This is a genomic window from Chitinophaga niabensis (genome assembly GCF_900129465.1).
In the GTDB taxonomy this organism is placed as follows: domain Bacteria; phylum Bacteroidota; class Bacteroidia; order Chitinophagales; family Chitinophagaceae; genus Chitinophaga; species Chitinophaga niabensis.
Window position 1 is genome coordinate 749,728 of sequence record NZ_FSRA01000002.1, and the last position, 57,671, is coordinate 807,398.

45 protein-coding genes (2 of these 45 only partly in view) are annotated in these 57,671 nt (G+C 46.3%); 14 read left to right on the forward strand and 31 right to left on the reverse strand.

What is annotated here, in order from left to right:
• From BUR42_RS19985 to BUR42_RS19995, 3 genes are all read right to left on the reverse strand, one after another.
• Nucleotides 1-1,737, reverse strand: partial view of a thioredoxin domain-containing protein gene (locus BUR42_RS19985; RefSeq protein ID WP_074241343.1) — the 5' portion only. 282 nt of this gene lie to the left of the window's left edge; 1,737 of the gene's 2,019 nt are visible here — the first part of the coding sequence; the start codon lies at nucleotides 1,735-1,737; the stop codon falls past the left edge of the window.
• Between the two features lie 90 nt (nucleotides 1,738-1,827).
• A complete protein-coding gene (locus BUR42_RS19990) occupies nucleotides 1,828-2,460 on the reverse strand; it encodes a uroporphyrinogen-III synthase (protein ID WP_234979766.1) in 633 nt (210 codons plus the stop codon).
• A 192-nt stretch (nucleotides 2,461-2,652) separates the two neighbouring features.
• A complete protein-coding gene (locus tag BUR42_RS19995; protein WP_084185722.1) occupies nucleotides 2,653-3,576 on the reverse strand; it encodes a DUF4271 domain-containing protein in 924 nt (307 codons plus the stop codon).
• A gap of 153 nt (nucleotides 3,577-3,729) precedes the next feature.
• On the opposite strand from BUR42_RS19995, the gene hemW reads away from it, so the two are divergent.
• Nucleotides 3,730-4,854, forward strand: a complete 1,125-nt coding sequence (hemW, locus tag BUR42_RS20000) for a radical SAM family heme chaperone HemW (RefSeq protein WP_074241349.1) — start codon at nucleotides 3,730-3,732, stop codon at nucleotides 4,852-4,854.
• On the opposite strand, the gene BUR42_RS20005 is transcribed toward hemW, so the two are convergent.
• From BUR42_RS20005 to BUR42_RS20060, 12 genes are all read right to left on the reverse strand, one after another.
• On the reverse strand, nucleotides 4,851-5,870 hold the full coding sequence (locus BUR42_RS20005) for an NAD(P)H-dependent glycerol-3-phosphate dehydrogenase (protein ID WP_074241351.1): 1,020 nt from the start codon (nucleotides 5,868-5,870) through the stop codon (nucleotides 4,851-4,853). The two genes, hemW and BUR42_RS20005, sit on opposite strands and share 4 nt — an antisense overlap.
• A gap of 116 nt (nucleotides 5,871-5,986) precedes the next feature.
• Nucleotides 5,987-7,354 carry an efflux RND transporter periplasmic adaptor subunit gene (locus BUR42_RS20010; protein WP_074241353.1) on the reverse strand — a complete coding sequence of 456 codons (1,368 nt, stop codon included), beginning with the start codon at nucleotides 7,352-7,354 and terminating at the stop codon, nucleotides 5,987-5,989.
• A gap of 31 nt (nucleotides 7,355-7,385) precedes the next feature.
• Nucleotides 7,386-8,828 (reverse strand): TolC family protein, encoded by a 1,443-nt coding sequence (locus BUR42_RS20015; RefSeq protein WP_159442312.1) that lies wholly within the window; start codon nucleotides 8,826-8,828, stop codon nucleotides 7,386-7,388.
• A 150-nt stretch (nucleotides 8,829-8,978) separates the two neighbouring features.
• The gene (locus BUR42_RS20020) at nucleotides 8,979-9,641 is read right to left on the reverse strand and encodes an ABC transporter ATP-binding protein (RefSeq protein ID WP_074241355.1); all 663 of its coding nucleotides are present in this window, start codon (nucleotides 9,639-9,641) and stop codon (nucleotides 8,979-8,981) included.
• A gap of 16 nt (nucleotides 9,642-9,657) precedes the next feature.
• The gene (locus tag BUR42_RS20025; protein ID WP_074241357.1) at nucleotides 9,658-12,063 is read right to left on the reverse strand and encodes an ABC transporter permease; all 2,406 of its coding nucleotides are present in this window, start codon (nucleotides 12,061-12,063) and stop codon (nucleotides 9,658-9,660) included.
• Nucleotide 12,064: 1 nt separating this feature from the next.
• Nucleotides 12,065-14,425, reverse strand: a complete 2,361-nt coding sequence (locus tag BUR42_RS20030; RefSeq protein WP_074241359.1) for an ABC transporter permease — start codon at nucleotides 14,423-14,425, stop codon at nucleotides 12,065-12,067.
• Between the two features lie 9 nt (nucleotides 14,426-14,434).
• The gene (locus BUR42_RS20035; protein ID WP_074241361.1) at nucleotides 14,435-16,837 is read right to left on the reverse strand and encodes an ABC transporter permease; all 2,403 of its coding nucleotides are present in this window, start codon (nucleotides 16,835-16,837) and stop codon (nucleotides 14,435-14,437) included.
• The gene (locus BUR42_RS20040) at nucleotides 16,834-19,254 is read right to left on the reverse strand and encodes an ABC transporter permease (RefSeq protein WP_074243109.1); all 2,421 of its coding nucleotides are present in this window, start codon (nucleotides 19,252-19,254) and stop codon (nucleotides 16,834-16,836) included. The genes BUR42_RS20035 and BUR42_RS20040 overlap by 4 nt, the downstream gene beginning before the upstream one ends.
• Complete coding sequence (locus BUR42_RS20045) at nucleotides 19,254-21,662, reverse strand: ABC transporter permease (protein ID WP_074241363.1); 2,409 nt, start codon at nucleotides 21,660-21,662, stop codon at nucleotides 19,254-19,256. The genes BUR42_RS20040 and BUR42_RS20045 overlap by 1 nt, the downstream gene beginning before the upstream one ends.
• Before the next feature lie 99 nt (nucleotides 21,663-21,761).
• Nucleotides 21,762-21,986: a hypothetical protein gene (locus tag BUR42_RS20050; protein WP_074241365.1), complete on the reverse strand. Its 225-nt coding sequence runs from the start codon at nucleotides 21,984-21,986 to the stop codon at nucleotides 21,762-21,764.
• Nucleotides 21,987-21,991: 5 nt separating this feature from the next.
• Complete coding sequence (locus BUR42_RS20055; protein ID WP_074241368.1) at nucleotides 21,992-22,681, reverse strand: ABC transporter ATP-binding protein; 690 nt, start codon at nucleotides 22,679-22,681, stop codon at nucleotides 21,992-21,994.
• 43 nt (nucleotides 22,682-22,724) lie between these two features.
• Nucleotides 22,725-23,972, reverse strand: coding sequence for an efflux RND transporter periplasmic adaptor subunit (locus BUR42_RS20060; RefSeq protein WP_074243110.1), 1,248 nt, complete (start codon nucleotides 23,970-23,972; stop codon nucleotides 22,725-22,727).
• 316 nt (nucleotides 23,973-24,288) lie between these two features.
• Between BUR42_RS20060 and BUR42_RS20070 the strand changes: the two genes are divergently transcribed.
• Genes BUR42_RS20070 through BUR42_RS20095 form a run of 6 tightly spaced genes read left to right on the forward strand, consistent with a single transcriptional unit; the run spans nucleotide 24,289 to nucleotide 31,809 of the window.
• Nucleotides 24,289-25,635, forward strand: a complete 1,347-nt coding sequence (locus BUR42_RS20070) for a sigma-54-dependent transcriptional regulator (RefSeq protein WP_200798342.1) — start codon at nucleotides 24,289-24,291, stop codon at nucleotides 25,633-25,635.
• Between the two features lies 1 nt (nucleotide 25,636).
• Entirely contained in the window at nucleotides 25,637-26,965 is a 1,329-nt protein-coding gene (locus BUR42_RS20075; protein ID WP_074241371.1) for a sensor histidine kinase, read from the forward strand.
• Nucleotides 26,966-26,999: 34 nt separating this feature from the next.
• Nucleotides 27,000-27,665, forward strand: a complete 666-nt coding sequence (locus BUR42_RS20080; protein WP_084185725.1) for a lysoplasmalogenase — start codon at nucleotides 27,000-27,002, stop codon at nucleotides 27,663-27,665.
• Between the two features lie 6 nt (nucleotides 27,666-27,671).
• The gene (locus BUR42_RS20085; protein WP_074241375.1) at nucleotides 27,672-29,294 is read left to right on the forward strand and encodes a serine hydrolase domain-containing protein; all 1,623 of its coding nucleotides are present in this window, start codon (nucleotides 27,672-27,674) and stop codon (nucleotides 29,292-29,294) included.
• 27 nt (nucleotides 29,295-29,321) lie between these two features.
• The gene (nadB, locus tag BUR42_RS20090) at nucleotides 29,322-30,920 is read left to right on the forward strand and encodes an L-aspartate oxidase (RefSeq protein ID WP_074243112.1); all 1,599 of its coding nucleotides are present in this window, start codon (nucleotides 29,322-29,324) and stop codon (nucleotides 30,918-30,920) included.
• 4 nt (nucleotides 30,921-30,924) lie between these two features.
• Nucleotides 30,925-31,809, forward strand: a complete 885-nt coding sequence (locus tag BUR42_RS20095) for a lysophospholipid acyltransferase family protein (RefSeq protein ID WP_074241377.1) — start codon at nucleotides 30,925-30,927, stop codon at nucleotides 31,807-31,809.
• A 233-nt stretch (nucleotides 31,810-32,042) separates the two neighbouring features.
• On the opposite strand, the gene BUR42_RS20100 is transcribed toward BUR42_RS20095, so the two are convergent.
• From BUR42_RS20100 to BUR42_RS20130, 7 genes are all read right to left on the reverse strand, one after another.
• The gene (locus BUR42_RS20100) at nucleotides 32,043-32,417 is read right to left on the reverse strand and encodes a LysM peptidoglycan-binding domain-containing protein (RefSeq protein ID WP_074241379.1); all 375 of its coding nucleotides are present in this window, start codon (nucleotides 32,415-32,417) and stop codon (nucleotides 32,043-32,045) included.
• 42 nt (nucleotides 32,418-32,459) lie between these two features.
• Complete coding sequence (locus BUR42_RS20105; protein WP_074241380.1) at nucleotides 32,460-32,951, reverse strand: BON domain-containing protein; 492 nt, start codon at nucleotides 32,949-32,951, stop codon at nucleotides 32,460-32,462.
• A 244-nt stretch (nucleotides 32,952-33,195) separates the two neighbouring features.
• The gene (locus BUR42_RS20110; RefSeq protein ID WP_074241382.1) at nucleotides 33,196-34,599 is read right to left on the reverse strand and encodes an MBL fold metallo-hydrolase; all 1,404 of its coding nucleotides are present in this window, start codon (nucleotides 34,597-34,599) and stop codon (nucleotides 33,196-33,198) included.
• A gap of 190 nt (nucleotides 34,600-34,789) precedes the next feature.
• Complete coding sequence (locus tag BUR42_RS20115; RefSeq protein WP_074241384.1) at nucleotides 34,790-35,149, reverse strand: ArsR/SmtB family transcription factor; 360 nt, start codon at nucleotides 35,147-35,149, stop codon at nucleotides 34,790-34,792.
• A gap of 304 nt (nucleotides 35,150-35,453) precedes the next feature.
• Nucleotides 35,454-36,131: a tRNA (adenosine(37)-N6)-threonylcarbamoyltransferase complex dimerization subunit type 1 TsaB gene (gene tsaB, locus BUR42_RS20120; RefSeq protein ID WP_074243113.1), complete on the reverse strand. Its 678-nt coding sequence runs from the start codon at nucleotides 36,129-36,131 to the stop codon at nucleotides 35,454-35,456.
• 10 nt (nucleotides 36,132-36,141) lie between these two features.
• Nucleotides 36,142-36,777: a 3-hydroxyacyl-CoA dehydrogenase family protein gene (locus tag BUR42_RS20125; protein ID WP_074241386.1), complete on the reverse strand. Its 636-nt coding sequence runs from the start codon at nucleotides 36,775-36,777 to the stop codon at nucleotides 36,142-36,144.
• Between the two features lie 5 nt (nucleotides 36,778-36,782).
• Nucleotides 36,783-37,163: a RidA family protein gene (locus tag BUR42_RS20130; protein WP_074241388.1), complete on the reverse strand. Its 381-nt coding sequence runs from the start codon at nucleotides 37,161-37,163 to the stop codon at nucleotides 36,783-36,785.
• Between the two features lie 130 nt (nucleotides 37,164-37,293).
• Between BUR42_RS20130 and BUR42_RS20135 the strand changes: the two genes are divergently transcribed.
• Entirely contained in the window at nucleotides 37,294-38,118 is an 825-nt protein-coding gene (locus BUR42_RS20135; RefSeq protein ID WP_074241390.1) for a CPBP family intramembrane glutamic endopeptidase, read from the forward strand.
• Here BUR42_RS20135 and BUR42_RS20140 read toward each other — a convergent pair.
• The 4 genes from BUR42_RS20140 to BUR42_RS20155 all read right to left on the reverse strand — a co-directional run bounded on the left by BUR42_RS20140 (nucleotide 38,101) and on the right by BUR42_RS20155 (nucleotide 43,063).
• Nucleotides 38,101-39,777 carry a L,D-transpeptidase family protein gene (locus BUR42_RS20140; protein WP_074241392.1) on the reverse strand — a complete coding sequence of 559 codons (1,677 nt, stop codon included), beginning with the start codon at nucleotides 39,775-39,777 and terminating at the stop codon, nucleotides 38,101-38,103. The genes BUR42_RS20135 and BUR42_RS20140 overlap by 18 nt on opposite strands.
• 134 nt (nucleotides 39,778-39,911) lie before the next feature.
• Nucleotides 39,912-41,459, reverse strand: coding sequence for an Rne/Rng family ribonuclease (locus BUR42_RS20145; RefSeq protein WP_074241394.1), 1,548 nt, complete (start codon nucleotides 41,457-41,459; stop codon nucleotides 39,912-39,914).
• Nucleotides 41,460-41,899: 440 nt separating this feature from the next.
• Nucleotides 41,900-42,751 (reverse strand): tetratricopeptide repeat protein, encoded by an 852-nt coding sequence (locus tag BUR42_RS20150; protein ID WP_074241396.1) that lies wholly within the window; start codon nucleotides 42,749-42,751, stop codon nucleotides 41,900-41,902.
• 24 nt (nucleotides 42,752-42,775) lie between these two features.
• On the reverse strand, nucleotides 42,776-43,063 hold the full coding sequence (locus BUR42_RS20155) for an HU family DNA-binding protein (RefSeq protein WP_029464490.1): 288 nt from the start codon (nucleotides 43,061-43,063) through the stop codon (nucleotides 42,776-42,778).
• Nucleotides 43,064-43,287: 224 nt separating this feature from the next.
• Here BUR42_RS20155 and mutY point away from each other — a divergent pair, with 224 nt between their 5' ends.
• The 6 genes from mutY to BUR42_RS20185 all read left to right on the forward strand — a co-directional run bounded on the left by mutY (nucleotide 43,288) and on the right by BUR42_RS20185 (nucleotide 49,097).
• The gene (gene mutY / locus BUR42_RS20160; protein ID WP_074241399.1) at nucleotides 43,288-44,346 is read left to right on the forward strand and encodes an A/G-specific adenine glycosylase; all 1,059 of its coding nucleotides are present in this window, start codon (nucleotides 43,288-43,290) and stop codon (nucleotides 44,344-44,346) included.
• Between the two features lie 177 nt (nucleotides 44,347-44,523).
• The gene (locus BUR42_RS20165; RefSeq protein ID WP_074241400.1) at nucleotides 44,524-44,997 is read left to right on the forward strand and encodes a single-stranded DNA-binding protein; all 474 of its coding nucleotides are present in this window, start codon (nucleotides 44,524-44,526) and stop codon (nucleotides 44,995-44,997) included.
• Nucleotides 44,998-45,225: 228 nt separating this feature from the next.
• Complete coding sequence (gldE, locus tag BUR42_RS20170) at nucleotides 45,226-46,491, forward strand: gliding motility-associated protein GldE (protein ID WP_234979825.1); 1,266 nt, start codon at nucleotides 45,226-45,228, stop codon at nucleotides 46,489-46,491.
• On the forward strand, nucleotides 46,488-47,090 hold the full coding sequence (gldD, locus tag BUR42_RS20175; RefSeq protein ID WP_074241405.1) for a gliding motility lipoprotein GldD: 603 nt from the start codon (nucleotides 46,488-46,490) through the stop codon (nucleotides 47,088-47,090). The genes gldE and gldD overlap by 4 nt, the downstream gene beginning before the upstream one ends.
• Nucleotides 47,091-47,097: 7 nt before the next feature.
• On the forward strand, nucleotides 47,098-47,670 hold the full coding sequence (locus BUR42_RS20180) for a DUF3109 family protein (RefSeq protein ID WP_074241407.1): 573 nt from the start codon (nucleotides 47,098-47,100) through the stop codon (nucleotides 47,668-47,670).
• A 47-nt stretch (nucleotides 47,671-47,717) separates the two neighbouring features.
• Nucleotides 47,718-49,097: a LutB/LldF family L-lactate oxidation iron-sulfur protein gene (locus BUR42_RS20185; protein WP_074241409.1), complete on the forward strand. Its 1,380-nt coding sequence runs from the start codon at nucleotides 47,718-47,720 to the stop codon at nucleotides 49,095-49,097.
• A gap of 78 nt (nucleotides 49,098-49,175) precedes the next feature.
• Here BUR42_RS20185 and BUR42_RS20190 read toward each other — a convergent pair whose 3' ends face one another.
• From BUR42_RS20190 to carB, 5 genes are all read right to left on the reverse strand, one after another.
• The gene (locus tag BUR42_RS20190; protein WP_074241411.1) at nucleotides 49,176-50,756 is read right to left on the reverse strand and encodes a carboxypeptidase-like regulatory domain-containing protein; all 1,581 of its coding nucleotides are present in this window, start codon (nucleotides 50,754-50,756) and stop codon (nucleotides 49,176-49,178) included.
• Nucleotides 50,756-51,295, reverse strand: coding sequence for an RNA polymerase sigma factor (locus BUR42_RS20195; protein WP_234979767.1), 540 nt, complete (start codon nucleotides 51,293-51,295; stop codon nucleotides 50,756-50,758). Before BUR42_RS20195 ends, BUR42_RS20190 begins: the two co-directional genes overlap by 1 nt.
• 114 nt (nucleotides 51,296-51,409) lie before the next feature.
• Nucleotides 51,410-52,924, reverse strand: coding sequence for a bifunctional phosphoribosylaminoimidazolecarboxamide formyltransferase/IMP cyclohydrolase (purH, locus tag BUR42_RS20200; RefSeq protein WP_074241414.1), 1,515 nt, complete (start codon nucleotides 52,922-52,924; stop codon nucleotides 51,410-51,412).
• A 12-nt stretch (nucleotides 52,925-52,936) separates the two neighbouring features.
• A complete protein-coding gene (locus tag BUR42_RS20205) occupies nucleotides 52,937-54,817 on the reverse strand; it encodes a ComEC/Rec2 family competence protein (protein ID WP_074241416.1) in 1,881 nt (626 codons plus the stop codon).
• A gap of 288 nt (nucleotides 54,818-55,105) precedes the next feature.
• Nucleotides 55,106-57,671, reverse strand: the 3' portion of a protein-coding gene (gene carB, locus BUR42_RS20210) for a carbamoyl-phosphate synthase large subunit (protein ID WP_074241418.1). Its footprint extends 251 nt past the window's final position; 2,566 of the gene's 2,817 nt are visible here — the last part of the coding sequence; the start codon falls outside the window, past its right edge — the gene reads right to left on this strand; the stop codon is at nucleotides 55,106-55,108.

Below are 57,671 nucleotides of genomic sequence, written 5' to 3' on the forward strand. Positions count from 1 at the left end.
GGTAACAGATTGGGCCAGGCTTGCCGTCATGTCCAATGCTCTGTCTGCCCATTCCTTATTATCAAAAACGATAGAAAGGTGCCAGAGATTATGCGCCATGATTGCATTTCCGCTGGGTACTGCACCGTCATATACTTCTTTCTTACGTACGATAATATCTTGCTGACCGGATGCAGTGTAATAGAAATAACGCGAAGTTTCGTCTCCAAATTGTTCAACCACAAAATGTCCCAGGTCTTTTGCTTTCCGGAGCCAGTCCAATTCTCCGGTAACTTCCTGTAAAGCAATGAGTGCGCGTATCAGGTAGGCATAATCATCTAAAAAAGCGGGGTAACGCGCATCCCCCTGTTTATACGTATGCCAGAATGCAAGGGATGCCCCGGGCTTCTTCATTTTTTTCCAGATACATGCCATGGCGTTTTCCGCCATCTCCAGGTATTCCTTATTTCCCAATGCAGCATAGGCTTTACAGCAGGCATGGATCATCAGTGCATTCCAGCCCAGCAGGATCTTATCATCCAAACCAGGGCGGACCCGCTGGTTCCTGACGGCCATCAGTTTAGCCCTGCACTTTGCCATCAATGCTTCCAGGCTATCTGACTTTTCCGGAGGAACAGGGATCCATAAAATGTTATGATCTTCCCAGTTACCGGCACGTTTTACATCGTAGTAAGCGCAGAATGCGGGTGCGTCTTCTCCCAGCACTGCTTCTATTTCTTCCAGGTCCCATACATAGAACTTTCCTTCCACTCCTTCAGAATCTGCATCCAGCGCAGCATAGAACCCTCCTTCCGGGGAAGTCATTTCCCGCTGGATAAACGCTAAGGTATGTGCTATGGTTTCTGCATAAGTTCTGTTACCGGTTAGCTGATAAGCTTCGCAGAGGGTATCGGTGAGCAGGGCATTATCATACAGCATCTTTTCAAAGTGCGGAGCCAGCCATTGCTCATCTGTGGAATACCTTGAAAACCCGCCACCCAGCTGATCATAGATGCCTCCGGCTATCATTTTATCCAGGGACAATAATGCCTGTTGCAAAGCGGCATCATCTTTCTTCCTGCGGTTATAGCGCAGGAGGTATTGGATGGTAAAAGAACCCGGAAACTTAGGCGCACGGCCGAATCCACCCCATTCTTTATCTGCCTGGCCCATAATGGCCAGTACCATGGCATCACATTGGGCCTGGGTGAACATCTCTTCTTTAGGCAACAGTTTATTCACTGTTTCCATGCCAAACTGGTTGCTTTGATGAAGGTGTTCTGTGAGGTTGGAAGCCTGGTCCTCCAGGTCTTTCCGTTTGGTTTTGAAAGCGTCTGAAACGGCCAGCAGCACTTCTTTCCAGGAAGGCCGGTTATAAGCTTTCTGCGGAGGGAAATAAGTTCCGCCATAAAAAGGCTGGCGGTTGGGCAGGAGGAACATGTTCAGGGGCCATCCGCCGGAACTGCTCATGGCCTGCAGGGCATCCATATAAATATGATCAATGTCCGGGCGTTCCTCCCGGTCTATTTTTATATTGATGAAGTGTTCATTCATGATGCTGGCGGTAGCTTCATCTTCGAAGCTTTCCCTTTCCATCACATGGCACCAGTGGCAGGCTGCATAACCAATGCTTACAAGGATCGGCTTATCCTGCTGCTCTGCAAGCTGCAAAGCCTCTTCGCCCCACGGATACCAGTTTACGGGGTTGTGTGCGTGTTGGAGCAGGTAAGGGCTGGTTTCCTTGCCTAAGCGGTTCATAGTCATGATTAAATTCAGGTCCGGAGCGAAAATAAATGAAAAAGGGAGCATTCCTGCGAATGCTCCCCAATTTTTTTATACTGTTGTTCCTTATTTCTTGTTCAATTCTGTGAGGAACTGTTCCAGCGCAGCTACCATTGATGGTGCCTGTGGTGCCGGAGCTCTCACATCCAGCCTGAGACCTGCTTCTTCCACCGCAGCGGAAGTAGAAGGACCAAATGCCCCGATGTGTGTGCCGTTCTGTTTGAATTTCGGCATGTTCTCGAAGAGTGATTTTACGCCGGAAGGGCTAAAGAACACGATCAGATCGTATTCCGTTTGCGCCAGCACTTCTTTGACATCGTTGGAAACGGTCTTGTACAAAGAGGCAGTGGCATACTCGCACTTGCTGGCTTTCAGCCATTCTTCAATGTCTTTCTTCTGACTGTCTGAGCTTGGGAAAAGGAACTTTTCGTTCTCCCTGTGCTTGTTCATCACTTCCAACAGGCTCTTTGTAGAGCCGTCTGCACCATAAAACACTTTGCGTTTGCGGTAGAGGATGAATTTTTGCAGATACAACGCAACTGCTTCTGTAATACAGAAGTACTTGCAATCCTGGGACACCTTCACTTTCAATTCTTCGCATACGCGGAAGAAGTGATCAACAGAGTTTCGGCTCGTGAATATCACCGCCGTATAGGTGATAATATCCACTTTTTGCTTCCGGAAGTCCTTACCTGGCACGCCTTCTACCCGAATAAAAGGATGAAAATCCAACCGAACATTGAATTTCTTAGCTAAGTCGAAATAAGGTGATTTCTCTGTCTCTGGCTTAGGTTGGGAAATTAGGATCGTTAGTTGTTTTACCTGCGAATCTTTTTTTGGCCCGCCTTTTATCATACGTAATTTGCTCTTGTGTTAACAATAGCAGTAATCTTACGGATTACCAGTTAACCAAATCAATAGTACCTTTGTAATTATTAAAACCGGCACTACTTCGAATGCGCAAAGGTAAAGAAAAAAATGCAATTTGCTAAAAGACAGATACTGTCTTACCAGGGAATAAGACCTTACGTACCTGTAAACCACCAGTAATACTATAAAGAATATTGATATATACAGGCTGGCAGTGGCGATGCCGGGATCACAAAAGGCCAGGATCACTAAAAATGGCGCCAACATTATTCCTAATACTTTATTGATCAGGTATAAAATAAACACATAAGCGTCTATTAATTCCTCATTTCCGAAGAGCCAGCCACAAAAACGCAGTACAATATATTTCACTACATAGATGGCGCCTACCAATATTACGAGGCCAGGAATCAACATCCAAGCAATGGCAGCCGTGGTATAATTCAGCCGGTACATCAGCAGGTAGAGGTATACTCCCAGGCTAACCACAAAAAAGGCATTCAGCAAAAAGTTGGGGAAAGGAGACTGTGACAGCTGGTCTTTCAACTGCCGCTGGCTCAGGGTTGGATTCAGGAAAGCCCTGAAGAGGTCTGTAAAATATTTTAGATATGAGGTGCGGATGATCCCTAAAAGCAATAATACACCGCCAACCAGGTAGATCAGCCAATCCTGCTGTTTATTGGCACGAAGCGGGTTAATGTCGTACTGCACGGGCTTTCCCTCTGTATTAAGATAAGGGATCCTTTTTGCAAGACCCTGCATAACGGTATCATAAGCATGTATCTTTGGCGCCGGCACTGCGGGAATGGAGTCTGCCGGAATTACCGCAGCCTTCAACAAAGAATCTGCTTTAACTTTGTTAACGCTGGTTTTGACGGGCTTTTTAGGCGCAACAACGGGAACGGTAGTATCAGCCTGTGCTAACACAAGCAATGAACAATGCATGATCAGGAAAAACAACAACCAGGTTCGCAACGATTTGTTTTTGTTTAGTAAACGCTATGCAATTAACTATTCTTGTTCCAAAAATATCAACAAAACTCACATGTATTTTCGAGGTTTGCAAATAATCTCAGCAATTCTTTCTTAAAACGACTCATGGCTGGTATCTATCTTCATATTCCTTTTTGTAAAAAAGCATGCCACTATTGCAATTTTCATTTTTCCACTTCCCTGCAACACCGCGAAGAGATGGTCCAATGCCTGATCCTGGAAGCCGGCATGCAGAAAGAATACCTGATCGGCCAGACGGTACAGACAATATATTTTGGCGGCGGCACTCCCAGCCTGCTGTCTCCCGGAGATATTTCCGCTTTGCTGGAATCCCTCCGTTCTCATTATTCTATCAGTGAGGATGCTGAAATAACGCTGGAAGCCAATCCGGACGATCTGAGCGCCAGGGCGCTGGAGGGCCTTTATGATGCCGGCATTAACCGTCTCAGTATTGGCATTCAATCTTTTTTTGAGGAAGACCTCCGCTGGATGAACCGTGCCCACAATGCAGAACAGGCTATCAGCTGCCTGGAGCTTGCCAGGGAAACAGGCTTTGACAATATCAGCATCGACCTCATCTATGGCGGCCCTACTTTAACCAATGAGCGCTGGGCAAAAAATGTTTCCAAAGCTGTATCTCTGGGCATTCCCCATTTATCCTGTTATGCCCTTACCGTAGAGCCCGGTACTGCGCTGGACCATTTTATACAGCGGAAAAAGATCCCTGCCATTGATCCGGATAAGGCCGCACAACATTTTGAAATGCTCATGGAATGGCTGGAAGCTGCCGGTTATGAGCATTACGAGATCTCAAACTTTGCCTTACCGGGTAAACGTTCCAAACATAACAGCAGTTACTGGCAGGGTAAACCTTATTTAGGCCTTGGCCCTTCCGCACACTCTTTCAACGGTTATTCCCGCCAGTGGAATGTGGCCAATAATTCATTATACATACAAGGGGTCCGTAAAGATGCCCTGCCATTTGAAAAAGAAATGCTCAGCCCCAAGATGGCGCTGAATGAATACATTATGATCTCCCTCAGAACAGAAGCCGGTTGTAACCTTGATAAGGTAGCCGATCAATATGGGCAGGACAAACAGCGGCAGTTGCTGATTGCCGGGAAAGAATTCATCGATAAAGGATGGATGAAACAGGAAGGCCCGATGTTAAAACTTACCCGGGAAGGGAAGTTTTTTGCCGATGGCATTGCCGCGGCCATGTTCTTTTAGATCAATCCCTTTTCCAGTTCCAGGAAAGCTTCTTCCGTACGCATCTGCTCCCAGAGGATAGCATATACTTTCTGCGCAATGGGCATATAGGCCCCGATCTCTTCATTGATCTCAAAGATGCAACGGCTGGCATAGTATCCTTCGGCAATCATATTGAGTTCCAGCTGTGCTGCCTTTACCGTATAACCTTTGCCGATCATATTGCCGAATGTGCGGTTACGGCTGTGTAAGGAATAACAGGTCACCAGCAGATCTCCCAGGTATGCGCTGGCGTTATAGTTATGTACGGTCACTTCTTTTCCTGCACCGGCCTGGTATTGTTCATATTTCTCCAGGAATTCCTGCATTTCGCGGAAACAGTTGGTGATGAATACGCTCAGGAAATTGTCCCCATATTCCAGCCCATGCGCAATCCCCGCTCCCATCGCATAAATGTTCTTGAGCACGGATGCAAACTGTACGCCCATCACATCTTTATTGACGATGGTTTGCAGGTATTCTGTATTGAACCTGGCAGCCATGGCTTCTGTTTCTGCGGTATTGATGCCGGAGAAGGTAAGATAGGAAAGCTTTTCGCTGGCTACTTCTTCCGCATGGCAGGGACCGGTGATGGTAAAATATTGTTCCAGCGGGAGTTTAAATACATCTGCCAGGTAATCATTGATCAGTTGATTGGTGCCTGGTACCAGTCCTTTAATGGCACAAACTACCGTTTTACCTGTAAATGCGTCAGGGGCTAAGGTTTCCAATACGGTACGAAGGAAGGCAGACGGAACGGCCAGGATGATGATATCGCTGGCTTTCACCACTTCTGCCAGATCGCTGTTCAATTGCAGCAGGCTGGTATCGAAGTATACGGATGTGAGATAGTGTTTGTTATGGTGCCGTAATTGCATGTGGCGGATGGTTTCCTCGTTACGGATCCACCAATGAATGTGCTGGTTGTTGTCTGTCAGTATCTTAGCCAACGCGGTGGCCCAACTGCCGCTTCCAATAATGCCGATATGATTACCCATGCTCAACTTTCCAAATTTCCTGCAATGTAAAAAAAATCAACGGGCTATGGCCCATCAGGGGATATAAAAAAGCAGGCATACCATTTACGGCATGCCTGCTTCCTATATCAATTTGCTTATTTCTTTGTGCCTTCGAAGAGCTGTGCCTTAGGCACCACTTTTACTTTCTTCCCGTTTTCCAGGGTTTTGGAGATAGCCGTGTAAGGTCCGCTGATCACTTCCTCTCCTTCTTTCAGACCGCTCTTGATCTCGATATTGGTATCATCCTGGATCCCGGTGGTCACTTCCACCATTTTAACGGTATTATCTTTCTGCAGTACAAATACCACTTCTTTGAAGTCTTTTTTGCCTTCTCCTGTATTTTCAGAAGGAGGGGCCGGTGCATTCTTATCTGTTTTTTTGCCTTTGGCAGTATCTTCCGGATTACGGGTGGTTACGGCATTGATAGGAATAGATAACACCTGTTTTTCTGTACGCGTCTGAATATCCACGCTGGCACTCATTCCCGGGCGGAATGGGAACCTGCGGTTCTTTCCGTTGGAAATTACTTCAAGGTCTGTATAAGAAGATGGTGCGATACGGATGTGTACAATGTAATTGGTCACCTGCTCGGCAGAAGTAGTGGCAGAAGTGGCTGCACCTTTGCTGGAGCTGGCAATTTGTGTTACCACTCCTTTGAACTTGCGGTTGTTATATGCATCTATTTCAATGATGGCAGAATCGCCGAACTTTACTTTAGGAATATCATTTTCCCCAACATCCACCTGCACTTCCATGGTGCTCATATCTGCGATGCGCAACATTTCCGTACCGGTCATTTGTGCTGTACCTACCACGCGCTCTCCTTTCTTTACAGATAAAAGAGAAACAGATCCTGACATGGGAGACAGGATAGTGGTACGGCCCAGGTTCTTATTCGCTTCTGTGAGATTGGCCTGTGCGCTGGCCACAGCAAACTTGCTGCTGTTGATCCTCTGGGAAGCAGCATTAAAATCTGCCAGCGCTGATTTATAGGTAGCTTCGGCAGTTTCAAATTCTGATTTGGAAATAACTTTTTGCTTCAGCAGTTCCGAGTTACGATCGAAAGCAAATTTTGCCTGGTCCAGCCTGGCTTTGAAAGCATTCAATCCCGCGGTACTATTGGCCAGTTCTGCTTCAGACTGACTAACGGCGGCGGCGGCACGGTCTCTCATAGAACCATAAACATCTGCATAAATGCGCGCGAGTACCTGTCCTTTCTGCACGGAATCTCCTTCCAGCACCAGGAGGTCTGTGATCTCACCTGATACGTCAGAACTCACTTTCACTTCAATTTCAGGATACACTTTTCCACTGGCAGAAACCACTTCAATGATATCTTTTTTGGCAGCCTTATCTGTTGCAACTTTAGTGCCCTCGTCATTGCCGGATCCTTTGACCACGGCGAGGATCACAATAAGGACTACAAGGCCGCCGATTATCCAGTAAAGCAATTTCTTCTTCATATGCGCATTTATTTCTGTGTCCGATCCCCGCCTATAGCGTTATGCGTTGATCGCGATAGAATTCGAGTAATTTAATCTTGAAAATATAGTCGTATAGGGCAGATACTTTGTCAATCTGCGCTTTAAACAGGTTCGTTTGTGTGGTAATATACTCTACGGTGTTCATTAAACCAACATTGAAACGTTTGGTAGCAAAGTCATATGCCTTTTGCGATGCACGTTCAGTGGTAATGGCAGCCTGGTATTTCTGAAAAGCACCTACCGCATTTGCATGCGCTGTGTAAACATCCTGGCGGAGTTTCTGGCGGTTAATGTCTAATGTGAGCTGTCGGTCCTGTACATCGATCTTAGCGCGTTCTACATTACCGCGCGCCCTCCATCCGTTGAAAATGGGAATGCCCAGTGTCAGACCTACATTCTGACCAAAGTTATTACTCAGCTGATCGCCGAAAGGCACTGTCCTTCTGTCCTGTGAAAAGGAGGCTGTCTCTACCAGGGAGGTGGGGTCATTTTTCAGGTACCCGATCGTTTGCGTTCCTGTAGTAATAGGGCCAAAGCCTTCTTTAATGGTATTAGCGTAACTGGTATTGATCCCTGCAGAAAGGCTGAGATTTGGATACATGGCCCCTCTGGCGGAAGCGAGGGACTTGTTGGCTGCTTTTACATACATGGAATCCGCACGGTATTGCGGGTATGTGGCCAAAGCGGCACTGTATACCATTTCAGGAGCTGTTTCCCACAAGTTCAATACAGGTATGCGTTCAATGTTTTCCGGTAATTCTACTACAAAAGGCACGGCAAAATCCAGGTTCAGCAATGCTTTCATCTGTAGCACGTTTACAATGCTGGTGTTTTGAGCAGCTACCAGCGTAGAGCTATCCCTAGCCAGCTGGGCTTCCAGATCTGCCTGGTTGCTTTCCGGAACGGAACCGGCAGCTACCAGTTTCTTGGTATTTTCCAGCTGGGCCATACTGAGGTCCACCTGGGATTTACTGATCTTTACCTGTTCGTTGGCCAGCAGGATCTGCAAAAAGGCATTGGCTACGTTCACGCCCATATCGTTCCGGGCCCTTTCCAGTAAAAAATTACTGGCATATACCTGGTACTTACTGGCAGCTACTGTATTCTGTTTCTGGAACCAGCCGAAGAGGTCTACACCTGTATTGAGGCTTACCCCGCTGCTGAAGTTCGCGGTATTCACATAAGTATTGGATTCAAACGAAATGTTCCGTCCAAAGCGGTATTCACCACTTGCCCCTCCGTTTAAGGTGGGGAGCCTTGCCATCTGGTTCTGCTTTAATGTTAGTTCCGCAAGCCTTTTCTGCAGCACACTTTGCTGAACGGTGAGGTTATGGCTCAACGCATAGTCCAGCGCCCGCTGATACGTCCAGTTATCCTGCGCAGCCACATTGCGAGGGTTGCCAAACAGCAGCAAAGCCAGTATTGATGCGATTGCAAGGGACTTTTTATTCATAGCCTGACAAAAATATATTAATTGATATGATGCCATTCCCCAGTTCTTGATAAATGGCAATTTTTTAGTAGGTGTGGCACAGGGCCACACGAATTTAAGGCAAAACATCATATGATGAGTTTTTAGATAGCGGAAAATGTAAAAGTGTTTTTATTCCACCTTACCGTCCTTGATCCGGATGATCCGGTTTCCGAATTCGGCGTTAGTATCTGAATGGGTAACCTGTACGATGGTAATACCATCCTTTTTATTCAGTTCTGCGAACAGCTCCATGATCACCTTAGCCTGGTCTGAGTGCAGGTTTCCGGTAGGTTCATCTGCAAAGATCACAGCGGGTTCGGCAACAATGGCCCGTGCAATTCCCACCAGCTGCTGCTGGCCGCCGGAAAGCTGATTGGGGAACAGGTCTTTTTTTGCCACCATATTGAACCTGTCTAGTATATCCGCCACGCGGCTTTTGCGTTCGGAGGAGGGCATGTCCTTATATAACAATGGTGTTTCTATGTTTTCGTATACGGTGAGCTCATCTATCAGGTGATAGGCCTGGAATACAAAACCTATGGTACCCCGGTGAAGCTGGGTGCGTTTTTTATCGTTCATCTTATTCACCAGCTCTCCCTGGAACAGGTATTGCCCGTCAGAAGGTTCTTCCAGCAGACCCAGGATATGCAACAATGTAGACTTCCCGGAGCCGGAGGGACCCATGATAGACACAAACTCTCCTTCGTGAATAACCAGGTTCACATCCTTTAAAATTTCATGTTTGCCAAACCCTACCGGGTAGTGCTTTGTAATGTTGCGTAGTTGAATCATGATCGTGTTAAATATTTTATTCTGAACGTAATGCTTTTACAGGATTCATCAGGGCGGCCCTGATGGTTTGAAAACCGACGGTGATGGCTGCTATGCTGATGGCCAGCAGGCCGGCCAGCAGAAACACCCACCAATTGATATCGATACTATAGGCATAGATCCCCAGCCACTTATTCATCACAAACCAGGCGATGGGTGTAGCTATCAGGATGGCCAATATTACTAATTTCAGGAAATCCCGCGAGATCAGCGCAGTAATTGTAACAACGCCGGCGCCCAAAACCTTGCGGATGCCTATTTCTTTATTGCGCTGACCGATGGTGATCAATGCAATGGCAAACAGTCCCATGCAGGAAATGATGATGGTGATCACCGCGCCGCTTATAAAGATCTTTGCCAATACTTTATCCCCGGTATACAACCGGGCCGTATTCTCATCCACAAAGGAACCCAGGAAAGCGCCGGGCGCAGAAGCTTTCCAAGCACTTTCGATCGTTGCCATAGAAGCTTCAAGGTTACCTGGCGCCGTTCTTATAAAAATATAGTCGGAAGGACGTCCTTCATTGTTCAGTGATAATGTAAGCGGTTCTATCTTCCGGTGCAGGGATTGAAAGTGATAATCCTTCATGATCCCTATTACGCTGTAGGCAGGCCCATCTTCTTCAAAACGTACGGTAAACCCTTCTATATCCTTCACACCTAACTGCAGCGCCATCCTTTCATTGATAATGATGCTGTTGGAATCTGCCATCTGTGGACTGAATTCACGGCCCGCCAGCAGCTTTATATCCATGGTTTTAAGATAATCGTACGAAACGAACTGCAGGTTGGTCATCAGCTCCTGGTTCTTATAGGAGAACCCAACAACAGAAGTAGATATGCTGCCATCACGGCCGCGGCCAAAATTGCTCCTGGCTGCGGAAATGCTGAGGATACCGGGTTGCTGTGCCAGTTTTGCTTTCATTCTTTCCAGGACCTGCCCGGCATCTACTTCATTGCTCACCGGAATGCTCACCACTTCATGTGTATTAAAGCCTAATGATTTATTTTTCAGGAAGTTCATCTGCTGCCACGCAATAATGGTACAGCAGATCAGCAAACTGGAAAATACGAACTGGGTAACGATAAGGGAATTGCGGAAGTAATTATTCCTGCCGCTGTTGATCTTTCCTTTTAATACCTGCAGGGTTTTAGCACGTGCCAGCACCAATGCAGGATAACCTCCGGCCAGGATGGAGATCAATAAGAATACTATTGCCATACCGGTTATCACTCCCGGATCTTTCAATATCCCGAAAGAGAGATGATATCGCAGCACGGCATTATAAGTAGGCATAGCGATATAGGCTAAACCAATGCCCAATACCAGGGAAAAGAAGAACAATACCATGGCTTCCCCGCTTAACTGCAGGGCCAGCTGGAATTTGGCAGCGCCCAGCGCCTTACGCATGCCTACTTCTTTTGCCCGTGTAAAAGCCCTGGCCATACTCAGGTTAATGAAGTTGATGCTCGCAATAAAAAGCAGGAATGCTGCAATGAACAACAGCATATACAACATCATCACCCTGCCTGTATTCTTCTGGCCGTTTTCTGTTAAGTGTACCTCTTCCATGGGAATGAACCCAATATGCATATATGCTCCGTACTTATCTGCTTTTGCGCCTGCCTTCTTATATTTATCAACATCCTCCTCGTAGTATTTTTTCGTCAGGGCTATACTTCTCTTTTCCATCTCTTCCCCGGTAACCCCTGGTGTTAATTGGGCGAAGGTATAGAGGTTGGAATGGCCCCATTCGTCTTTGTTACCTGCATAATCAGTTACCCTTTCAAGACGGAGCAGTACATCAAAATTAATACTGGAATTATCCGGTATATCTTTCACTACGGCCGAAATAGTAAAGGCTTGCCAGCCATCACCCTGGTTAATGGACACTGTTTTGCCGACAGGATCTTCTTTCTTAAAGAGCTTCGCAGCCGTTCCTTCTGTGATAATGGCATCATTGAGCCCCAACCGCAGATGGCCGCTAACGGCCGGGAATGTGAACATGCGCAGGAAAGAGCTGTCCACACAATTGATCCCGATGGTCTGTACTTCGCCCGCAGTGGTACGGATACCCGCTGCGTCGTTGGCAACTCTCACGATATTCACCACTCCCGGCATTTCCTCTTTCATTGCGGGAGCTAAGGGAATGGGAGTGGAAAGATGTGTACGTGGCCCTTCTGCACGTGCCTCGCTGTAATAAAGCTGGTACAGGTTCTTTTTATTAAGATGGAAATTATCATACGAGAATTCACTGTAAACCGTGAAGCACAATAACAGTGCTGCTGCGATGGCAACACTCATCCCAATAATATTAACAGCAGAAACCTGTTTTGATTTCCAGATATTGCGCCAGGCTATTTTAAGATAGTTTTTAAGCATCCTATTCTGATCTTAAAGATTTAACGGGATTCATTCTTGCCGTTCTGATAGACTGATAACTTACCGTGAGCATGGCCAGTACAATAGCGATCACCCCTGTTGATACATATACCCACCAGGAAATATCCACGTGATAAGCAAACCTGTTCAACCAGCCATGCATAAAATATCCAGCCAGCGGCATGGCGATCCCTACTGCGATCAACACCAGCCGGATAAAGTCTTTGCTTAATAACGCCAGGATCTGCATTATACTGGCGCCGAGCACTTTCCTGATCCCTATCTCCTTTGTACGCTGCTGCGCCGTGAATGTAGCCAGGCCAAACAAACCAAGACAGGCAATGAAGATCGCTAATGCTGTGAAAGCGGCAGACAATCTTCCTATTACCTGTTCGCTTTTATACATATCTGCAAAAGAGGCGTCCATGTATTTTATTTCGAAAGGGTATTGCGGGTTGAACTGTTTGAATACTTTTTCTATACTGCCGATGGCAGTTTCCACCTGGTCAGGTTTAATACGCACGAGTACGAATTTATTTTTCGCACTACGGTAGCGGATGGACATCGGTGCTACTTTTTTCTCAAGGTGGTTACTGGAAAAATCCCTTGTTACTCCAATGATCGGTAACTGCTGGTCATCTACGGTTAAGAGCTGGCCAACATAAGGTGGTTTTAAAGACATTACCTTCGCGGCTGTTTCATTGATCACAATACCGTTCGTATCTGTTGCAAATTCCGGCGAGAAAGTTCTGCCCTCTACCATTTCCAGCTGCATTGTTTTTTGCAGGTCGTATCCCACCAGCAGGTTATCGAACAGGATATCTTCATTGGGGCTTTTACCTTTCCAGCCTATTCCGGAGAAGTTGCTGCCTACCTGGATGGGCAGCTGATCTGCATCTGAAATGGCTTCCACTCCCGGCAGGCCTGAGAGGGCATTCCTAAATGGTTTCAGGTCATTTACCATTGAGCCTTCGTTATAGAACCAAACCACCTGGTCTTTATTTAATCCAAGATTGCGGTTCTTAATAAAATTTATCTGCTGGTAAATAAGGAAGGCGGCAACGATCAGCACAGTGGACACAACGAACTGGAAAACCACCAGCCCTTTCCGTAACCAGATAGCACTGGACTTCAGCCTTAGCATACCTCCCTTTAAGGTAGTTACCGCATTCAGCGAAGAAAGATAGAACGCAGGATAACTGCCGGCTACAAAACCGGTGAATAAAGCCAGGAACAATAATGCAAGCATATTGTACCATGTGAATAGAGGAACGGACAAGGTAACGCTCACCATCTTTTCAAAAGAAGGCAGCAGTATCCATACCAATAACAGGGAAAGAGCCGTGGCAATGGTTACCAGGGCAAAAGATTCTCCCAGGAACTGTGAGATCAACGCTCCTCTGCCAGCCCCAATGCTCTTGCGTACTCCCACTTCTTTACTGCGCTGAATAGCTCTCGCTGTGGAAAGGTTCATGAAATTAATGCAGGCGATCAACAGAACAAAGATGGCAATAATGATAAAGAGCCTTACGTATTCAATGCGCCCACCATCCAGTTTTCCTTTGTTGAAGCGACCTTCCAGGTATGTATCTTTATAAGGATACAGGAATACTTCCGCCTGGGATTCTTTAGCGTTCCGCTGGATGATCCCTTTTACTTTTGCATTTACTTTACCGATATCCGCTTTAGGGTCAACAAGTACATAGGTACGGGGAGCATTCCCGCCCCATTTTTTCAGCCATGGGTTTTCCTGTACAATCCTTTCCATAGGCAACAGCCATTCAAATTTGAAAGAAGCATTATCCGGCAGGTCCTTCATCACACCTGTTACCATATAATCTTCCTTACTATCCAGCCTTACAATCTTGCCTACTGCTTTGCTCTCTCCAAATAAATTAAGCGCCATTTTTTCCGAGAGTACTATACTGTTAGGGCCAAGCAATGCTTTGCTGGGGTCTCCGTCAATAAACGGAAATGTAAATACCTGGAAAACATCCGTATTGGCATATTGGCCCTTGCTTTTATATCCTTTCTCTCCCACTGCCAATAATTTCTCTGTCATCCAGGAGAAAGCTGCTGCTTTCTGAATACCCGGGATCTCTGCTTTTAACTGATCCGCCATGGGGCCTGGAGTAGCAGTTACCGTCAGGATTTCATTATTGGAATAATACTGATGCGAATACACCTGGTAGATATTGGGCAGCTTTTCATGGAAACGGTTATAGCTCCATTCATTGGCAACCCAGAGCAGGATGAACATACAGCAGGTTAAACCAAATGTTAAGCCTGCAATATTGATTATGCCAAACACCTTATTATTCCAAAGGTTCCTCCACGCTATTTTGATATAATTTGTTAGCATAGAATTATTTTATTCGGATTTAAGAGATCTTACCGGATGAGTAAATGCTGCTTTCAACGATTGGTATCCAATGGTACATAAGGCCACCAATAATGCCAGCAAGCCTGCGCCTGCCAGCCACCACCATTTTATCCCGATGCTGAAGGCAAAACCTGACAGCCATTTATTCATAAAATACCAGGCAAGCGGTATAGCCACCACCATAGCAATGAGGATTAGTTTAACGAAATCGTGTGTGATCAGTTGGAGGATATTTCCAGCTGATGCACCCATAGCTTTACGGATACCTATCTCTTTTGTTCGCTGTGTGATCACCAATACGGCCAGTGCAAACAATCCAAGGCAGGACAATATAACTGCTGCCGTTGCAGCATAGATGAAAATCCGGGTCAATTGTTCTTCTCTTGCATACTGGCGGTTCACATTCTCATCCACAAAGCTGCCTTTAAATGCAGAATGCGGAGCAATACTGGCCCATGCGGCACTCAGCTTGTCCATCATTTCCGGCAGATTATCCGGACGTACTTTTACGAACAGGTGGCTGATGGGAATATTCATATGCATCACAAGCGCCAGCGGTTGTATAGGATGATGCAGCGATTCATAGTTAAAGTTTTTCACCACACCGATGATAGCAGAGGGTGGCTGTATACTGTCATACCTGATCTTTACGCCAATGGCACTTTCTTCTCCCAGCCACTTGGCCATTTCTTCATTGATCACAAGGCCCGTGCTATCTGTTCCTGAAAAATCACGCCCTTCTAATAACTGAAGGCCCATTGTTTTTACAAAATCATATCCAACGGTCAACCACCGCACATGCATGCTCCTGTTCTTATGGTTGAGTGCTATCATCAGGCCAAAGGATTGGCCATCCATACCCAGCCCCATATCTTTAGACAGTCCCGTAACACTCAGTACGGAAGGGTTCCCGGCCATCTTTTGCCGCAATAGTTCCAATGCATCTTTCCCATTCACTTCTGTACCTACAGGTATACTGATCACCTGCGCGCTGTTGTATCCTACCGGATGGTTGCGCAGATAATGTAACTGCTGCCAGGTGATCCATGTACAGGAGATCAATAATATAGCAATGGCAAACTGGGATATGATAAGGCTTCCACGCATGGAGCCGGACGTTTTCAGTTTTAGACGGCCTTTCAGAGTGTTTACCGCATCCAGGCGGCTCATCTTCAATGCCGGATATCCTCCTGCGATGATGGTAACAAGGAGGAAGCCCCCCAGTATATATGTTATTGTTAACGGTTTAAATAATATACCGGTGGTTACACTGCTGCCGAATAACGCTCTGTAATGTGGCAGCAGGAAATAACACAGCGGTATAGTGATCAGCAAGGCCAGCAGGCAGATCAATACCGCTTCTGCCCAGAACTGCATCACCACCTGGCCGGGCTTTGCTCCGAGGGTTTTTCTCAGCCCCACTTCGCGGGTGCGGGTAAAAGATTTCCCTATAGAGAGGTTAATAAAATTGATACAAGCCACCAGGAGAACGAACCCCGCTACGATCAGCAACATATTGAGATAAGTATGGCTTACCGCATTCTTCCAGCCATAGATGCTGGTATCTGTATGCAGGTTGGAAAAGGGTTGCAGCAGCATTTCCATATACTGCCCCCTGGAGGAAGGCGCTGCTCCCTCTCGTTGCAGGTTTTTTACAATGTACTCAAACTGCGTATTGATAAAAGGTTGCAAACCTGCCTCGAATTGCTGCCGGTCTGTTCCCGGGGCCAGTTGAATAAAAAGGTGGTGATTGTGATCATGCCAGTTATTCACCTGATCAGGGTAGTTCTCATTGTTTTCAAATAAGGTGGCTACGTTGTAATCAAAACTGGAGTTTGCGGGTACATTCCCTGTTACCCCGCTTACTGTGTATAAATGCCAGGAGCCGCCGGACTGCATTTTCACCTGTTTGCCAACAGGCATCTCTTCTCCAAACATGGTCTTGGCCGTTTCCTCGTCCAGCACAATGTTTTCCCGTTCGCTTAGCACTCCACCCTGTACCAGCGGAAAGCTGAACATCCTGAAGAAATCCCCATCCACGTAGGCGATCTTCCTTATTAAATGTTTGCCATTATATACCAGCTCACATTCCCGGTTATAATACCTGCTACCTTGCTTCACAGCCGGGAAGCGTTCTTTTAAGGCCCTCAGCATGGGTTCCACCATATAAGGGGTTGGCTTTCGGCCCTCCGGCCGTTGCATAACAAAATAAGGATGATAAATATCTTTCCTGTTTTCATGGAACTGATCATAAGACAACTCATGATATACTCCCATCACCAGCAGCACGCAGATTGTAAACGCTACAGTGAGTCCCAGTAAATTAATTACAGAAACCGCTTTGTGCTTTAGCAGGTTGCGCCATGCGATGATGAAATAGTTCCTGATCATTCCGAACGTAATGATTTAACAGGGTTAGTAAATGCCGCTTTGAGCGATTGATAGCCGATCGTAAATAATGCCACCAGTAATGCCACCAGGCCTGCACACAGGAGCCACCACCATTTAATATCTATACTGAAAGCAAAACCTTCCAGCCATTTGTTCATGGAATAATAAGCGAGTGGTGTAGCGATCACCATGGCAATGAATATCAATTTTACAAAGTCGCGCGTGATGAGTTGTACGATGCTTCCTGCGGAAGCTCCAAGCGCTTTGCGGATGCCAATTTCTTTCGTTCTTTGCATAATGGCCAGGATGGCAAGTGCAAATAATCCAAGACAGGATAATACAATGGCCACAATAGCGGCGTATACGAAAATGCGGGTGAAACGTTCTTCACGGGCATACTGCCTGTCAATATTTTCATCAAGGAAACTGCCCTGAAACTCTGAACGGGGAGAGATCTCAGCCCATGCGCTCCTGAGTTTCCCCATCATCGCCGGCAGTCTATCCGGGCGGACCTTTACCAATAATACATTAATAGGCATCGGCCGGTGCATCACAAGACCCAGCGGCTCCACTTTTGTGTGCAGGGACTGGAAGTTAAAATCCTTTACCACACCTATCACCGTCATGGGTGCCTGTGCAGTGTCATATACCAGTTTTACACCAATCGGATCTTTTTCTCCCAGCTGCCTTACCATCTGTTCATTGATCACAATGGAGTTGCTGTCTGTAGAAAATGTTTCAGAGAAATCGCGGCCGCTCAATAATGTGAGGTCCATTGTTTTCACAAAATCAAATCCCACATTCAGCCAGGCCATATTCACGGCTTTTTCTTTATAGTCAAAACCTGTGCCCCAGCTATAGGAACCGCCGTCAAGCCCTACACCCAGGTTAGTGGAAAGGCCTGTAACGCTGAGTACGGAAGGCTCCTGGGCCAGTTTTTGCTTTAATAACCTTAACGCATCTCTTCCACTCACTTCCGTTCCTACAGGTATGCTTACTATCTGGTTGCTGTTATAGCCCAATGGCCGGTTGCGGAGGTAGTTCAATTGCTGCCAGGTTACCAGCGTGCAGGAGATCAGCAGGATGGCAATGGCGAACTGGGAAATGATCAGTCCATTGCGCAGTGCTCCGGATGTTTTTAAACGCAGTTTGCCTTTCAGGATCTTCACGGCATCCATGCGCGTCATGATCCATGCCGGATAACCACCTGCTGCCAAAGTGATCAGCAGGAAACAGGCGAATATACAGGCAATCGTTGCAGGGCGGAACAACACATCGATGGTTAAGCTACTGTCGAAGATCAATTTATAATGGGGAAGGAGGAAATAGAATAAGGGTACGCTGATGACCAGTGCTATCAGGCAGATCAGGGCAGCTTCGCCCCAGAACTGCATAGCTACCTGGCGGGGCATAGCTCCGAGGGTTTTTCTCAAACCCACTTCGCGGGAACGGGTGAAAGACCTGCCCACCGAAAGATTGATGAAATTGAAACAGGCAATCAGCATTACAAAACAAGCCACAGCGAGCAGCATATTAAGATATGTGCGACTGATCACAGTACCCACTCCCCGCATGCTGGTATCTGTATGCATGCCCAGGAAAGGTTGCAGGAGCAGCTCCACATACTGCCCCCTGGCATTTGGCTGCGCCCCATCCCGTTTCAGATCATTGATATTGGATTCGTATTGCTTATTAATGAAAGTATGCAAACCCGCTTCAAATTTCCGGGGATCAGTGCCGGGTACCAGTTGAATGAACAGATCATGATTCGTAGATTCCCATTCATTCACAGTGTTCGGATAATTATCTTCATTCTCAAACCGGGTGGCTGTCTGGTAAGCAAAACTGGAATTATCGGGTGCTTTTTTTCCCACACCGGTAACTGTGTATGCACGCCAGGTACCGGTAGACTGCATCCGTACTATTTTCCCGATGGGATCTTCGTTTCCGAAAATGGCGGTAGCCACCTCTTCATTCAATACAATATTGTTCTTGTTATCCAGCACTTTTGCAGCATTACCCTTGATCAGGGGAAATGTGAACATGGAGAAAAAATCAGCATCCACATAAGTAACCTGTTTCATATAATGCTTACCGTTATACTCGATCTCTCCTCCCCTTCTGATATAGCGGCTGCCATATTTAACAGCAGAGAACTGGTCCTTTAATGCTTTGAGCATGGGTTCCGGCATAGTAGGCTGAAACTGTTCCCCTTCCGGGGTTTGCTGGGCAAAATAAGTACGGTAGATATCTTTCCCGTTTACATGGTATTTATTATAAGAGAACTCATAATATACACTGATCACCAGCAGGAGGCATATCGTAAATGCCACCGTCAACCCAAGTAAGTTGATCAGGGTATTTATTTTATGCTTCAGCAGATTGCGGAAAGCTATTTTAAGGTAGTTACGTAACATCATTCAGATTTTAATGATTTAACCGGATTCAGCAGTGCTGCTTTAACAGATTGAAAACTGATGGTGACCAGCGCAATAATAAGCGCACCGGCGCCAGCTGCCGCAAACGCCCACCATGGCATGGGTACATGGAATGCAAACTCCTGCAGCCATTTATCCATGCCATACCAGGCAATCGGAGAAGCAATGAGTATAGCGATAAATACGAGTTGAATAAAGTCTTTAGAAAGTAAGGCCGTGATGCTGGTGATGGAGGCGCCCAGCACTTTTCGGATGCCGATCTCTTTTGTACGCTGGCGCGCAACGAGCATGGCCAGTCCAAATAAACCCATGCAGGCTATCACAATAGCAAGGCCGGCATAAGCGCCAAAGAGACTGCCATCCCTTTGCTCCTGTTTATATTCACCTGCCAGGCTGTTTTCCACGAATGAGTAATTGAATGGAAAAGCCGGCATCATTTTATTCCACAAAGTTTCAATGCCGGCCAGCTGTGCCTGCCTGTCCCCCGATTCCAACCGCACAGTAAGTACTCTCGCATAACCCGGCCGGATCATTGCCAGCATAGGGCCAACCGGTAATCTTAGCGATTCAAAATTGAAATCTTCTACCACGCCTATCACCGTACCTTTCCTTGGTTCATTTGAGCCCCGCCATTCCAAACGGCTGCCTATTGGTTTAGTTAATCCGAATTTTTTAACCGCGGATTTATTGATCACAAAAGCATCCAGTGAATCAGTAGGAAAACGGGTATCAAAATCACGACCCTCTGCCATCTTAATACCCAGGTTGGTGAAATAAGAAAAGTCCGCGTACACAATGTAAGCTACCTTGCTATCCTCTTCCAGGGAGCCTTCTATTCCAACAGGGTTTGCATTGTTCGGGCCATCTCCCACTGCAGCACTGGTATAAGAGGTGTTCTTTACAAAAGGTAACTTTTCAACCTCGGCTTTAAACGTTTCACGGCTGTTTGCCTGTTTGTCGTTATTAAGATAAAAATTCACCAATCCTGTTTTATCATATCCCAGGTCCTTCTGCTGAAGGTACCTGAGCTGCAGGTAGATCACTACGGTTGAAATGATGAGTGCAATGGCGATAGTGAATTGTGATACTACCAGTGCTTTCCTGAACAGGGATTTTGTGCCGGCACTTTTAAGCCCTCCTTTCAGAATACGTACAGGTAAAAATCCGGAAAGGTATAAGGCCGGGTAACTGCCTGCCAGCAGGCCAACTACCATGGAAAGCAGCAGTAAAGTACTGAACAGCGAAATATTTTGCAGGGAGAACAAAGACAGGGTTTTGTCTGTCGCGTAATTAAAACCGGGTAACATGATCTGCGCCAGCAGCAGGGCGAACAGGAAAGACAGCATGCTCACCAATATGGATTCCACCAGGAATTGTATGATCAATGCTTTTCTTTCTGCCCCCATTACTTTTCGCAATCCTACTTCCATGGCCCTTTCATGTGCACGGGCCGTTACAAGGTTCATAAAGTTGATGCAGGCGATCAGGATGATAAATAATCCTATGGCGCCGTAGAGATATAACTTAGGTGTTTTATCCAGCGCCGCATTATCCCCATTAGGCCGCATATGTATATTGGCAAGTGGTTGCAGTTCATAACTGAATGTTTCTCCCAGCCGTTTAGCAATTTCGCCAATATGTTTTGTCACAAATACTTTCAGTTCTCCATCCATCATGGCAGGTGTTATGCCCGGATCCAGGAGAACAAAAGTATAGTTATCGGAGAAGCCGTACCAGCTTCCCTCTGGTTTCCCACCTGCTTTTATCACGTTCTGCCGCCATGTTTCCATAGAAAGCAGTACGTCGAACTTTATATCAGAATTAGAAGGAACATCTTTAACCACGCCGGTGATCTGGCAGTCAAAAGCATCCTGGAAACGGATGGATTTCCCTACAGGATCTTCGTTCCCGAAATATTTTTTTGCTGCAGATTCAGTTAACACACCGGTATAGGGTTCTTTTAATGCGGTGGCAGGGTTACCAGATACCATCGGGAAGGAGAACATTTTCAGGAAGCCCGCATCGGCGTAAGAGATCTGGTCTTGCTTAAACTTATCGGCGCCTTTTGAAATGATCACATTGTATGTGGTGTAGAACCTTACCGCATCTTTGACCCGGGAAGACTCTTCCCGCAGGGCGGGTCCTGCACCAAACTGGGAGACGCCCATGCGATCTGCCTGCCCATCCTTATGCTGCGCCACACTATTGAGGCGATAGATATTCTCGCTGTTTACATGAAAACGGTTATAGCTTAATTCATCTCTGATGAAAAGCACGATCAGGATACAGCAGGCCATTCCGATAGCAAGGCCTGCAACATTGATAACAGTAATGCCTTTATTACGCAGCAGGTGGCGAATGGCTACTTTAATGTAATTCCTGATCATAAAAAACTGGCGAGGTTTAGAGGATTAAAAAAAAGACAACCGCCTGCCTGCCACAAATAGCCGGAGGCGGCGCCTTAACTAACTAACAAACAGATTAAGTTAAACGGTTCCACTTTGCGCTGAAGTATTCAAAGTTCTTTTTCTGTACGAGTTGATAACATAAAGACCGCCAATCATCACCACTAACAGTGGAACGGCCATATAAGGAAGTAATTCAAACAAGTCGAAACCTGATTGCTGCATACTTTTTCCCTCCGGGTGATTGCCGGCAAGTAATTGTACATCCAGCAAACGGTTCACAAGACAAGAGAATGACTTTTCCATAAGATCTATACGTGAAATTGTTCTTTAATGTTTTCTGTTACCACTTTACCATCGAAGAGGTTTACAATACGGTGTGCGAACCCTGCATCGTAGGGAGAGTGCGTTACCATGATCAGCGTGGTACCTGCATCGTTCAGTTCCTGGAGTAATTTCATTACTTCTTCCCCGTTGGTGGAATCCAGGTTACCGGTAGGCTCATCCGCAAGGATCAGTTTTGGCTTGGCCACTACAGCACGGGCAATAGCCACACGTTGTTGCTGACCGCCGGAAAGCTGTTGCGGGAAGTGATTGCGGCGGTGCATGATATTCATACGCTCCAGCACTTCTTCCACTCTTTTCTTCCTTTCGCTGGAAGGTACCTTGAGGTACAGCAGTGGGAGCTCCACATTTTCAAAAACGGTCAGTTCATCTATGAGGTTAAAACTCTGGAATACAAAACCGATGTGGCCTTTGCGTAACTGCGCGCGCTGGCGCTCACTCATACGGGCTACCTCTTTATCCCAGAAATGATATTCCCCATCTGAAGGATTATCCAACAGGCCCAGGATATTCAGCAGTGTTGATTTTCCACAACCGGAAGGCCCCATGATCGCAACAAATTCACCGTCCTGTACATCCATATAAATACCATTCAATGCAGTGGTTTCTACTTCCTCAGTGGTAAAGAGTTTTTGTAAATTGACTGTTCTGATCATTGTTGTTGTTTGTTAGTGATTTGATTGTATTTGGCTTAACAAATTAAAACTCCAGTACTTCCTTGTTCCCGAAATTTTCATAAGATGAGGTGATCACCTGCTCTCCGGGTTGAAGCCCTTCCAGTACTTCAAAGTAAACAGGATTTTTTCTACCGAGGGTAATGTTGCGTTTCACGGCGCGCGTGCCGCTCTTCTCTACAACATATACCCAGTTTCCTCCTGTGTCAGAAAAGAAACCACCCACGGGCAATAAAATAGCTTCAGACGACTTTCCCAATTCGAGGCGGATAGGAGAGGATTGCCCGCGACGGATCCCTTCCGGCGCATTTGTTGAAAAATTCATGTCTACTTCAAAACGGCTGTTCTTTACTTCAGGGTATACTTTAGTGATCGTCATTTCATTTTTCTTCCCATTGAATTCGAATTCTGCTTTAAGCCCTGCGAATACCCTGGAGATATAATGTTCATCGATCTCAGCTCTCATTTTAAATCCATCCAGGTCATCTATCTGGCCAATGTTCTGGCCGGCCTGGATGCTGGTACCTACTTCCACGTTGATGGAAGAAAGCTGCCCGTCCACCGGGGCCCTTACCACCAGGTTGCTCAGGTTTTCCTTCATCAGCTGAAGGTTACGCTGTGTTCTGGCAATGGTACCTTCCAACTGGATGATCTGGGTTTTGGAGTTATCTATCTGGTAGTCCTGGGACTTTACTTCTATTTCCCGCTGACGTACCAGCTTTTCATAGTCCCTTTTGGTTTTCAGGTATTCCTGTTCTGCCACCACTTTATCCTTGAACAGTTTGTTGTTTCGTTCGTAGATATCTTTGGCCTGATCTACCTGGTAATCCAGGTCACTCAGTGTTTTTTCGAGGGCAAACCTGTCCTGCCTTAAACGCAGGCGGGTATTTTGCAGTTCATTGATGAGGCGGTACATTTCTGTTTCCCGGTTCACGAAGTCCATCATCAGGCGTTGGTTTTCCAGGCGCAGGATGGAATCCCCGCGTTTTACCATACTACCTCCTTCCAGGAATTTATATGCTACATACCCTCCTTCGATGGCATCCAGGCGGATGGTCTTAAGGGGATGCACAACTGCCGTAACTACTATGTATTCATCATAGGTACCTTTGCTGACCTTGGAAATAGTGATCTTATCTTTTTCAACATTCAGTTTGCTTCTTTTATCCGCAAAAATGAAGCTCCACAAAATAAGCAGCACTACCGCACTTCCGCCTCCGATAAGGAAGATGCGTTGTTTGTTCCAGAATTTCTTTTTTAGTTGTCTATCCATGATCGTAATTGCTGCCATAGAATATTCAATCCATGTGCCAAGCAGGGCCAAATGCCCGGATTAGCCACCATGGCCGTTATGCATATCCTGGCAAAGGTACGGCTTGTTCCAAAGCGGACAGCCCGTGTCCGTTATCGGACATTCCCCTGAACATCCGGCCTGTCCTGAAAATAACCTTTCACAGCAATAAATCTTTGTTTAATATTGCTCAGGGGCCGTTTTCCCTGTGACGGCCCTTCTCAAATGCCTGTTCACAAAGCCGAACGGAATGTCATTTGCAGTAGATGGTTTACACAAGGAATTTAATATCATGCTAATGAGTACCCAGCAAGGAAAAATTTTGATCGTTGATGATGATGTGGATGTTCTTAGGGCAGCACGCCTGTTATTAAAGCGCCATTTTGCGCAGGTGGATTTTGAAAAGAATCCCCAAAAGATCCCCTACCTGGTTAGCAATTTTGAATATGACGTGATCCTGCTGGACATGAACTTCACCCGCGACCTGAGTAGTGGCAAGGAAGGGTTTGAATGGCTGGATAAGATCCTGGACATCAACCCCAAAGCCACGGTGGTATTGTTCACCGCCTATGGAGATGTGGAAATGGCAGTCAGGGCCATCAAGGCCGGGGCGGTGGATTTTGTACTCAAACCCTGGGAAAACGACAAACTGCTGGCCACCATCCAAACGGCTGTGGAAACCCACCAGGCCAAACAGGAGAAAAAGACCGGCGGCGCCACTTTACATACAGATAATGTACTGATCGGGGACAGCCCTGCCATGCAGGAAGTGCTGGAAACTGTTTCCCGCGTTGCCGGAACAGATGCCAACATCCTGATCCTGGGAGAAAATGGTACGGGAAAAGATCTCCTGGCCAAACATATCCATGCCCTCAGCCAAAGAAAGGATAAACGCTTTGTGAGTGTGGACCTGGGCGCATTGAGCGAATCCCTCTTTGAAAGTGAGCTGTTCGGCCATGTGAAAGGAGCTTTTACAGATGCCCGGGATGATCGTAACGGAAGATTTGAAGAAGCAAACGGCGGCACCATTTTCCTGGATGAGATAGGGAACATCTCTCTTCCTTTCCAGGCAAAACTATTAACGGTATTGCAGAACAGGGCCGTTACACGCGTAGGCTCCAATAAAGCCCTGAATGTAGATGTACGGCTCGTTTGCGCCACCAACCGGAATATCCAGCAAATGGCCGCGCAGAACCAGTTCCGCCAGGATCTGCTGTACCGGGTAAATACCATCGAAGTGCATCTTCCCCCACTTCGTGAAAGAAGGGAAGATATTGTTCCGCTGGCCGAATATTTCCTCGGCCTTTACCGGAAAAAATATAACAGGCCCGTGGCATTCCTGCACGAATCTCTCATTACGCAACTGGAGCAATACGACTGGCCGGGCAATATCCGGGAACTGCAGCATGCCATTGAAAGGGCCGTGATCCTTTGCCAGGGCAAAACACTGATGCCCAAGGATGTGTTTGTAAAAGCAAATGCAGCACCGGAGCAACTGGATACTGGTTTTAACCTGGAGGACATGGAACGGAATATGATCTCGCAGGCTTTGAAAAAATGCAATGGCAATATCACGGATGCTGCCAAAGAATTAGGGCTAAGCCGCGCCGCCTTGTACAGAAGGATGGAAAAATACAATCTCTGACATGAACCGGTTCAGCCTTTATATCCTTTTGCGCATCCTTCTGATGATCACTACGATCATGGCAGGCTGCTGGCTTTGGTGGAATAATTATCAGCTGGTAGTGATCCTTGTGGTCCCGCTGTTGCTGACGCAGGTCTTTGGCCTGTATTATTACCTGAACAGGGTGAACCGTAAGCTCACTTTGTTCCTGGAGGCTATCCGTTATGAAGATTTTTCTATCCGTTTCAGCGGGGATAATAAACTGGGCAAAAGCTTCAGCGCCCTGAACCACCAGTTCAATGAAGTACTGGAAGCTTTCCGCCAGACCCGCGCAGAGCGGGAAGCCAACCTGAAATACATTGATACCATCATTCAGCATATCAGCATCGGCGTATTATCTTTTGATACAGATGGCAAGATAGAACTGATCAACCCTGCAGCTTTCCGCCTCATGGGCATTTACCGGCTCAGGTACCTGGATGAATTAAAGACCGCACATCCTGATCTTTCCGAACTATTAATGCAATTACCTGCCGGACAAAAATCACTGTATGCCACGCAGAATGGCCAGCAGCTTTCTATTCATGCGGCTACCGTAAGGTTGCAGGGCAGGCTGGTAAAACTTATTTCCCTGCAGAACATTCATGCGGAACTGCAACAGAAAGAGCTGGAAGCATGGCAGAACCTCACCAAGATCCTGCGCCATGAGATCATGAATTCTGTGACGCCTATTGTGAGCCTTATTGGTACTATGCAGGATATTGTGAAGTACGATATGGGGGAAGATAATACGGAAGCAGTAGGAGATCTGAAAGAAGCCCTGGAAACCATTGAGAGCCGTAGTAAAGGGATCATGGACTTTGTGAATGCCTATCGTGATTATACCACTTTACCCAAACCACAATTCACCAATGTTAACCTGAAACAGCTCGTGAACGCTGTGAGCAATCTGCTGCTACCTGAAATGAAAGCAGCGGGCATCATTTACCGCACACACGTTTCACCGGATAACATTGAGATCCATGCAGATGAAACCCAGCTGCAAATGGTACTGATCAATCTCATCAAAAATGCGATGGATGCGCTGGAACACACCGCCAAACCATGGATCACGGTAAAAGGAACTTTAGGAAATGCACAGCAGATCGTTCTTGAAATAGCGGACAATGGCCCGGGTATAGAACCGGAAGCTATGGAAAGGATCTTCATTCCCTTCTTTACCACCAAAAAGAAGGGCTCCGGTATTGGTCTGAGCCTTTCACAACAAATCATTCAAATGCACGGCGGCCAGTTAAAAGTAGTAAGCCCTCCTGCAAAGGGTACAACTTTTTTCGTATTGTTAAATACTTAAAATGTAAGTAAGTTGCTGAATATATTCCACGGCTATGCAACCAAAAACCTGGGGCGCTATTTACTTTCTGATACTATTGGCTGATCTGTTGATAATAGTATGTGATATTCCTTACGCCCGGTTCGTTACCAAACCTTTACTAATGATCCTGCTCGGCTGCCATTGCTGGTGGCAGGCAGGTGGTCTTTACCATCCCGCACGTAATTTCATTTTCACGGCTATTATATTCTCCTGGTGGGGCGATGTGTTCCTGCTCTTCCCTGATTTTTTCATTCCCGGCCTTATCAGTTTTCTGCTGGCGCATATCCTGTACACTGGTTTCTTTATATGGGTGAAACCAAAGCCCAAACCGGGTTTTACGGGCTGGATAGTGGCATTGCTTGTGCTGGCATACGCCGGTTCTTTCCTGCGTTTCCTCTACCCACACCTGGGAGCATTGCAGGCCCCGGTGATCGCTTATACGGTTGTGATCACCACCATGTTGCTTTCTGCTCTTTTTGCATTTGGTTTGAAAAAAGCACTGTGGAGTAAATTGTGTGTGGCTGGCGCTACCCTCTTTGTGTTATCTGATTCCATACTGGCCACTGAGAAATTCTATATGTCTTTTCCCGGCAGCTCCCTGTTGGTAATGTTAACTTATGGCCTGGCACAATGGATGATCGTAGACGGGAGTGTAAAATATCTCAAGACCGTAAAATAAGATATTATGAAAACCTTCGCCCTGTTCATCCTTTCCTGCATTATTTCTGTGAGTACATATGCGCAGACCTGGCAGGATACCCTCGCAAAAATAGAATCCGCTTTCAGCAGGTATACACCGGAAACACCGGGTGCACAATTCACCATCAGCAGGAACGGAGAGATCATTTTCTCGAAAGCATGGGGTATAGCGGACCTGGAGCATCACGTTCCCCTCACTACAAGATCGTTGATAGAAGCTGGTTCTGTAAGCAAACAATTTACCGCCGCCGCTATCCTGTTATTGGAGCAACAGGGAAAACTTTCTTTGAATGACGATGTGCATAAATACATTCCGGAGTTACCGGATTATGGAACGCCCATTACGTTACGGCAAATGATGAATCACACCAGCGGCCTGCGCGACTGGGGGAGCATTGCCGAGTTATCAGGCTCGCCCCGCGGCACCAAAACCTACAATAATGCAGATGCATTATGGATGGTATGCCGTCAGAAGGAGTTGAACAATGTTCCCGGTGCAGAATATATTTATAGCAACTCAAATTATCTTTTCCTGGCCATCATTGTAAAAAGAGTAACCGGCAGAGAATTGTCTCTATTCACCCGCAGGAATATTTTTGATCCGGCAGGCATGAAACAATCTTTATGGCGCGCTTATAAAGAAGTAGTGCCGGGCCGCGCGATGGCGTATGCACAAAACGGTGCGAAATACATCAATGAAATGCCGAATGAGGATGTGTATGGCCCCGGAGGTTTACTCACCACAACAGAAGAATTAGTGAAGTGGGTATTGTTCTATACCGGCGGCAAATTGGGCAATCCTTCCCTCTTTCCTGAACAGACAAAGAAAACACCGCTGAATAATGGTAACGTGAATGATTACACTGCGGGCTTAGTGCTTACAAGGTTGAACGGACAGGATGCTATTGTGCATAGCGGCGCTACTGCCAGCTATCGCGCAAACCTTGAATATTTCCCTGAACAGGGGCTTGTTTTTGCTTTCCTCAGTAATACTTCTGCATTTGACAGCGCTCCCACTAATGCCGCCAGCCTGGCCAGGAATATCTTTGTTCCGGAACCCGCAGGCAGCCCTTCTACAAAGCCGGCCGTACCGCCCTATGCCGTTACCGAAGAAAAATTAAGAAGTTATGAAGGCTGGTACAGAAACCCGAGAAATGGGGCCGGCACCAAAGTGGTGGTAACGGACGGTAAATTGGGCTTCATGGGAGATGTATCCATGACAGCTCTTGGTAAAGATCTCTTCAGAGCAGAAAACAGGAGAATTGAATTCCTGCCTGGCGGTTTCCGCCAGACCACTCCTAACAAGGATACCGTTTTTTTTACAGCTGTTGAATTCGCGAACATTAACAAAGACAGTGATGCCGCCAGGTATACGGGAGAATATTATTCTGAAGAAACGGAATTCCGTTGCTTTATTGAGGCAGAAGGCACTACGCTTAAGCTGGTGTTAAAACCTGAAACTAAAATGACCCTTACCCCCCAATACAAGGATGGCTTCAGATCTCCCTGGGGATCCTTGTATTTTGTGCGGGATGCACAGAATAAGATAACAGGGTTTAAAGTCTCCCAATCCCGTGCGCGGAATGTATCCTTTATTAAGGTGAAATAAGCTCATAATTGCCTAATTTTGATGCCTATGCATCAAACAGATTTCCTGGTAGTAGGTTCCGGGATTGCAGGGCTCACTTATGCATTGAAAGTGGCAGAGCAATGTCCGGATAAAAAGGTAACCATCATTACCAAAACCCGAGAGGACGAGACGAATACCAAGTACGCTCAGGGCGGCGTTGCCGTAGTGAACGACCTGGAGAACGACAGCTTTGAAAAACACATCGAAGATACCCTCATTGCCGGCGATGGGCTCTGTAATGAAAAGATCGTGGAGATAGTGGTGAAAGAAGGGCCGGACCGTGTGAATGAACTGATAGCCTGGGGCGCCAATTTTGATAAAGCGCCGGACGGAGATTATGCATTAGGCAAGGAAGGCGGCCACTCTGAATTCCGGGTGATCCATCATAAGGATGTTACCGGTAAGGAAATTGAAAGGGCACTCCTGGAAGCCATCCGCCGTAAAAGCAATATAGAACTCATTACGCATTGCTTTGTGGTGGAATTGATCACGCAGCACCATCTCGGATACCTCGTTACAAAATCTACACTTGATATTGAGTGTTACGGCATCTATGTGCTAAACCTCAAAACCAATAAAATAGAAAAGATCCTTTCCCGCGTTACGCTCCTGGCCACAGGTGGTAACGGACAGGTATACCGTACCACTACCAACCCTGTTATTGCTACAGGAGACGGCGTGGCCATGGTATATCGTGCAAAGGGCCGGATAGAGAACATGGAATTCATCCAGTTCCATCCCACCGCATTGTATCAACCTAATGAAAGTCCTTCTTTCCTGATCACAGAAGCCGTTCGCGGCGATGGCGGAATTTTGCGTAATAAGAACGGGGAAGACTTTATGCATAAATATGACCCGCGTCTTTCCCTGGCTCCCCGGGATATAGTAGCCAGGGCAATTGACAGTGAAATGAAGATCACGGGTACGGAACATGTGTACCTTGATTGCCGTCATATGGACATGGAAAAGTTCATTCACCACTTCCCAAACATTTACGAAAAGTGTAAGTCGCTGGGAATTGATGTGGCAAAGGATATGATCCCTGTTGCCCCGGCAGCGCATTACAGCTGCGGAGGGATTAAAACAGACGACATGGGCCGCACTTCCATCCGCCACCTGTATGCCTGCGGAGAATGCGCCAGCACGGGTTTACATGGCGCTAACCGGCTTGCCTCCAATTCTCTGCTGGAAGCCATGGTGTTTGCGCACCGTTGTTACCTGGATGCCGTAAGAGTGATCGAAAGCACTTCTTTCCAGGAAAGTATACCGGACTGGAATACGCTGGGCACCACAGCGCCAAAGGAAATGATCCTGATCACACAAAGTCTCAAGGAACTGAAACAGATCATGAGTGACTATGTAGGGATCGTTCGTACCAATGTGCGGATAGAACGTGCCATGCGCAGGCTGGACATCCTTCACCTGGAAACGGAATCCCTTTACCGCGAAACAGCGGTTTCTCCTCAGCTCTGTGAATTGCGGAACCTTATCACAGCAGGTTACCTGATCGTGAAAGGAGCCGCCTTCCGTAAAGAAAGCAGGGGTTTACATTACAATACTGATTATCCGTATAAGAGCGAATTGGTGCAGAACATTATTTTGTAGGGTCATGTATTATCTATTATTAGCTTTTTGTTATGGCATTTCTATTCTTCCGCTGTGGTTGTTGTACATCATCAGCGATGGATTGTGTTTTCTCGTGTATAACGTGATCGGCTATCGGAAGAAGGTGGTGTTTGAGAACCTAAAGCAGGCTTTCCCTGGTAAAACAGATGCAGAGATCCGCCGGATCGCTAAACAATATTACCGCAATCTTACGGATATGATGGTGGAAACCATCAAACTGCTCACCATGAGCAAAAGCTCTTTGCAGAAACGTTTCGACTGTGATCTTACTGTATTGCAGCAATTATACGATCAGGGTAAAAGCTGCCAGTTGCATCTTGGCCATAACTTCAATTGGGAATGGGCGAACCTCTTTTGCATGCAGGGAGTGCGGTTTCCTTTCCTGGTAGTGTTCATGCCAATAACCAATAAAGGGGTTAACCGCATGTTTACGCACTTCAGGGAAAAGTTCGGAACAGTGCTGGTGCCGGCCAATGATATGAAAACAGGCATGGCGCCGTGGATCGGGAAACAATACCTGCTTGCCTTGGTAGCTGATCAGAATCCCGGCAACCCACGCCGCTGCTACTGGTATCCTTTCCTCAATAAAATGACGCCCTTTTACAAAGGTCCTGAAATGAGCGCGAGGAGATATAATATCCCGGTGGTTTTTGCAGATATCCGTAAGGTGAAAAGGGGTTATTATAAAGCACAACTAAAACTGGCTTTCGAGAACCCGATAGAAGAGCCGGAAGGAAAGATCACAGAGGCTTTTGTGCAATATTTAGAAAAGAATATTCACGAGCAGCCGGAAGTATGGGTTTGGAGCCACCGGCGCTGGAAACATGCTTACAGGCCGGAGTATGAAAATGCAGCTGAGGGAGAATAGGGGGATTTCTTTTTGAAAGAGGCCCTTAGGGGTATAAAGGAATCTTCTTTTTGAAGAAGGTCAACCACGCGGCACAAAGAATTCTTTTTTGAAGCTGACCACACTCAGCAAAGGCAAATGGGGATTTCTTTTTTTGAAAGAGGCAAAAGAGGAACAAGGATTTTCTTTTTTGGACGGAGGCCGCATTCCAAAATAAAAAAAGGGCACTCTTCACAGAGCGCCCTTTTTATTGCTTATGCGGAAGGTATCTTCAGTTTCCAACCCGGTTGTATAATATCCGGATTTTTGATCTGATCTTTATTGGCTTCATAGATCTTCTGCCAGGTAAGCCCCGGATAATTCTTAGCGATCTTGCTAAGACTATCTCCTGACTTCACTTCATATTCCTGTTCCGCACCTTCTGCTACAGAAATGTTCAGCACCATGTCGCCGGACCTCATTTCAGGGTCCAGTTTTTCATAAGTGCTCCAGATCTGATCTTTTACCGCAGAGGAGGGAGCAGTACCTGTTACGTACAGCACATTGTTTTGCTCTACCACCTGCAAACCGCTAACGCCGGCGCTGGTAGCCTGTTGAATGAGTGTTGCATATTTATCTTGTAGTGCCATGATATTACTTTTTTAAGGTTAATGGTGGAATGAAAAGCCGGCTTATTTCAGTGTCAGTTTATTGAGCACTTTTTTAGGCTTGGCTTCATTAGCAGCCTGCATTACTTTTTTCAGATCAGCTTTGGCAATGGTGCCGGTTAAGGTTACTTCTCCGTTGGCAACGGTGGCTGTTACACCTGTAATACCATGCGCGTTCAATGCAGAGTCAACACTGGTCCTTACAATGTCGTCCGGATTGATCACAACAGGTGGTGGCGGCGGAGGAGGAGGTGTTACCATGATATTGTTGGTAACCGATTTAATCCCCTTAATGCCTTTAGCAGCATCTTCGGCAGTGGTTTTTGCAGCATCGTCAACAACTTCTCCACTCAACGTGGCGACCCCTCCCTTCACTTCTGCAATTACGCCCGGCGCAGCTGTAGATAACTTGTCATTCACTTCTTTCTGAAGCTTCGCATCGCTTGGAGCACAAGCGTACAAGAGAATTCCCATCATTGCAAGACAGGCGAGTAAAAAGGATTTGCGCTGTTTCATAAGATTAAAATTTTATAGGAATTTAACGAATCCCTGCTGAAACGACAACTATTTATTTGTTTAAATAATTGTTATGCAATGAGATATGCAATAATATATTTTCACTATAAGTACTTTTATTTGTATGTGTTTTATACCTAAACCGTATATGCAGTTATAAGATGCACTTACAAGGTTGTTACAGGCACAAAAAAATTCCGCACTGGAAAAACCGGTGCGGAATCATGCTTATTCGTTAATAAAATTAGTTCAGTACATTTTTCTCCTGCACTATTTCAATGCCTTCCTGGTCTTTCAGTTTGGCAAATCCACCATTTACATTACGCAGGTTATGGATGCCTTCCCTCTTCATGATAGAGCAGGCGATCACACTACGGTAACCACCGGCGCAATGTACATAGAGGTTATGATTATCCTCAATGTCCGCCAGGTTGCCGGGATCAGTTAATTCGCTCAGCGTCATATTCAATGCGCCCTGTACATGGCCATCTGCATATTCTGTAGGTTTACGCACATCCACTACCAGCAGGTTTGGATCATGCGGCATGTCCATGGCCAGTTCATCGGCATCTACAGAGATGATCAGGTCAAAAGGTTCGCCGGCTGCTTTCCAGGCTTCGTAACCACCTTCCAGGTAACCTTCTACTTTATCAAATCCAACACGTGCAAGCCGTACAATAGTTTCTTCTTCCTGCCCTGGCTCAGTTACGAGGATCATGGACTGCCTGAAGGGTAAGAGGCTGCCTGCCCATTCTGCAAAACGGCCTTCCAGCCCTATGCTGATGGAACCGGGCACAAACCCTTCCGTAAACACATTGGCATGACGGGTATCGAGGATCACCGCATCTGCCTGGATCTTTTCTTTAAACGCTGCTACGGATAAAGGTTTCAGACTTCTTTCCATCAACACCTGCATGGCATCATATCCCTCTTTATTGATCTTTGCATTGATGGGGAAATATTGCGGCGGCGTACTCAATCCTTCGGTTACCTGTGCAATGAAATCGTCTTTATCTGTTGCCAGCAAAGCATAGTTGGAACTCTTTTCCTCACCGATGGTACTATAGGTGTTCGGCCCTAAGTTTTTGCCGCAGGAACTTCCCGGACCGTGAGCAGGATATACGATCACGTTATCAGGAATGGGCTTTATCTTGTTGTTCAGGGATTCGTATAAATGCCCTGCCAGTTCTTCTTTACTGAGAGAACCGCTGAAAAGATCAGGACGGCCAACATCACCCACAAACAAAGTATCCCCTGTGAAGATGGCGTGTGGTTCGTTCTTTTCATCAAAGAGCAGGTAACAGGTGCTCTCCATGGTATGACCGGGTGTATGTAAGGCACGGACCTTCAATTTTCCGATCGGAAAATCTTCTCCATCTGCTGCAATATGAACCGGGAAATTAGTAGTGGTATTAGGGCCATAAACGATGGGCGCTTTTGTGGCGGCGGCAAGGTCCAGGTGGCCGGAAACAAAGTCCGCATGAAAATGGGTCTCAAAAATGTATTTAATGGTAGCATTCCGTTCGCGGGCAAGTTCCAGGTAAGGTTCAATGTCCCGTAACGGATCAATCACTGCAGCCACTCCTTCAGACTCTATAAAATAAGCGGCTTCCGATAAGCACCCCGTGTATAACTGCTTAATGAACATATGGTCGTCTTTGATTTTAGCAAAAATACGAAGAAGTTCACAAGTGGAGCGTGACGGATGTCAATCAGAAGTAAAACCATGATCATTGAAAGGATCCATAAAAAAAGACCATCTTCCGTAGAAGACAGTCTTTCAGTATGGATTGGGCCGCATCCTGCGGCAGACATTGAAAAAGATTGTGTTGATGAGACTATCCCACCAGCTCTTCGACAAACTTAGCAACTTCAGCAATACGCTGCTTGTTGATAGTATAGTGAATAAACTTACCGTCTCTCTCGGTAATCACGATACCTGCACGCCTTAAAATAGCGAGGTGCTGGGATGCTACCGACTGCTCTAATCTCAACTTCACATAGATCTCCGTTACGGTCATGCGCTTATGGTCTTCCAACAGCTTGATCATCTGCTGGCGCAGCTTGTGGTTGATGGCTCTCAACACCATAGCGGCCTTCTTAACGGCAATGTAATCCAATTTGATCTGATCTTTTTCATTGTTACCTCTCGAAATAATTAGGGTATTTGATGAGGTAGTTAATAATTGTTTTTCCATCGCAAAATAGTTTTAAAAAATAATGAAATGACAGGGATCAACGGACAGTAAAACGCGACTATTAGACAATGATCGCGGATATTGATTATACAAAATTATAATATCTGTCACAATAAAAAAAATTTCTATACCTTCTTTTTTAATATATAATTCCGAATATGCCTCATTTTATCACAATTTGACAATTCTCTGACATTTCCGGGCATGATTTACTGTCCAAATCGCCTCTCTCAGATTATAACGCTTTTAAATGCGTAATATGATGCGGCGAAATGCTAAAAATCTGCTAAAAAATTAAGGAATGTTACTTTTTTCCGGGGTGGTAAAAGGCTTTTAAGTAGTTGGGCGTGAAGTAGGCGACATCCTCGAAATGCTTGCTGGCAAAGGATTTTTCAGCCAGTGGGACCATGTGTGCGGCGGAAATGTGATAGGCCGGAAATGACGCATTAGGCCGGACTCCTAATAATACCTGCCATTTTGGGGCTCCGTCACCAAAAAAAATGGTGTTTTTTGCAATCATATAAGGATCAAATGATTGTGTTTCCAGGATCATTGCCTGGGGTTCCAAAACAGGTTCAAGATCTTTATTATATACCGCGGTAAACACTTCCATTCTGCGGGCATCTATCATGGGCACTAAAAAAACATCTGCTCCTTCATAAGCAGCTTTCATGCCGTTGGCCATCATCTGTAATGTGGAAACTGCGATCAATGGTTTATTCCAGGTATAACACAATCCTTTTGCTGTGGCAGCTCCCACACGAAGTCCTGTGTAAGAGCCGGGCCCTGCACTTACTGCAATTGCATCCAGTTCTTCTGCACTGCGGTGATGCCGCTCCAGTAAGGTTTTCACGAAGATGCCCACAGTTGCGGCATGATCGCGCTGTTCAATGTTTTCCATTGTTTCCAATGCTACACCATTCTCTGAAAGAGAAACGGAACCAATAGCAGTAGCTGTATCTATATGAAGGATCAGTGCCAAAATCGCTGTTTTATTTTTGTGCTTCGTATTCCTGCTGCAATAAGGAGCATACTTTATACCGTTCATTACCGGTACCCAGGTATACTGCCTGTAATACTTCGTATACGTGGCGGATGCCAATTTTTCTACTCCATTCAAAAGGGCCCATGGGATAATTGGTGCCCAGCTTCATGGAAATGTCTATGTCTTCCCGCGATGCAGTGCCTTCTTCTGCGGTGAAGTAGGCTTCGTTGATGATCATGCAGATCACCCGCGGAGTGACCATACCGATAGTGGGCGTTATACTTTCGTATATCCAGCCCAGTTGTTGCATCAATGCTTCCGGGTTTGCTGCAATTTCCAGTGTTGGCATGCTGATAAAACCGGGTAGCAGATTGCAGCCATAAATATGATCGATGGAACTTCCTGCTGTATACTGCTGCAATTCCGCAGCGGTTATTTTCACCAGGCATGCCAGCACAGGAACCTGGGGATATGCTGCATAGACGGCTGCTCTTTCCGGATGTTCATCGAGGGACAGATCGATCACAAGGTCCACAGACAGATCTGTGGGTTCAGGTGCAGTAAACACCTGGTGCCCTTCAAAATCTTTACTGTTCCGCAACTCTTCCCAACGTAACAGATCTCCTGTAATAAGTATCTGCATCGGCGCTACTTAATAGCGATCATGGAAATCTCTACATTCACTCCTTTAGGCAGGCCTGCTACCTGAACGGTTTCGCGCGCAGGGAAGTAACCGGAGAAGTATTTTCCGTACACTTCATTGATCTGCGAAAAATCATTCATGTCCATAATGAAGATGGTGGTTTTCACTACATCTGAAAAATCCATTCCGGCTTCGGTAAGGATAGCACGAAGGTTCTGCATTACCCGGTGCGTTTCGGAAGTGATGTTGTCCTTTTCGATCTGGCCGGTTTCAGGATTCAGGGCTATCTGGCCGGAAATGAATAAGGTGCTCCCTGCTTTGATAGCCTGGTTATAAGGACCTATGGGCGCCGGGGCGCCACTTGTATTAATAACCTGTTTTTCCATAGGTTACAAAAATAAGGTTTTAGCAGGTAGTTTAACAGCACGGCTATTGCGTTGCATATTCAAAATGATTATATTAGCATTATTAAGACAATATCGAAATACCATATCTAACAACATTATCTCACGGATTATGTATGTCAAAACCCTGAATGGTCTTTCTCTGAATGGGGCCTGGCAAATGCAGCTCAGGCTTTATGTGGGCTGGATAATCGGGTCCGCGGCGGCCTTTCTTTTTACGGGGAATACTTTACTGGCATATCCTTCCCTCCTCCTTACCATTCACCTGGTGAGTGTGATCGCTGTGGTTGTATATGCACTGAGCCGGCAAAAGGATAATTTCACGCTGATCCCTAAGATCAATATTTCGCTGGAAACATTCCTTGTGGCCTTTTCCATGGCACTTGCACTGGTTGTGGTGAAAGATGCCGTGGGGCATCTGCTGCCTTTGCCTGAGTGGGAAGAATTGTCTTTTACTTCTGTGAATACCAGCTCCCTCTATACGATCATAGCAACGGTATTGTTAGCGGCTATTATGGAAGAAATGCTTTTCAGGGGTATTATCATGGAAGCATTGTTACACCGCCATTCCGGAGGGGTGGCTTTACTACAAAGTTCTTTGTTATTTATGCTGGCCCATCCTGATCCGGCACAAATGCCGGGAGCTTTTTTGCTGGGTTTGCTTTGTGGTTTCTTTTACCTGCGGTTGCGGGACCTTTGCAGTTGCTTCCTCATTCATCTTACCAATAATGCAGCTACGGCCATCTTAGTTTCCGGAGGCTCGCTACAGTTTGTGATCGCTGATCCCACCACTTATTATGTGATCGTGGGTGCGTGCCTGCTGGCATTAGTGGCCGGATATTTTCTGCTCAAACGTTTCACGGTTCAGGTAAAACCTCATTCTTATCTGAGCAAGGAAAATATCCGGGCCAAATCTGTTTTATTTTCCGAACAGTAACTTAGCCAGTTTGGCATCGTGGCCATACACATCGTCCCTGAAGTTCAACTGGCCTTTGTAATTTACCCATGCGGTGAAATATCCGATGTATACCGGCACTTTCTCTTTCAGCGTTACATACTTTTCTTTGCCCGCATTCATGGCGGCATCTATTTTTGCTTCCGTCCAGCTGGAATCTTTGCGTAATAACCATTGCGCCAGCCGTTTGGGTTCTGACACACGGATGCAGCCATGGCTGAAGGAACGTTTGGTTTCATTGAACAAACCTTTGGATGGGGTATCGTGCAGGTAGATGTTGTACTCGTTGGGGAATAAGAATTTCACTTTACCCAATGAATTGGCGCCGCCCGGTTTCTGCCTTACGATGTAAGGGAAGTTGCTGCCTGAGTATTTAGAAACATTGATGGAGCTTAAAGGGAGCACCTTTCCGCTGGAACCTACAATCTCCATGTTCAGCCTGTTGAGATATCCATTACCGCTGCGTTTGATACCCGGCAATACTTCTTTGCTCAGTATGCCCGGTGGCACATTCCAGTAAGGACTGAATACAATGAATTTCATTTCGCGGCTGAAGATAACGGTGCTGGCACCCGGTGTTCCCACTACTACATTACAATCCCAGGCCAGTTTGCCATTTTCATATGCGTGCATTTTAAACTCGGGAATATTTACGAGGATATAATCTGTATTCACTTCTACCGGTACCCAGCGCAAACGTTCCATGTTCAGCATCAGCTGATGCATATAATGTTCCAATGGCCTGTTCAGGGCATCCAGCGTTTGCTGTTTGATAATACCATCCGGTTTATGCCCCATCCTTTCCTGGTAGTTCTTTAGCGCGGAATCCAGCGGCTGCGTGAAAAGCGCAGAAGTATCCTTTTCTTTGAGATCACCCAGTAAGCTCAGGCGTTGTTTGATCACCGGAATTAAAACAGATGAATCGCCCAGCTTGAATGTTTTTTTCTTGTCTGCCAGTTTCAGGGAATCCCAGGCAGGGTGCTTGCTAACGATGAGCGCGAGTTTCTGCAATTCATCGCGCAGCAATTTATACTGCCGGTTCACGGGTTCTTCTTTACTGATCCTTTCTTTGGGATTAGCGATCACGGAATCCAGCAGGCTGCTGATATCTATTTTCTTGCGTGGGATGAACCATTCCAGGTTCTTTGCATTATCACTGGTAATGCCACCCCATACCAGGTTGCCATATACGAAGAACTGGCCGGTGAGGGTTAGCTCTGTAATAGGTACAATGGAATCGGTCCTGTTGAGAGAATCTCCCATCAGGGCCAGTGAATCATACAATGCCATTACGCGGCTTTTATCCAGCGTACTGTCTTTAATACCGCTCTCTTCATCCTGGCGCATCATGTTCATAAATCCGCCGGCCTGTTCGGTGATACCTTCTTCGTTAATCCAGGCATAGTGATATCCGCGTTTGCGGTAGAAGTCGCGGATGGCTTCTCCATAGGCCGCAAACTGTGGATTCCTGTCCAGGAAAGTCCCCACAAAATTACTGTCCAGGGCCTGGGCAATGTATTCCTGTTTGGTATAATGGCTGGTATCCCGGTTGATCCCTTCCTTTCCGGACCTTTTACCCTGCTGGCAGGCGGCCAGTATTACAATGATGATGAGTGAGAGGTAGACGAGCTTCTTCTGCATAGACACGATGATTTACGGAGGTATAACAATTTTACCCTGAGTATGTTGCGCGTAAAACTAACAACAATTATGCAAGAAAATAAAAGAGACCGTACCAGGGCGGTACGGTCTCTTCAAATATCTTTGTTGTGCTCTTATAATTTAATCTCTTCGTCGTTAGCGTCAAAGAAGCGGTATTCCGTGAGGTGGTAATTATTATCTGCTCTCAGTTTGATCCACTTTTTATACTCAAAGAACCATTTCCATTGTTTGGACCTGAGCCAGCCTTTGGTCAGATAGGAATGGAGGATAGGGTGTACCCGGATGGTTAAACCTTTGTGCTGGTGATTAAGCAGGTACAGCAGGTTCTTTTCGATATCTTCAAAGATGAGCATGGAGGCCCCTATCTTACCGGTACCTTTACAGGCCGGGCAATCTTCTGCCACGGAGATGGTGATCTCCGGTTTCACCCTTTGGCGGGTGATTTGCATAAGACCGAATTTGGAGATAGGCAGGATGGTATGTTTAGCCCTGTCCAGCGCCATGAATTTCTCCATGGCTTCGTATACGCTCTTTTTGTTCTCCGGCAGTTTCATATCGATGAAATCGATGATGATGATGCCACCGAGATCGCGCAGCCTGAGCTGGCGGGCAATTTCTGCGGCAGCCTCCAGGTTGGAAGCAAGCGCATTCTGTTCCTGGTTATTGCTGGAGCTTTTGTAACCACTGTTCACGTCAATCACGTGCAGGGCTTCTGTTGCTTCTATGATGAGATATACACCACTGTCCAGGTTTACTGTTTTCCCGAAGGAAGCTTTCACCTGGCGGGTTACACCAAAATGATCGAAGATGGGGGCGCCGTTGTGATAATAGGAAACAATGTCCTGTTTCTCCGGAGCTATCTTTTGAATATATGTTTTGGTATCTGAATAGATGTTCTTGTCGTTAATGACAATACGGTTGAAGCTCTCGTTCAGCAGATCGCGGAGGATGCTGGCTGTTTTAGTTTGCTCGCTTAATATCTTTTGCGGGGGTGCGGCATTGCGCAGGTTATCCTGGATAGTTTTCCAGGTACTCACGAGCATGGTAAGATCTTCATGTAATTCCGCCGTTTTCTTTCCTTCTGCAGCGGTACGTACGATCACGCCGAAGTTATTGGGCTTGATGGCTTCTACGATCTTTTGCAGTCTTTTTCTTTCTTCGGAAGAATGGATCTTTTTAGACACCGCAACAATATTATTGAAGGGTGTGATCACAATAAAGCGACCGGGGAGGGAAATTTCGCAACTCAGGCGCGGGCCTTTTGAAGAAATGGGCTCTTTGAGGATCTGTACGAGGATGTTGGGTTTACCTCCCAGTACTTCGGTTATTTTACCGGTTTTAATGATCTCTGCCTCATTCTTGAATTTGGCAAAATCGAAGTTCTCTGTCTTATCGGTAATGGCCTGTTGTGTGAATTTGAGGATGGAACGGATATACGGACTGAGATCAGTATAATGTAAAAAAGCATCCTTTTCGAACCCCACATCAACAAAAGCCGCATTTAAACCGGGGATGAGTTTCTTCACTTTGCCTAAATAAAGGTCTCCCACCGCAAAATTAGGGTTTCCGCTTTCATGATGCAGTTCCACTAATTTTTTATCTTCCAGCAATGCAATTTCTACACCTGATGGTGCTGCATTTATTATCAATTCCTTATTCAAGCGTCAAAATTTTATCCATAAATACTTCACTTTTATGCAGGCCGGCGTTAACACTGGCAACAGCATGCCCAAATGATAGTTGGTTTGGTACCAACATTTCACTACGTGTTGAGGATTGCAAAGGGTTTAGTGAAAATACAGGTGGAGTCCGGAATTTATAAGGCCGACCTACGTAAACAACCTGCATGACTTCAGCAATTTAACGATAAAAGCTAAAATCATGCAGGATTGTACAAAAATTTATCGAGTCCGCGCCTCCAGCTCTCAAATTATACCTGTGAGTATAAATGGCGGGGAATAGGAGAATTATTTCTTGCCTTTCTTATGACGGTTCTTTCTCAGCCTTTTTTTCCTTTTATGGGTTGCGATCTTATGTCTTTTTCTTTTCTTTCCGCAGGGCATACGCTTTTATTTTTTTAAATGATTTATAATGTAATGTATTACTTAATGCTTTTAATGTATTCATCTATCTCTGCGGCCAGCGAGGGATCTTTGATCAGCTTCCTGCACTGCCGTAACAATGAGATGGCTTTATCTTTCTCTCCTTTGCTCTGATGTGCTACAGCCAATAGGAATATGGCTTTCGGTTCCTCCGGATGACGTTTTAAAACATCTTCCATTCTATCGATCGCTTTATCGAACTGCCCGGATGTGATGCTGAAATTGGCTAAAGTAAGCTGGGCGTCCAGGAAATCAGGATTCCTTTCCGCCACTTCCCGTAAAATACCAATACCCTTCATCGGCTCACTGGTATTACTTACCAGCAACGATCCTTTCTTTATCTTCAGCGTGTCATTGTTAGGTTCAAGCGCAATGGCCCTGTCCAGCAACTCCAAAGCCATATTGGCTTCCCACATCCTTACGCCCGCGTCTTGTGTATGCGAGAGATGGTCTAAAAATAAATTGGCTGCAAAGGTGAGGTTTTTTCCGGAATTTTCCAACTTAGCGGCTTCGGCCGCATAATATGCAGCAATAGGGAGCTCATTGAGATGGTCCCAAATAGTGTATAGCTGCCTGTAAGCAGTAGCCTGCTGTGAGCTAACGTCGCCGCGAACGACGGTGTTTTCCAATCGGGTAATTTCAGCGAGTTTGTCTGCAGGAACTTTTTCTTTCGCTTTTTTCAGCAGATCAGAAAAGTTCGCTACAGCAGCGCCCTGGCCTTCTGGCATAGCGTTCCCCGATGCAGAGGCATGTTCATGCCCGTGCACCTTCGGCGTTATGCGTCCAAATGCGAATAAAACCGACACTACGGCAACAGCAAGACCAATAAGAAGTAGTTGATTTTTTTGCACCCTAAAAAATGTTAGGATGCAAATCTAAGAACTTTTAAGCTTCTTTACTTCGGCAACGAACTCTTTAGATGGCTTAAATGCTGGAATGTAGTGCTCGGGGATTTCGACGGCAACATTTTTCTTAATGTTACGGCCAATCTTGGCTGCACGTTTCTTCGTAATGAAACTGCCGAATCCGCGAATGTAGATATGCTCGCCATTTGCTAACGCCTCCTTAACTTCCTTGAACATGGCCTCGAGTGTTACTAACACATCTACTTTGGGGATGCCGGTTTTTTCAGCAATGTTGTTAATCAAATCAGCTTTTCTCATAATGAAGCGGAGGATTACTTGTTTTCAAAGTTATTAAAAAAAATTTAAAGTCGGAAGTATCAAGGAAATAAAATTTAATATTTTTTGTTATAGATAGTGACAACAAAAAATGCCTTTATTTGCGTCCCGGATGCCGCCTAAATCCCTAGAATCCAATACTAATGGATACTTTAGGAACACGAATATATAAAAAAACATCGACATATATAAATTATTTTGTGCAAATGAACGATACTAAAAGATTTTTTACGGACTGTATCCTTACATGGAACCGCCTCCATAACAGCCGGACCATGCCCTGGAAAGGTGAAAAAAATCCTTACCGTATCTGGCTTTCAGAGATAATTTTGCAGCAAACCCGCGTTGAGCAAGGCTGGCCGTACTATGAAAGGTTCATTGGCGCCTACCCCACGGTGGATAAACTGGCCCAGGCCCCGGAAGAAGAGGTTTTCCGCCTCTGGCAGGGACTCGGTTATTATGCCCGCTGTAAAAATATGCTGGCAGCCGCCCGCATGATCTCCTCCACGCATAAGAACCAGTTTCCGAAAACCTATGAAGAAATTGCCGCACTCAAAGGTGTTGGGGCTTATACAGCCGCCGCCATTGCTTCTTTTGCGTTCAATCTTCCCCATGCCGTGCTGGATGGTAATGTGTACCGTGTGCTGGCAAGGTATTTTGGCATAGATACTCCTATCGATAGTACAGCTGGCAAAAAATTATTCACCGCCCTGGCCAATGAGGTGCTCCCTAAAGATCAGGCAGGTGCTTATAATCAGGCAATTATGGATTTTGGTGCGGTGGTATGCAAACCCCAGTTACCTTTATGTTCATCCTGCTTGCTGGCACCCCGCTGTGAGGCCTTTCAAAAAGGACTGACTGACCTGGTCCCTGTTAAATCCAAGAAGCTCAAGATCAAAAAAAGGTACTTTCATTACCTCCTGCTGGAACAGAAAGGCCGGGTTTTCATTCGCAAACGCACAGGGAAAGATATCTGGCAGAACCTTCACGAGTTCTTTCTGCTGGAAACATCTGCCCCTGCCACCGATGCAGCCCTGCAACAATCTGCTGGTTTTCAAAGTCTGCTGGGCCATCTCGACTACAAGATCGTGGATTCCACTGCAGAAATAAAGCAGCAGCTCACGCACCAGACGATCTATGCAAGATTTATCAGGTTACAGGTACCTCTTGCATTTAATGCCCCGGACGGATATCAGCTGGTTACGGAAAAGCAACTGCAGGAACTGGCCTTCCCCAAGATCATAGTGGATTACCTGCAACGATGACGGGCCGGCAGCCATTTAGTACTATTACCTGCCTATTCTTCTCTAACTACTTACGGACAAGCATTACAACGTTCCCGTAACGGTAAAAATTCTATTCGTTGATTGGAAAAAAACATTAACTTTAGAAAGGTTGACCGTGAGAAGAATTTTTTATAGGACAGATTAAAACCTACAATTATGAGAGGTGTTAATAAAGTAATCCTGATTGGCAATCTTGGCAGAGACCCCGATGTTCAATTCCTGGAAGGTAATATCGCCGTGGCTAAATTCTCCCTTGCCACCACCGAAACATTCAAAGACCGCGCAGGCAAACTCATTTCCCAAACAGAATGGCATACTGTAGTTCTTTGGAGAGGCCTGGCCGAACTAGCGCAAAAGTATCTGCACAAAGGCAGTTTAGTCTATATTGAAGGACGCCTGCGTACCCGCAGCTGGGAAGACAAGGAAGGAAATAAGAAATTTGCCACGGAAGTAGTAGGCGATAACCTGGTTATGCTGGATAAAAGGATGGATGTTAATAATGGCGACCACCATATACCCCACCATGCTTCAGGATCTTCTTCCCCCGGAGGCCCGGGCGGCCACGGAGAAGGTTTCACCGGGATCGAGCTCCCACCCATGAGCGAACCTGCCGACGATCTTCCTTTCTGATGCCTTCATATGATAATATAAGTTTAAGTTAAACATAAATCCGCGCGTAACCGAACGGTACATTCTTTATATTTGCATGCGGGAAAGCGATTCAGGTCATTTCAGATGGAATTTCTTTCCCCTTATTTTTGACCAAAGCATATTAACTTGGCTTACCCATCGGCTAGCATTTTACCGTTTTCGAGCGTTTTGTTACAAGATCTGGCGTCACCGTCGCCCAATGTAGTCGTGTTTTTGCTGGTTATTTTTATCCTGCTCCTGCTCACCTTCATTGTGTCCGGCGCCGAAGTAGCTTTCTTTTCACTTACCTACAAGGACCTCAATGTGCTCAAAACCCGGCAGAATAGTGCAGGGAAGATGATCACGCGGTTACTGGAGAACCCGAAACCCTTACTGGCTTCCCTCCAGATCGCCAACATCCTGTTCAATATTGCCTTCATTTTTATTACCAATTACCTCATTGCACAGGTAGAAAGCCTGCGGGAGCTGGAATTCCTCTCCTTCATTGTGCGTATTGCCATCATTACTTTTGTACTGCTGTTCTTTGGCCAGATCCTTCCCAGGGTATGGGCCACACAGAATAATATGCGCTTTGCCACCTACTTTGCCTGGTTCATCCATATCATCCATGCTACCCTGGAGCCTATCAGCAACTTCTTTGTGAACATGAGCGAAGGCATAGAAGCCCGCCTTTTTCACAGAAGCACCCGCCCCATCAACTATCATGAGATCGATGAAGTGATTGAAATGAGTGTGGAACCCGGCGCTTCGCAGGAAGAAAAGAACATCGTACGGGGCATCCTCAAATTCGGCAACATTGCTGTTAAACAGATCATGCGCACCCGCCTGGATGTAAATGGGCTGGAATACGATATGCCTTTCGGTGAAGTGGTGAAAAAAGTGGCCGAACTCCACTATTCCCGCCTGCCCGTTTATAAGAACAACCTGGATACCATTGTAGGCGTGATCCATACCAAAGACCTCCTGCAACACCTGGGGAAAGGAGATGATTTCGACTGGCATGAAGTATTACGCCAGCCTTTCTTTGTGCATGAGCATAAACTGATCGAAGACCTGCTCAACGAATTCCAGACCCGCCATATGCATTTTGCCGTGGTAGTGGATGAATTTGGTGGTACCTCCGGCATTGTAACCCTGGAAGATATCATGGAAGAGGTGATCGGGGATATTAAAGACGAATTTGACGAAGACGAGTTCAACTATAATAAAGTAAACGATCATACCTACGTTTTTGAAGGTAAGACCATGCTGAACGACGTTTGCCGGATCATGGACATTGCACCGGATACTTTTGAATCCGTGAAGGGAGAAAGTGATTCCATCGGCGGGCTGATCCTTGAACTCTCCGGTAAATTCCCGGAAGAGAACAGCGTGATCAGCTATGAGAACTTTGATTTCACGGTGCTCGAAGTAACCAAAATGCGCATCCAGAAAGTGCAGATCAGCTATAAAACAGGTATTGAAAGCGAATGAGACCGGTAATCTATTTCTTCCTGGCAGCGCTCATATTTACTGCCGCAGCCTGCCAGCAACAAGGGTTTACCCCTAAGCCGAGGGGATTTTTCAGGGTGGATTTCCCAAAAAAAGAATACCGCCTTTTCGATGAACCGGGCTACCCCTACTCCTTCGAATATCCTGTATACGCCAATATCGTAAAGGATACCCTCTTTTTTGATGCCAAAGCCGAGAATCCCTGGTGGATCAATGTTGACTTCCCGCAATTCAACAGTAAGGTATACATGAGCTACAAAACAGTAGGAGCACAGAATTCGCTGGATAAACTGATCAACGACGCCTTTAAACTTACTTACAAACATACCCTCAAAGCAGAATCCATTAACGAAGAGGAGATCAGTACTCCCAACAATGTACATGGCTTGTTCTACGAAGTAGGCGGCAATGCTGCTTCCGCGAAACAATTCTATGTAACGGATTCCTTTCATCATTATTTGCGCGGAGCGTTGTATTTTTACGCACCACCCAATGCAGATTCGCTGGCGCCCATGCACAAATTCCTGCAGGAAGATATGTGGCACCTGGTGGAAACACTGAAATGGAAAGCTAATAAATGAGTGACAGATGATTGTGATCGATGATAAATACATCAGCGATGATGTGGTTGAAAAAAATTTCGTGTGCAACCTCAATGCATGCAAAGGGGCCTGCTGCGTAGCAGGAGACTGTGGCGCTCCCCTCGAAGAAGCAGAACTCAAGGTCCTCAAAAAGATCTACCCAAAGATCAAACCTTATCTCCGCGAGGAAGGCATTAAAGAAATAGAAAAAACCGGGCTGCATACCTGGGATGATGAACATGGCCATGTTACACCTATTGTGAATGGCGCTATCTGCGCATATGCCACCATCAATGAAGCCGGGCATGTAGGCTGCGGAATAGAAAAGGCCTATAACGATGGCGTGGTGGATTATAAAAAACCCATCTCCTGCCACCTCTACCCCATCCGCATCACTAAATATGAATCTTTCGAAGCGGTGAACTACGATAAATGGAGCATCTGTAAACCTGCCTGCAAACTGGGCAATGAGCTGAAAGTACCTGTTTATAAATTCCTGAAAGAAGCCATTACGCGCAAGTACGGCGCTGAGTTCTACCAGGTGCTGGATAAGATAGCTACCAAGCAGCATCTTGATTGATAATATTTTGCGCACGATTGTTGTGCTATAACTATCTTTACAGGCATATGAATAAGACGGCAAGCACCTTTCTTTCTGAAAGTGAAATAAAAGCGGCTGATCTGAGTCACCGCAAAACGATCAACTTCAATATCAGCAAGTATAATGCTGCCGTTGTGAACGGTAAGCGGCAATTCTCTGATCTGCCCACTGCGAGGGAACGGGCTAAGAATGTGAAGTGGAAAGCCATTGAGAACCTGGATAAACACCTGGAAGATTTTGAGATGAACTTCATGAAGCGGGGCGGAAAGGTGATCTGGGCAGAAAATGCAGAGCAGGCAAGAGAAGCGATACTGGAGATCTGCAAAGCCAAAAACTGCAAGACCGTTGTGAAGAGTAAATCGATGGCCACAGAAGAGATCCATCTGAACGACTTCCTCCAGGAAAATAATATTGAAAGTGTAGAAACGGACCTTGGTGAATACATCCAGCAACTGGATAATGAGCCGCCGTACCATATTGTTACGCCGGCCATGCATAAAAGTAAGGAACAGATCGCGGAGCTTTTCACTAAAAAGCTGGGCACTGTTCCAGGACTCAACCCGGAACAACTTACCCTGGTAGCCCGTGATAAACTCCGCCAGAAATACCTGGAAGCAGAAGTAGGTATCACCGGCGCCAACTTCATCCTGGCAGACATCGGTGGTATTGCGGTAACAGAAAATGAAGGAAATGCACGGTTAAGTACTTCTTTCCCTAAAACACATATTGCACTTGTTGGTATAGAGAAGGTACTGCCTTCTGTGAATGATCTTGCCCTCTTCTGGCCGCTGCTGGCTACTTATGGTACAGGACAGAATATCACTTCCTACAATACCATCTTTACCGGCCCGCGCCAGGAAGGTGAAATTGACGGGCCTGATGAGATGTATGTGATCTTTTTAGACAATGGCCGTACGAACATCCTCAAAGATGAAGTGGCACGTGAAAGCCTTTACTGCATCCGTTGCGGCTCCTGCCTCAATGCCTGCCCTGTTTACAAGAACATCGGCGGCCATACTTACAACACCACCTACAGCGGTCCTATCGGTGCGGTGATCACACCTCACCTGCAGGGCATGGAAAAATATATGCACCTTAGTTTTGCTTCCTCCCTTTGCGGGAACTGTACGGAGGTTTGCCCGGTGCGCATTAACCTCCATGAGCTTTTGCTGCATAACAGGCATAAGGCTGTGGAAGAGAATCATACCACAGGGGCTGAAAAGATGGGTTGGTTTGGATGGAAACAGGCTTGCCTGAGCCGCCGGATGATGAACCTCGTAGGCGGTAAAACAAAGAATATTGTAGTAGGGAAATTGTTTGGGAAAGCATGGGGAAATGATGAACGCGCAATGCCTGATTTTGCGCCGAAGTCATTTAACCAGTTGTGGAAGGAAAGGAAGAAATAAGTTTATTTATATAAAAGGAAAAGGCGCTCTAGCAGGCGCCTTTTTTAATGAAATGTTATACTTTTTTTGAGAAGGTCTTTATTGCCCCTTTTTAACCAGTTCTACCGGCACTATCACCTCCACGGTAGCCTTTTTCTTATTAGAAGCAGGCATCCATGCCGGGCCATCTTTGATGCGTTGAATGGCAATACTGTCCGCCTCTTTACCCATGCCCTGCAATACTTTAAAATCCTGCAAAGCGCCATCCGGCATTACAGAGAAAGAGATATGCACCTTACCGCTTTGCGGAACTTTAAGGCCGGGTATTTCCACTGTTTTATTCGTTACCAGGTAAACGCTGTATGCTTCATCTCCTGCTAAGGGGAATGGCGGTACCAGGCTTTTCTTTTCCTTGGCACCATAACCCACTACCACTGTTTCATTCAATTGGTTCCTGCTGGAAGGTAAGGCTACATTCAGGTTACTGGTGCTTTGAGAAACGGTTACCTTCTTTTGTGCGTAACCAACGGAAGAAAACCCAAGCTCGGCCTTACTTTTAGAGGCAATATGTAAGGCAAAACTACCTGCGGTATCCGTAACGGCTCCCCTGTTGGTGCCATTAACTGTAACGGATACACCGGGAATACGTTTGCCTGTTTTTTCATCTACTACAACACCGCTGATCTTATGCACATTATCATCCGTATAATAATTGGAGAAGTTGGATTTTGCGCCGGTTACCAGCCCTTCTACTTTTGAATCAAGTATACCTGCTATGGGTTTATTACCCCCGATGTGGATGGTATCTATCTTATTGAGGGATGCAAAGGCGGAATCTGCGTTTGCAGCGCCAAAACGAGGAGCCTGTTTGCTTTTTTTAGTGGTTACAAGTATTACGCCATTGGCGGCTTTTGCGCCGTATACAGCACTGGCAGTGGCATCTTTTAACACCTGTACATTTTCTATTTCTGCAGGATTGATGGAATCCAGTTTAGCAGGTACACCATCCATTATAACCAATGCGCCTGAATCTTTCATACTTGAAATACCGCGGATCTGTATGTTAGCATTGCTTTGCTTCATCTCGCGCCTTATGGCAACTCCTTGTGGAGCAGCAACCAAAGCGGGTTGTGCAGGAGGGGTAGGTGCTATTTCATCCTTAGCATCTGCTGCCGGTGCTATTGTTTTAGAACGGGCAACATCAGCATTGATCTCCTCAGCGGGTTTAGCATTTGCAGCCTTGGCAGATGTTACATCAGCATTTGCATTTGCTGCAGGAGCTGCAGGAGCCGCAGGAGCCGCAGAATCCGGAAGTATTTCCTTTTTCTCTTTCTCTAAGGTCTGGGCTATCTCCGGTGCTTTTTGCGTTCTGTTAAGGAGCATTACGCCGGAAATACATAATATCAGCAATACGGAAGCTGCTGCCAGCCAGCGATAATCCAAACGCCGCACTTTTTTCTCCGCAGGCGCCACCCTTTGCTGCAAACGCTGTTGCAGTTCACTTAGAGCGGACCGCTGATCAGCGGGATATTTTGCGTATCCTTCCAGCGCATCTGCCAGGAACGGATCGTCCAGCGCCTGTTTTTCGAGGGCATGCATGGTTTTACCATCCAGTTTGCCTTCCAGGTACTGACGGATCAGTTCCGCCGTGGGGGTGATATGTTGTTGATTATCAGCCATTAATTTTTATCCATACAAAGTTTCAGGTTCCTTTTCCCGTTCTGAATATAGCTTTTTACCTTATTCATCTCGTAACCCGTGATATCTGCCACTTCGCGGTAGCTTTTCTCCTGTAAATAGAACAGGTTTACACTTCGCTTTTGCTCTTCGGGCAAGGCTTCCAGGCATTTTTCCATGGCCTGGAGGTTGGATTCCATACTGAATCTGTTATCAGGATGATAATTTTCCTCCGATTCCATAATTCCATTGTCGTCTATGGACACCAGGCGGCCTTTATTGGCCCTGATCTTCATCAGGCAATGGTTACGGGTCAATACATGCAGCCAGCCCCTGAAGTTCTGGACCTCATGTTGTTTCAGTTTCCCGATCAGTTCTTCAAAGATCTGCATCACGGCATCTTTGCTGCTTTCCTCATCAAGATACTTGAGGCACACACCATACACCATATCCATATAACGTTCATACAATGCCGCTAAATACTCCAGCTGACCGGTTTTTTTATATTCTCCGATCAACCACGCATCATCTGCGTCCTTCATTATATTTTGCTGCAGGAATGGCATCTACGTTGGCAATAGTACAAAATTCTTTGATACAAAAAAGGCTGTTCTTTCGAACAGCCTTTTGCTATGCTCATAAATTGAAATCAATGATCAGTGGCGGAAGTGACGCATGCCGGAGATCACCATCACCATACCATTTTCTTTGGCGTAATTGATGGAATCGTTATCACGGATAGAACCTCCTGGCTGAATGATCGCGGTAATGCCTTCTTCTTTGGCAATACGCACACAATCATCAAACGGGAAGAATGCATCTGAAGCCATTACTGCACCCTGCAGGCTGAATTCAAACTGGTGTGCTTTTTCAATAGCATGGCGCAATGCATCGATGCGGGAAGTTTGTCCGCATCCTTTACCTACCAGCTGTTGATCTTTCACCAATGCAATGGCATTGGATTTAAGGTGTTTGCAAACGATGTTGGCAAACTCCAGGTCTGTACGCTGCGCTGCTGTAGCAGGTTGCGCACCGGTATCGTTCCAGGTTTGGAAGCTACCTTCGTCGTTATCCTGAACCAATACACCGTCCAGCACATTCTTAAACATCTGTGCAGGCTTCACCGCTTTTTTCTGCAACAGCAGGATGCGGTTCTTTTTAGCCTGGAGTATTTCCAGTGCAGCCGGCTCAAAGCCAGGAGCAATCAGGATCTCAAAGAATATTTCGTTGATGGATTGTGCCGTAGCGGCGTCTACAACCTTGTTACAGGCCAGTACCCCACCAAAAGCGCTTTCTTTATCTCCTGCCAGTGCAGCTTCCCAGGCAGCACTCAATGTAGGCCTGCTGGCAATACCGCAAACATTGGTATGTTTGATCACGGCAAAAGTAGTTTCTGTGAATTCAGCGATCAGTTGAACCGCAGCATCCACATCCACGAGGTTATTATAAGAGAGTTCCTTACCATGCAATTTGTCGAAGATCGCTGTAAGATCGCCATAGAAAACACCTTTCTGGTGAGGGTTTTCACCATAACGGCATACCTGGCCCTGCGGAACAGATAACTGGAAGTATTCTTTGTCTGTATTCTGAAGGAAGTAACCGGCAATGGCCACATCGTAATGTGCGCATACTTCAAAAGCCTTTGCAGCAAAGTGCCTGCGTTGTTCTAATGAAGTAGCTCCTTTACCATCTACCAGTGCTTTTTCCAGATCAGCATACTGATCTTTGGAAGCAACGATCACCACATCCTTGTAGTTCTTACCCGCAGCGCGGATCAGGGAAACACCCCCGATATCGATCTTCTCAATGATAGCCTGTTCTTCCGTAGTGCTTTTCACGGTTTCTTCAAACGGATAAAGGTCTACGATCACCAGGTCAATCTCCGGGATCTCGTATTGTTTCAGCTGTTCCAGGTCCTGCGGATTCTCACGGCGAGCCAGGATACCGCCAAACACTTTAGGGTGAAGGGTTTTAACACGACCGCCCAGGATGGAAGGATAAGCCGTCAGATCTTCTACGGCTACACATTTCACACCCAATTCTTCAATGAACTTTTGCGTACCGCCTGTAGAGTAAATGGTAACACCCTGCTCACCTAATGTTTTAACGATATTCTCCAGGTTATCTTTATAGAAAACGGAGATCAAAGCTGATTTGATTTGCTTTTGCATGCAAGAAAATAATTAGAGATTTACAACAAAGGCTCCTTCATCCGGAACCGAAAAGCAGCGCAAAGGTAGTTTCTTAGCAGCACTTTTCCACTTCCGTATCAGGAAAGGTGTATTAGAACTATCAAAAATTATCGTCTCGTATATAAAATAATCGCGCAAACAACTGATATCGACACGCGGATTATGTGACAACAAAATATAATCTATTTTCATCTTCGTGGCGGGCAGCTTGTCAGGAAGCCTGCCGGTTAAACGCAGGATCCTTTTTCCTTCAAACTGGGTCAGTATTTCTGTTTTGTATTGTTTGCGCTGGCGGCCATTGACACATTCTATGGTTGCATTGTAAATAATAATTTTCTTTTGCTGCAATGTGCTGATCCCATCGTAAGCGTGTAATCCTGCAAACAGCACTCCTGTTACTAAAGCCCCATACCAGCGTTTTAATAAAAGCAACATGGTGATCCCATACAAACATATTGTTTGTGGCAGACTGATCCGGATGTTATGCGTAACGGCACCGGGAACCTTATCCAGCCATTGTATACATGTGTTCATGACCATGATACCTCCTGCCAGTAATTTACCCAGCCAGATATTAGGCAGGCATACCAGTATGATCTCTCCGTATAAAAGCATGGTGGAAAGCGGCACGGCTATGAGGTTTGCCAGCAGGAACAGGTTAGGGAACTGATGGAAATAATACAGGCATACCGGCCATGTAAATACCTGTGCGGCAATTGAAACAGCTATCATCTGCCAGAGTTTATCCAGCCATTTGTTGCGGAGCATCCACCGGTCATAAACAGGTTGATAACAGAACAGGATGCCGCCTACTGCCAGGAAGGACAACTGAAAACCCACGTCTACCATAAAATAAGGTTGATAACACAACAATAGAAAAGCCGCCGCGGCCAGTGTATTACGGCTATTGGAATATCTTCCCAGCATAAATTGTCCTGTTGCTATGATACTGAACATTACCGCGGAACGAAGTACAGAAGCAGAAGCCCCGGTCAGCAAAGAGAAAGCCCATAACACTGCAATTACCAACAGCGCCCTGGCTGCCTTAGGCATCCATTTCAACAATTGAAGCAGTGTAACATAGATCAGCCCCAGGTGTAAACCGGAAATGGCAATGATATGCACTACCCCGGTATTCGTATATGCCTGCACGATACCTTTATCCAGTTCCTCCCGGTAGCCGATCAGCAATGCCTGTGCAATTCCGTATTCCTGCTGCCGGGGGATGTATTGCCGCAGGGTGTTCAGGCAATGATCACGGGTATCCTGCAACCAGTTCCTACGAGGCTTACCCGGCAAAACCTGCCAGTTTTTAAGGGATACCTGGTGAAAGAGGTTCCGGTAACTGCAATATTTAGCGTAATCGAAGCCTCCGGGGTAACCCATCCCTTTGATCCGCCGGATATTTCCCTGTATCATTAGCCGGTCCCCATATTGCAGAGGGGGTCTTTCCCGGAAATAGAGCAATATTTTCCCGGTAACGGGCTGCGGAACGCCCTCATTTATGATTGCAGACACGGTAGCCCCTACTTTCCTGGAATGAGGCTGTTCCTCCAGCGAGAGGATCAGCAGGCTGCTATCCTTCAAATGATGCCCTACCCAATCTGCCCGGTGGCGGATATCTGCCTGCTGCCATAACCCCATTCCCAATAAAAAGATGGTGATATGGATACATGCTCCCTGTAGATGCCGCAGGGCAAAATGGTCTTTTAACCTCAAAAAGGAAGGCAAGGCCCAGCCTGTTAAACCGCAAACGGATAGGATCAAAAATGCCCGGATGGATATCGTAGCATACATGCCCAGGATCATACCGGCCATAAAGGGGATCAGGAGGCGCAGGAAGGGCGCCTTTTTCCAAAGGTTAACAAACATACTTACAAACAATGGTCTGATTGAAATTAAGGCATTTTTACACAAAATCAATAAATGGCTGATAATCAGTTCTTTCCTATAATTATGGGAGCGTTCTCCTATATCGCTCCTATAGCACTGCTATAGCATTGTAGGCACATAGGTATATCGAAACGATATAGGAATGCTATAAGAGTGCTATAGGAATGCGCCTTCAGTGATATAGGGATATAGAATTTCAGTACTTGTATGAATAAAAAAGGCCGGGTCATAAATGACCCGGCCTCTTAAAATTTATGTGGAAGACGATTACTTACTCAGGTGCATGCTTCTTTCTTTATAAAGCGTTCTGAAGTAAGGGTCCCTCAGATCCTTAATGAAACGGATAGCTTCCCCTGTAGATTTCATTTCAGGCCCGAGTTCTTTATTCACGCCGGGGAACTTGTTGAAGGAGAATACCGGTTCTTTGATGGCAAAGCCCTTCAGGTTCTTCTCTATCTTGAAATCTGTGAGTTTATTAGCGCCCAGCATCACTTTGGTGGCGATGTTGAGGTAAGGTACCTGGTAAGCCTTCGCGATGAAAGGCGTGGTCCGGGATGCCCTTGGGTTAGCTTCGATCACAAACACCTGCCCATCCTTAATGGCGAACTGGATGTTGATCAATCCTTTGATATTCAGCGCACGGGCTATTTTCTCAGAATAGTATTCCATGGTGGTAACGATCATCTGGCTGAGGTTGAACGCTGGTAATACCGCGTTACTGTCCCCACTATGGATACCGGCTGGTTCAATATGCTCCATCACACCCATTACATGGAAATTCTCCCCGTCGAAGATAGCATCGATCTCAGCCTCCTGGCAACGGTCCAGGAAGTGGTCGATCAGGATCTTATTGCCCGGTAAGTGTTTCAACAGGCTGAGAACGGATTTTTCCAGCTCTTCCTCGTTGATCACGATCCGCATCCTTTGGCCGCCCAGTACATAAGAAGGACGGACCAGTACAGGATATCCTACTTCTTTTGCCACTTCAATGGCATCGTCTGTATTATAAGCAGTACCGTATTTAGGGAATGGAATGCCGAGTTCTTTCAACCTGTCGGAGAAACGGCCGCGGTCTTCCGCAATATCCATACTGTCAAAGGAAGTACCGATGATCTTTACTCCTTTCTCTGTGAGCTTCTTGGCCAGTTTCAGTGCCGTTTGCCCGCCCAGCTGAACGATCACGCCTTCTGGTTTTTCCAGCTCAATGATCTCCCAGAGGTGTTCCCAGTATACCGGCTCAAAGTAAAGTTTGTTAGCCATGTCAAAGTCTGTAGACACCGTTTCAGGGTTACAGTTCACCATAATGGCATCGTAACCGCATTCCTGGATGGCTTGCAGACCGTGGGTGCAGCAATAGTCGAATTCAATACCCTGGCCGATCCTGTTGGGGCCGGAACCGAGTACGATCACTTTCTTTTTATCAGAAGGGATGCTTTCGTTCTCTGTATCGAAAGTAGAATAGAAGTAAGGTGTTTTGGCTTCAAACTCTGCTGCACAGGTATCTACCATTTTATAGGTACGTACAATGCCGGCGGCTTTCCGTTTTTCATATACTTCATCTTCTTCGCAGTTGCCAAAGATGATGGCCAGTTGCTTATCTGAGAAGCCCATTTGTTTGGCTTCTTTCAGGAGGTCCATGGGAACAGATTCCAGGTCGTGCTCCAGCAGTTGTTTTTCTACTGTTACGATATCGTTGATCTGATGCAGGAACCAGCGGTCGATCAGGGTTGCCTGGTGGATGGACTTTACAGACATTCCTTCCATCAGCGCATCCTTGATGCGGAAGATACGGTCCCAGGTGGGGCGCTTCAGCTTTTCGATCAGCTGTTCGCTTTTCAGGAGGGATTTACCGTAGTAACCAAGCCCCACTGCGTCGTTTTCAAGGCTCTGGCAGGCTTTCTGCAATGCCTCGGTGAAAGTGCGGCCGATGGACATTACTTCTCCAACTGATTTCATCTGGAGTCCTAACGTATCGTCGGCACCTTTAAATTTATCGAAGTTCCAGCGTGGCATTTTTACGATCACGTAATCCAGCGCAGGTTCAAAGAAAGCGGAAGTAGTCCTGGTGATCTGGTTCTCCAGTTCATCCAAAGTATACCCGATAGCGAGTTTAGCGGCAATTTTAGCGATGGGGTAACCCGTTGCTTTGGAGGCCAGTGCAGAAGAACGGCTTACGCGCGGGTTGATCTCAATGGCGATCAGTTCTTCGTTCTCAGGGTTCATGGCAAACTGCACATTACAACCTCCGGCGAAGTTACCCAGCTGGCGCATCATCATCATGGCCTTGTTACGCATGTCCTGGAAAGCAGTATCGCTCAGGGTCATGGCAGGCGCCACAGTGATGGAGTCTCCTGTGTGGATGCCCATGGGGTCCAGGTTCTCTACGGTACAAATGATAACAACATTGTCATTTTTGTCCCGCAACAATTCGAGTTCATATTCTTTCCAGCCGAGTACTGCTTTTTCTACCAGTACCTCGTGCATGGGAGATGCTTTCAAACCACGGTCCAGTGCTTCATCCAGGTCTTCTTTGCCATGAACGAAACCACCACCGGTACCACCCAGGGTGAAGGAGGGGCGTATTACAAGCGGGAAGCCTATTTCCTGTGCAAATTCCTTTCCTTCCAGCAGGGAGTTAGCTGTACGGGCCGGTGCCACGGGAATTCCCAGTTGGATCATCCACTGGCGGAACTGTTCACGGTCTTCCGCTTTATCGATGGCTTTAATATCCACACCGATCAGGCGAACATTGAATTTTTCCCAGATACCCAGTTCATCCACTTCTTTACAAAGGTTCAGTGCGGTTTGGCCACCCATGGTAGGCAAAACGGCA

What these genes read in the sequence shown, in the direction of transcription:
- BUR42_RS20115 (WP_074241384.1), bottom strand. Translation starts at nt 35,149, where the DNA reads ATGGAAAAACAATTATTAACTACCTCATCAAATACCCTAATTATTTCG.
- BUR42_RS20155 (WP_029464490.1), bottom strand. Translation starts at nt 43,063, where the DNA reads ATGAGAAAAGCTGATTTGATTAACAACATTGCTGAAAAAACCGGCATC.
- BUR42_RS20185 (WP_074241409.1), top strand. Translation starts at nt 47,718, where the DNA reads ATGAATAAGACGGCAAGCACCTTTCTTTCTGAAAGTGAAATAAAAGCG.
- BUR42_RS20070 (WP_200798342.1), top strand. Translation starts at nt 24,289, where the DNA reads ATGAGTACCCAGCAAGGAAAAATTTTGATCGTTGATGATGATGTGGAT.
- BUR42_RS20110 (WP_074241382.1), bottom strand. Translation starts at nt 34,599, where the DNA reads ATGTTCATTAAGCAGTTATACACGGGGTGCTTATCGGAAGCCGCTTAT.
- BUR42_RS19995 (WP_084185722.1), bottom strand. Translation starts at nt 3,576, where the DNA reads ATGCATTGTTCATTGCTTGTGTTAGCACAGGCTGATACTACCGTTCCC.
- BUR42_RS20130 (WP_074241388.1), bottom strand. Translation starts at nt 37,163, where the DNA reads ATGGAAAAACAGGTTATTAATACAAGTGGCGCCCCGGCGCCCATAGGT.
- BUR42_RS20010 (WP_074241353.1), bottom strand. Translation starts at nt 7,354, where the DNA reads ATGAAGAAGAAATTGCTTTACTGGATAATCGGCGGCCTTGTAGTCCTT.
- BUR42_RS20050 (WP_074241365.1), bottom strand. Translation starts at nt 21,986, where the DNA reads ATGGAAAAGTCATTCTCTTGTCTTGTGAACCGTTTGCTGGATGTACAA.
- gldD (WP_074241405.1), top strand. Translation starts at nt 46,488, where the DNA reads ATGAGACCGGTAATCTATTTCTTCCTGGCAGCGCTCATATTTACTGCC.
- BUR42_RS20105 (WP_074241380.1), bottom strand. Translation starts at nt 32,951, where the DNA reads ATGAAACAGCGCAAATCCTTTTTACTCGCCTGTCTTGCAATGATGGGA.
- BUR42_RS20045 (WP_074241363.1), bottom strand. Translation starts at nt 21,662, where the DNA reads ATGATCAGGAATTACATTAAAGTAGCCATTCGCCACCTGCTGCGTAAT.
- BUR42_RS20100 (WP_074241379.1), bottom strand. Translation starts at nt 32,417, where the DNA reads ATGGCACTACAAGATAAATATGCAACACTCATTCAACAGGCTACCAGC.
- BUR42_RS20035 (WP_074241361.1), bottom strand. Translation starts at nt 16,837, where the DNA reads ATGATCAGGAACTATTTCATCATCGCATGGCGCAACCTGCTAAAGCAC.
- BUR42_RS20040 (WP_074243109.1), bottom strand. Translation starts at nt 19,254, where the DNA reads ATGTTACGTAACTACCTTAAAATAGCTTTCCGCAATCTGCTGAAGCAT.
- BUR42_RS20140 (WP_074241392.1), bottom strand. Translation starts at nt 39,777, where the DNA reads ATGCAGAAGAAGCTCGTCTACCTCTCACTCATCATCATTGTAATACTG.
- BUR42_RS20030 (WP_074241359.1), bottom strand. Translation starts at nt 14,425, where the DNA reads ATGCTAACAAATTATATCAAAATAGCGTGGAGGAACCTTTGGAATAAT.
- BUR42_RS20135 (WP_074241390.1), top strand. Translation starts at nt 37,294, where the DNA reads ATGTATGTCAAAACCCTGAATGGTCTTTCTCTGAATGGGGCCTGGCAA.
- BUR42_RS20020 (WP_074241355.1), bottom strand. Translation starts at nt 9,641, where the DNA reads ATGATTCAACTACGCAACATTACAAAGCACTACCCGGTAGGGTTTGGC.
- BUR42_RS20085 (WP_074241375.1), top strand. Translation starts at nt 27,672, where the DNA reads ATGAAAACCTTCGCCCTGTTCATCCTTTCCTGCATTATTTCTGTGAGT.
- BUR42_RS20060 (WP_074243110.1), bottom strand. Translation starts at nt 23,972, where the DNA reads ATGGATAGACAACTAAAAAAGAAATTCTGGAACAAACAACGCATCTTC.
- BUR42_RS20125 (WP_074241386.1), bottom strand. Translation starts at nt 36,777, where the DNA reads ATGCAGATACTTATTACAGGAGATCTGTTACGTTGGGAAGAGTTGCGG.
- BUR42_RS20080 (WP_084185725.1), top strand. Translation starts at nt 27,000, where the DNA reads ATGCAACCAAAAACCTGGGGCGCTATTTACTTTCTGATACTATTGGCT.
- hemW (WP_074241349.1), top strand. Translation starts at nt 3,730, where the DNA reads ATGGCTGGTATCTATCTTCATATTCCTTTTTGTAAAAAAGCATGCCAC.
- nadB (WP_074243112.1), top strand. Translation starts at nt 29,322, where the DNA reads ATGCATCAAACAGATTTCCTGGTAGTAGGTTCCGGGATTGCAGGGCTC.
- mutY (WP_074241399.1), top strand. Translation starts at nt 43,288, where the DNA reads ATGAACGATACTAAAAGATTTTTTACGGACTGTATCCTTACATGGAAC.
- BUR42_RS20195 (WP_234979767.1), bottom strand. Translation starts at nt 51,295, where the DNA reads ATGAAGGACGCAGATGATGCGTGGTTGATCGGAGAATATAAAAAAACC.
- BUR42_RS20025 (WP_074241357.1), bottom strand. Translation starts at nt 12,063, where the DNA reads ATGCTTAAAAACTATCTTAAAATAGCCTGGCGCAATATCTGGAAATCA.
- BUR42_RS20075 (WP_074241371.1), top strand. Translation starts at nt 25,637, where the DNA reads ATGAACCGGTTCAGCCTTTATATCCTTTTGCGCATCCTTCTGATGATC.
- BUR42_RS20180 (WP_074241407.1), top strand. Translation starts at nt 47,098, where the DNA reads ATGATTGTGATCGATGATAAATACATCAGCGATGATGTGGTTGAAAAA.
- BUR42_RS20165 (WP_074241400.1), top strand. Translation starts at nt 44,524, where the DNA reads ATGAGAGGTGTTAATAAAGTAATCCTGATTGGCAATCTTGGCAGAGAC.
- BUR42_RS20005 (WP_074241351.1), bottom strand. Translation starts at nt 5,870, where the DNA reads ATGGGTAATCATATCGGCATTATTGGAAGCGGCAGTTGGGCCACCGCG.
- BUR42_RS20205 (WP_074241416.1), bottom strand. Translation starts at nt 54,817, where the DNA reads ATGTTTGTTAACCTTTGGAAAAAGGCGCCCTTCCTGCGCCTCCTGATC.
- BUR42_RS20055 (WP_074241368.1), bottom strand. Translation starts at nt 22,681, where the DNA reads ATGATCAGAACAGTCAATTTACAAAAACTCTTTACCACTGAGGAAGTA.
- BUR42_RS20190 (WP_074241411.1), bottom strand. Translation starts at nt 50,756, where the DNA reads ATGGCTGATAATCAACAACATATCACCCCCACGGCGGAACTGATCCGT.
- BUR42_RS20015 (WP_159442312.1), bottom strand. Translation starts at nt 8,828, where the DNA reads ATGAATAAAAAGTCCCTTGCAATCGCATCAATACTGGCTTTGCTGCTG.
- purH (WP_074241414.1), bottom strand. Translation starts at nt 52,924, where the DNA reads ATGCAAAAGCAAATCAAATCAGCTTTGATCTCCGTTTTCTATAAAGAT.
- BUR42_RS20095 (WP_074241377.1), top strand. Translation starts at nt 30,925, where the DNA reads ATGTATTATCTATTATTAGCTTTTTGTTATGGCATTTCTATTCTTCCG.